We start from the raw sequence: 57,671 nt of genomic DNA on the forward strand, positions 1-57,671 counted from the left end.
AGGCTTTTACCCTGCCAACTGGCTAATCGGACGCGGGCCCATCCTATACCTGATTGCTCATTTCCCGATCAAATCATGCGATTTAACCGACTTATGCGGTCTTACCAGCCGTTTCCAGCTGCTATCCCCCTGTATAGGGCAGGTTGCCCACGCGTTACTCACCCGTCCGCCACTAAGAATTACAGTCTTCCATCCGAAAACTTCCGTCCGTAATCTCCGTTCGACTTGCATGTGTTAGGCACGCCGCCAGCGTTCATCCTGAGCCAGGATCAAACTCTCATAAAAAGTGTTTGGCCTTCGTCAGAATGAGCTGACTTTAATCTTTGCTCATTCCGTTATCAACTGGCTAAAGTTGATAATTTTTACTGTTTTATAAGGATGTTCTTTCTCGCTAAGCTTCGAAAGAACGACTTAAATTCTAAATTCATACTTCGTCTGTGACTTGTATTCATTAAGAATTTAATGTCAAGGTTATACAGATATTACTACCTGTATGCGTTCGTTTTGAATTTTCAAGATTGTCTCACTATTTAATTATCAAAGTTCATTTTGCCTCATCACCTATCAGCGATTCAGCTCAGATATTCTATCATACGATTTTGCCTTTGTCAAGAACTTATTTTAAGTTTTTTCGCAAAATCAACGGAGAAACAGGGATTTGAACCCTGGCGCCGCTACTAACGACCTACTCCCTTTCCAGGGGAGCCCCTTCAGCCTCTTGGGTATTTCTCCAAGGCTTACACATAAACCATATGAAGCGGAGAAGGTGGGATTCGAACCCACGGTCCCTTTCAGGATCACCGGTTTTCAAGACCGGCTCTTTAAACCACTCAGACACCTCTCCAGTGACTGTCTTCAACTGCGACAGCTCAATTAGTTTATCATATTAGTATTATATTGTCAACAAGAATTTTAAACTTTTTCATTTATAGCCTTTTATCTATGTCAAGACAAATTTATCACCAATTATTCACGCCATGTGCATATATCTCTTACTCCACATAGAACGGTAGGATAAACTGATTTCTATATATGACTATAGGTGATATTTCACAAGATGTTTCGTAAATAATTTGGGTTAATATTACTATCTTTGTCCCAATTTAAGACTAGGTACTGCATTTAAGGTTAAGTCTGATATTAACCCCTTTTTATAATCATAATAAGCCGCCGCTCCTATCATAGCAGCATTGTCAGTACATAAAACAGGAGAAGGATAATATAAACTAAACCCTCGTTTTTCACATTCTTCCTTCATTCCGGTTCTCAAGGCTGTATTAGATGCTACTCCACCGGCCATTGCAATCTTATTAAACCCAAGTCTCTTAGCACCTTCTATAGTATGACTTACAAGAACATCAACCACCGCTTCCTGAAAAGATGCGGCAACATCAGCCCTGTTTACCTCTTCACCCTTCATTTCACAGGAGTTTAAATAATTAAGAACCGCCGATTTTACTCCGCTGAAGCTGAAATCAAAAGGATTATCTACCACCTTTGCCCTAGGAAAAGCTATTGCTTCTTTATTTCCCTCTTCTGATATTTTCTGAATCTTAGGTCCGCCGGGATATCCAAGTCCTATGGCTCTCGCTACTTTGTCAAAGGCTTCTCCCGCAGCATCATCCCTTGTTTTACCCAACACTTCATATTCTCCGTAGTCTTTGACTATTACCAGATTAGTATGACCTCCGGATACAACCAAGCATAAAAACGGTGGCTCTAATTCTTTATTTTCAATGTAGTTCGCAGAAATATGACCTTCTATATGATGTACTCCGATAAGCGGTTTATTATGTGCAAAAGCTATGGCTTTGGCTGCGGAAACTCCGACCAACAATGCCCCAACCAAACCGGGACCATAGGTTACCGCTACTGCATCTACTTCTTCCATTGTAAGTTTAGCTTCACATAGAGCCTCGTCAATTACCTGAATTACTTTTTCAATATGCTTTCTGGAGGCAATCTCAGGCACTACTCCTCCATAAAGCTTATGTATATCTATCTGCGATGATATTATATTAGAAAGAACGTTTCTGCCATCTCTTACTATTGCTGCGGCAGTTTCATCACAAGATGATTCAATAGCCAATATATTCATATATTTCCTCATTCCTTTATTTCATTATTCTATCATAACATCTTACCGTTTCTCATTACCTGCTAAAATCAAATCAGCCTCACAGAGAATCCCATCTATGCGAGGCTGTCATATTTGAATTTAAATTTAGAAGGTTTTTGTGGTTACTTCCCAAAAAAGAATCTTCCATCTTCCTTTTTCATCTTCTCTTAAATAATATTTATGATTGGTTTTCTTATGCCCATTTCCTTCCTTAAGGAAAAAAGACACTAAAAGATTACAGAATTTATAACCGCCTCTCTCTTCTTTTTCAGCATCCGAAAGTTCCTGTACCCCAATGTTTATTATAGTAGTCTTGGATTTCTTGTATCCTTCTATATCTTTTTTCAGTCTTTCCACATATGCATCATAAGGATTTCTTTTCAGCAATTCTTCATCAAACAATTTTTGGTTTTGCATAGCCAAAGCCTTAATTTGCTCGTCAGTAAGTTTCTCATTATAATAACATTTCATAAGCCTATTGTTTATTTTAAGCACTTCTCTGGCAGTACCGGGATAATTTTCATCTAAATCAAGGTCTATGAGTTTCTCGACTTCAGTTTTACTTTTTCTGGCTTCCCAGTTTTTTTCCCCAATATTTCTGGCCAAAAAAAATCCACCAACAATAAAAACCGCAAGAGCAATCATCACTGCAACAACTACAACCGGATTTTGTGCTTTTTTATACATAAAGCTCCCCCCCTTATTCGTCTTCATCAAACATCAAGTCTATGCTTTTCCCATCTTTACCAAGCTTAACCTTATTAAATATTTCCTTAGCTTCTTTTATATACATCTCCGGATGAGCCATAGCAGGGCTGTAATGAGTCAGCCACATTTTTCTCGGATTAGCCTTTTTACCTAATTCACAAGCCTCGTACATAGTCATATGCTTCTTTTCTTTTGCTTTCTGATCCGATTCATGGTCTCCATACATTCCTTCACAGATGAACAAGTCCGCATCGGCTGCTTTTTCAGCAATTACAGTTACAGGTCTTGTATCCGTACAATAGGTAACTTTAAGACCCCTTCTTTCTCCGCCCATAACCATATCCGGAGTATATGTTTTTCCTTCAAACTCTACAACCTCTCCCTTTTGAAGTCTGTTCCAACATTTTAACGGAACATCATTTTCTTTGGCCTTATCGGGTAAAAACCTTCCCGCTCTTTCTACTACAATATTATATCCATAACAAACCACATTATGTTTGACCTTAAAAGCCTCTATTTTCATTCCTAAGAACTCAAAAACTCCTCCGTCTCCTTCAATCTCAACAAAGTTTACGTCAAAAGGAAGTTCAGGCGCAATAATGCATAACGACTTTACAACCTTTTCTATTCCTTTAGGACCTAAGATAGTAAGAGGATCGGTTCTCCCTGAATTGCCGATAGAAAGCAAAAGTCCCGGTATACCTGCAACATGATCTCCATGAAAGTGAGTTATGCAAATAAGTCCTATCGGATTAACACTCCATCCTTTTTTCTTAATGGCAACCTGAGTTCCTTCACCACAGTCTATAAGTACACTGTTACCGTTATAACGTGCAAGCAAGGAGGTAAGAAACCTGTTAGGCAACGGCATCATCCCGCCTGTACCTAATAAACATATATCCAGCATTCATCCTCCTTATAATTTTACTAATCGGTAGATCAGATTTTAAGCGACATAAGTAAGGCATCTTCTTTCGGCTCATCATAAAAGTTCGGACGTATACCATCCTCTTTGAAACCAAGTTTTTTATACAGACTGATTGCAGCCTTATTGCCACACCTAACCTCTAACAGAAACTTTCTTCTGTTATCTGATTTACCGTAATCAATCAGTTTTGTTAGTAAAAGACTTCCTATGCCTCTGCCACGGCTGTCTTTCTTAACTGCCACATTATATATCTCTGCTTCATCAAGCACTCCCCAATAGCCACAGTAACCCAACACTTCTTCTTTGCAGACTGCACAAAAGTAATGTCTGTCAGGACGTTCTATACATTCTAAAAATGCTTTCTCTGACCAGGGAAGGGAAAATGTTTTCTTTTCTATTTCCGCAACCTGAGAACAATATTCTTCTTTAAGTTCTACTATTTCAACTTCATCCATAGCTATTCTCTGTTTTCCGAATTCTTTTCGTTTCTTTCTCTTTCTGCCTGAGAAAGCCTTAAATATACGGGCTCATGGCTTTCTGCCGTTTCGGTAATACCTCTATTATAATACATTTTTCCCAAAACTGCCACACTTCCCGCTCTTTGTTTTGAAATATTTGCAGGAGCATAGAAATGAGTATTAATAAGCTTTTCCTCTATAACAGATTTATATACAGGTACTCCATCTCCCAGAAAAACCACTTTTTCTCCGGAAAATTCATTATTAAGCTCTTCTAAAAGATCCTGTACTGACAAAGCTCTTTGTTCTTTAAGTTCTGTAAACTCACCGCCATTGAAGGTGTAAAGTCCGGTGTAAACCTGTTCTCTTCTGGCATCCATAATCGGACAGATAATTCCGTCAAAAAATTGTATATTGTAAGCCAGGGCCGCAAGTGTCGGTACGGGAACAATTGGTTTGTTTAAGCTGTAAGCAAGTCCCTTGGCAGTAGCAGAACCAATCCTAAGCCCGGTAAACGAACCCGGTCCTGCTGCTATAGAAATCGCATCAATTTCCTGCAAATTAAGTTCTGACATTTTTACTATCTCATCAAGCATAGGCATAAGAGTAGTTGAATGAGTTTTTTTATGCTCTACGGTATATTCAGCTACAAGAGTTTCGTCTTCCACTATCGCAACAGAGGCTACCAGGCCCGAACTATCTATACCTATAAGTTTCATTCTTCTACCACTACCCTTCTGTATTCAAAGCCTTTCGACATATCTTTTTCTATAATAATATGGATTGCGGATTCGGGAATTAATTCCTCTATTCTTGATGCCCATTCTATAAGGCAGACTCCTTCTCCAAAAAAATAGTCCTCAAAGCCTATTTCATCCATTTCCGAAATATCTCCGATTCGGTACACATCAAAATGATAGAGAGGAAGTCTCCCCTCTGTATATTCCTGTACTATAGTAAATGTAGGACTGTCTATGTTCTCTTCTATATTAAGCCCCTCGGCAAAGCCTTTTGTGAATACAGTTTTACCTACTCCGAGGTCGCCTTCAAGGCAGATAATCTCTCCCTTATCTGCCTTTTCACCGAGTTTTTTGCCGATTTCAAATGTCATTTCTTCTGAAAAACTATCATAAACGGTCATTTCTTAACCCTTTGCCTGTTTAATACTTAAAGATATTCTTTTCTTAGGAATATCTACTCCGATAACTTTCACATCAACTATATCACCGACACTTACCACTTCAAGCGGGTGTTTTACAAATTTTTTATCTGACAGCTCCGAAATATGAACCAATCCATCCTGATGTACTCCGATATCGACAAAAGCCCCGAAGTCAATTACATTGCGGACAGTTCCCTTCATCACCATGCCTTCTTTAAGGTCTTTCATATCCATAACATCTGTACGGAGAATAGGAGCAGGAAGGTCTGCTCTCGGATCTCTTCCCGGCTTTTCAAGCTCGCTTATAATATCTTTTAGCGTAAGCTCCCCTACATCCAGCTTAGCTGTTAAGTCCGGATGTTTCTTTATTTCAACAGAGATTCCCTTAATTCCTCCTCTAAGCTCAGATAAATCATAGCCCAAAGCCTTAAGAATATCTTCTGCTGCCTTATAAGACTCAGGATGTACACTGCTTGAGTCGAGAGGATTGTCTCCATCCATAATACGCATAAAGCCCGCACACTGCAGAAATGCCTTAGGACCGAGTTTAGCAACCTTTAGCAATTCTTTTCTGTTCTTAAACTTTCCGTTTTCTTCTCTGAAACTCACAATATTCTTTGCTATTGTTCCGTTTATTCCCGAGACATAGGAAAGAAGCGGTGCTGAGGCTGTATTAAGGTCTACTCCAACCTTGTTTACACAGTCCTCTACAACTCCGCCAAGAGCCTCTTCAAGCTTCTTTTTATTCATATCATGCTGATACTGTCCTACTCCTATAGCCTTTGGCTCTATCTTTACCAGTTCAGCAAGAGGATCCTGAAGTCTTCTGGCTATGGAAGCCGCACTTCTCTGACCCACATCAAATTCCGGAAATTCCTCAGTAGCGAGCTTACTTGCTGAATACACTGAAGCTCCCGCCTCATTTACGATTACATAAGAAACTGGAAGGTGCATCTCCTTAATCATATCCGAAATTATTTTCTCGGACTCTCTGGACGCAGTGCCGTTTCCTACCGATATCAGTGAAATTCCATATTTTTTAATTAAATCCGCTACTATTTTCTTGGTTTCAGCCACCTTGTTCTGTGGTTCTGTAGGGTAAACAACCGTTGTATAAAGTACCTTTCCGGTTTCATCAATAACAGCTAACTTACAGCCTGTTCTAAATGCCGGATCCCAACCTAGAACCCTTTTTCCCAAAATTGGTGGCTGCATAAGAAGCTGTGTAAGGTTCTTTCCAAATACTTTAATTGCACCGTCTTCCGCATTTTCTGTAAGTTCTGCCCTTATTTCATTTTCTATGGAAGGAGCAATTAATCTTGTGTAGGCATCAATAGCTGTCTCCTTAAGCACTTCTGAGGTGTTCTTATTTTCTCCGGTTATAACTTTTCTACATAAGTAGTCTAATATTTCATCTACCGGAGCTTCTATTTTTACTGTTAAAACCTTTTCAGCTTCTCCACGATTAATTGCAAGTATTCTGTAACCCGTAATCTTTTTTACCGGCTCACTGAAACTGTAATAAGTTTCATATACCGATTCAGCTTCCTTGTCTTTTGCTTCTGAAACTACATTTCCCTTTTCAAAGGTAATATTTCTTATGTATTTTCTATAGTCGGCATTATCCGATATTTCTTCGGCAATAATGTCCATAGCTCCCTTGATTGCAGAATCAGTATCTAAAATTCCTTTTTCTTCATTGATATAGGCAAGAGCTTCTTCTTCTAAAGGCTTATCTGTCTGCTGAAGCGAAATTATAACAGCAAGTCCCGAAAGCCCTGCTTCCTTAGCTATAGTAGCTCTGGTTCTTCTCTTTTGCTTGTACGGTCTGTATAAATCTTCAACTGAAACCAAAGTCTCTGCTGCCTCTATTGCAAGCTTTAACTCCTCCGTAAGTTTTCCCTGTTCGTCTATAAGCCCTATAACCTGAGCCTTTCTGTCTTCAAGATTATTCAGATATCTGAGCCTTTCATCCAGATTACGCAGCACCTCATCATTAAGTGCTCCATGCTGCTCTTTTCTGTATCTTGCTATAAAAGGTATGGTATTCCCCTCATCTATAAGCTTTATTACTGCATTTACCTGCTCTGTCTTAATACCAAGTTCTTCTGCAATTTTCTTTGCTATGTCCATTGTCTTACCCTCTAAATAATTTTTTTGAAGCTTGTATAATTCTAAAGTTGAACTTCTACAAATATATCATAAATTGCCTTAATTGCAAACTCAAAATCATCATTATCTACTCCGATTATGATATTAAGCTCGCTTGAACCCTGATCAATCATCCTTACATTGATTCGTGCATGAGCAAGGGCAGCAAATATTCTTCCGGCTGTTCCCCTGGCAGACTTCATTCCCCTGCCTACTACAGCGATAAGTGCAATACCGGACTCTATTTCTATAGAATCAGGTTCTGCAAGTTTATGAATAGCAGAAATTACAAGCTGTTCCTTAGGCTCGAAGGCTTTCTGCTCTACAAAAAGTGTCATGGTATCTATACCGGACGGCATATGCTCAAATGAAATATCATTTTCTTCAAATGCCTGTAAAACCTTCCTTCCGAAGCCGACCTCAACATTCATCATATCTTTATCTATATTGATGGCGGAAAATCCCTTTCTTCCGGCAATGCCCGTAATGACATATTTAGATTTTTGTCCCGTACTTTCAACTATCCAACTTCCCGGATCTTCAGGAGCATTAGTATTCTTGATATTTACCGGAATACCCGCCTTTCTTACAGGGAAGATAGAGTCTTCGTGCAAAACAGAAGCTCCCATATATGAAAGCTCACGCAGCTCTTTGTATGTAATAATATCAATAGGTTCAGGATTATAAATTATTCTCGGATCTGCAACCAGGAAGCCTGAAACATCAGTCCAATTCTCATAAATATCAGCCTTAATAGCCCTTGCAACAATAGCCCCGGTAATATCCGAGCCGCCTCTTGAGAAAGTCTTTATAGTACCGTCCGGTAAGGAGCCATAAAACCCTGGGATTACCGCATATTCAACCTTTTTAAGCTTCTTTCCGAGGACTTCATTGGTTTTTTCGGAATCAAAGACACCCTCTTTGTTGAAAAACAATACAGTAGCAGCATCTACGAAGGTAAAATCAAGGTAGTTTGCCATAATAATTCCGTTAAGATATTCACCTCTGGAAGCCGCATAGTCCTTCCCTGCTTTTTCTTTAAGATTTTTCTCAATAAGAGCAAACTCCTCCTCCAAAGAAAGAGATATGCCAAGTCCCTCAATTATTTCATTATATCTTGATTTAATATCTTCAAATTCTTCTGAAAAGTCTTCATTATTTACAGCCTTTTCCTGACACTTATAAAGTAAATCAGTTACCTTAACATCTGTGTTAAATCTCTTGCCCGGCGCTGAAGGTATTGCAAAATGTCTGTCCTTATCCGACTTTATTATATCTCCGACTTTTTTAAATTGTTCTGCATTTGCGAGTGAACTTCCACCAAATTTAACTACTTTTAACAAACCTTTTTCCTCCAAATCTTTTATTCACAATAAAGTGTGAGTTTGCACACACTTCGTGCTCGAGCGGTGCCGTAAGGCAAACTTCCCTGCCGTAAGATGCACATCCCTCGGAGAGATTTTTATTTACCAAGGAATTCCAAGGGAATTTCATGGTAAATAAAAATATCTGCAAATACCATTCACTATAGCGTAACGCTTAATGATGATATTTGCAAGATATTTTTTTCATTATTTAAAATTTACTATTATTCTGTTTATTATTTTCAAATCTTTTACAGCCTCTTCAAACTCATTTTCTGTAAGAACAGGGGTTATAAAAGCAAATTCTCCTTTTACCTTTTCCGTCTTAACCTCTTCCAACTCAGGCATTTTTTGCTTAACAGCCTCCTTCATATCAGCAGGAACTCTTACAAAAAATTTCTGCTTATATTCTCTTATATCTCCGAGTTCAAGCTTATCTTCTTCCCAAATTATAGGAATATGCTTGTTTTTATGCTTTGCTGCATCTATTACATCCGCAACTACCGCACTTGCCGTAGGAAGCTTGCCTGCGCCCCTGCCATAGAACATCACATCATCTACCATATTTCCTTTTACAAAAATAGCATTGAATACATCATGCACGCTGTAAAGCGGCTGTTCTCTGTCTATCAAAGCAGGTGCTACCCTTGCATAAACTGTTCCGTTTTCTTTTTTACTTTCACCTATAAGTTTTATTGATGCATTAAGGGCTTTGGCATATTCCATATCCTCTTTTGTGATTTTGGTAATCCCTTCTGTACGTATATCTTCAAAATCCACCTGCTTGCCATAGGCAAGGGAGGTAAGTATTGCAATTTTTCTACAAGTGTCGAATCCTTCAACATCAGCGGTCGGATTCTTCTCTGCATAGCCCATGTCCTGTGCTTCCTTTAATACAGTCTCATAGTCCAGACCTTCATCATTCATTTTGGTAAGTATGAAGTTAGTAGTACCGTTAAGTATACCTTTTATCTCAAGAATTTCCTCAGCTGTAAGTGCATAGTTAAGAGGTCTTATTATAGGTATACCGCCACCGACACTTGCCTCAAAAAGGAAGTTCACATTATGTTTTTCAGCCAGTTTGATAAGACCCGCACCAAACTTTGCCACAAGTTCTTTGTTTGAAGTACATACACTTTTGCCCGCTTCAATAGAGGCTTTTACAAAGTCGTACGCAGGCTTTGTGCCACCCATAGTCTCTACTACTATAGTAATTTCATCATCATTTAATATATCGTTAAAATCATGTGTGATAAGTTTCTCTGCCGCATCTCCCGGAAAATCCCTAAGGTCACAGATTCGCTTTACCTTAATTTCTTCACCCGCTTTTACCGCAATGCTCTTGCTATTTGTATTCAGAACTTCAAAAACTCCGGAACCGACAGTTCCATATCCTATAATTCCTACATTTACCATTTGTCACCTCTGATTTATTCTCTTGCGAGTATTTTCATTCTTCTGATACCATCAATTGCTTCTATACTTGCTACCATCTCGGTAACATCTGTAAATCCGTCTGAAACCTGTAAGCTCAGCGACAGAGAAGCCAGTCCGTTGACCGGTATACTTTGGTGGATAGTAAGTATGTTTACTCCATGACGTGCCACTTCCTTAAGCACTTCTGAAAGCAATCCCTGTCTGTCTTCCATTTCCAATAAAAATGAAATTGTTTTCCCTTTGGCATCCTCATAGAAAAAGTTAATTTCATCCTTGTACTTATAAAAAGAACTCCTGCTGATACCAACCGCCTCGGCTGCCTCTCCCACTGTCATCACTTTTTTAGTCTCAAGCAGTTTCTTGGCTTCAACAACCTGCAAAAGCACCTCCGGTAATGCTTTTGCCGAAACAACATACAACTTATCAGTTTTCATTATACCACCTATTTTTCAAACCTTTGTTTTACCTGTAAATAACATACAGATTCATTACTTTGTATGCCCATAGTGGGCATTTGTTCGTAACAGAAAGAATAGTAACACAAGTACACATTAATTGCAAGTGTAAAAGCTGATAGTTTTATGGATAATTTTTAGATTTTAATTATTGAATATAACAAGAACTTCTCTGCCTCAGATACTTGTAGGGAATAATGCAAAAATGTCAGCACAGGAATAACTCCCATACTGACATTTTATAGTTAATCTTCTTTTTTAATACTCTTCCATTTTAAATAAGCATTAATAAACGGATCAAAATTTCCGTCTAAGACTGTCTGAGCATTACCGATTTCAACATTTGTCCTATGATCTTTGACCATGGTATATGGCTGAAGTACATAGGAGCGAATCTGGCTTCCCCAGGCTATATCCTTCTGCTCGCCTCTGATTCCCGCTTCCTTAGCTTCATTTTCCTGCTGCCTCAGCATATAAAGCTTGGCCTTTAACATTTGCATGGCTTTGGCTTTGTTCTGGAACTGTGAACGTTCGTTCTGACAGCTTACTACTATTCCCGAAGGGAAATGCGTAATTCTGATAGCAGATGATGTTTTGTTGATATGCTGTCCACCCGCACCGCTTGCACGGAAGGTGTCTATTCTCATATCTTCATCTTTTATTTCGATGTCTATGTCTTCCTCAATATCAGGCATTACATCACAGGAAACAAAGGAAGTCTGGCGTTTACCGGCTGCATTAAAAGGAGAAATACGTACTAATCGGTGTACTCCGTGCTCACTCTTTAAGTATCCGTAGGCATTCGTTCCCGTAATTTCAATGGTACAGGATTTAACTCCTGCTTCTTCACCTGCCAGATAATCAATAACCTCTGTCTTGAATCCTTTACTATCCGCCCACCTTGTATAGGCTCTCATAAGGATACCGGTCCAGTCACAGGCTTCCGTACCGCCTGCCCCGGCATGTAAGGTAATAATAGCATTATCTTTATCATAAGGTCCGCTAAGCAGGGTTGAAATTCTAAGTGTATCAAATTCTGTCTTAAACCTTTCCAGCTCATCACCTATTTCCGAAACCATAGAAGAGTCATTTTCTTCTTCTGCCATTTCTATAAGCGCACCTATATCATCATACATAGTCTGTAATTCATCAAAGCTTTCAATACCGTTTTTTAGGCTTGATATCTCTGCCATTGTAGCATTTGCCTTATCAGCATTGTCCCAAAATCCCGGCTCTGATATAAGCCTGTTTAACTCTTCAAGCCTCATCTTTTTGCTTGCGAGGTCAAAGTGAATCCCTCACTTCGACTAATGGCTCTGCATAAGAGTTTAATGTAACTTTGAACTGGTCTAACTCTACCACTATCTCACCACCTTTTATTCTTTATTTCACAAACAGTAATTATAGCATAGAGAGATGGATATTGGCAAGAGTTGTAATTCTCCTGACTTTTGTATAGTGTTAAATACAGGTACAATTACATCACTTTAGTTTTTTTACCTGTTCCCACACGGAGTAGAAATACACATCTCCCAATATTCTCCTTACAGCCTTATACTCTATATCACCTTCTTTATCACCCTTTACAACATGAATCTTGACCTTTACGTTGCCGTTCTTATCCTCTTTCACTGACAGATCTCTCAGATAATCGTATTTAACCGGAATAAGCTCCTTGCCCTGTTCATTTATCAGTCCCCATTTGTCATTAGATTTTACAATTGCCAGACCATTATCAAAATCAATCCAGTCATCGTACTTAATATCTGCTACAGTATTTCCTCTTTTATCTATTATTCCATATTTATTCCCTATGCATACTGTTGAATAACCACCGGAAAAATCATTAATAAAATCATACTTAAACTTAACTACTTTCTCTCCTTTCTCATTTATAACCCCCCATTTATCACCCTTCTTTACTGCTGCCAATTCACCATAAAAGTCACACACATTATCGTATTTTGTACCTATAACTTCTTCACCCTTGTTGTTTACAAAACCCCATTTATTTCCTATTCTAACCATAGCCATCTTATTTTTAAACCAGTATATTTCATCATATTTGAAGGGTGTTATCTCTATCCCGCCTTTGTCCACATAACCCCATTTGCCATTTAGCTTAGCTCCTATAACTCCATCTTGAATCATCATTATTTCTTCATATTTCAGAGGTATTATTTCTTTGCCTTTATCATCTATATAGCCCCATTTGCCATCTATGCAGGCAGAGAACATTTTCTCATCCGGATACCAGTTAATATAATCATATTTTACAGGAATTATCTCCTCTCCTTTATAATTTACAAAGCCTTTTTTACTTCCAATCGTTACCTCTGTAAATGCTGCCCCTAACTGGTCAAAATTAAAGCGGTCATATTTTACCGGAGTCACTTCCTTGCCGAACTTGTCTATAAATCCCAATTTATTTCCCACACTTATCGCAACTTTATCGCCATCAAACATCCATGCTCTGTTATACTTAGGAGAGATTACTTCTTTACCCTTGTTATTTACAAAGCCCCATTTTTCATCCTGTCTCACTGCTGCCAAACCTTCTGAAAACGGCATCACAGTCTGATATTTAAACTCAGTTATTTCATTTCCTTTCTTATCTATAAAGCCCCATCTGTTTCCTTTTCTTACAGCTGTAACTTCATCTAAAAAAGGCATAACACTGTCATATATCAGCGGTACAATCTTTTTTCCTTTTGCATTTATAAAGCCCCATTTGCCATTAAGCCTTACTTCTATAGTATTACCGGCAAAATACTGTCCAATGTCGCTATACTTAGGCTTTACTATAACTTTTCCCTTATTGTCTGTAATTCCCCATTTTCCATTAAGATTTACCAAAACAAGGTTATCTAAAAGACCTACTTCAAAATCATCTTTAGAATCCTTCGGCTTAGTTGCAGCATCTATATCTTTAAGCTGCTCTTCGTCTTCCTCAGGCATTTCTCCGTCCTGATCTATTTTTACGTCTGATTTATTACCTTTTTCATCTAATACGCTCCACTCATCTTTAATCCTGACCGCTACCTTTCCATCAGTAAAATTCTTGATTTCATCGTACTGAATAGGAGTTAAAAGCTCTCCCTTTGTATTTATCAAGCTCCATTTATCATTTTTCTTCACAACAAGAGCCTTATTAATATGAGCTTCATTAACTTCATCATAGGTTATATCATTTATCGCTTTGCCGTTTTCATCCACAATACTCCATCTGCCGTCTAGCTTTACTGCCGTCAAAGACCTGTCATAGTTAAACAGTATGTCATCATATTTAACCGGGATTATCTCTTCACCCTTTGCATTAACAGCTCCTATTTTTCCGTTTAATTTTACTGCTGTAAGCTTTTCTTCTACATTTCCAACTTCAAAATTTTCACCGGCATATGCACTTATTCCAATATAGTCATATTTTAACGGAGTAACCTCTTCTCCTTTCATATTTACAATGCCTTTTTTACCGTTTTTTACAACAGCAAGTCCATGCTCAACCTGTCCCACGCTTTCATACTTAGGCTTAACTACTTCTTCTCCTCTTTTGTTTACAAAGCCCCATTTATAATCTTTTTCGACGGGAGCATAACCCTCATTAAATTCATTTACATCCTGATATACAAAAGGAACTGTCACCCTTCCTTTAGTATCTGTAAATCCCCATTTATCTCCCTTCTCTACAGCTGCAAATCCATTTTTAAATTCAAATCCATTATCATATATTAAAGGTATGACTTCTTTTCCTTTTTCATTTATATAGCCTATTTTACCTGCCTTCCATACCTGCACCAAACCATCATTTGCCTCACAAGCGCCATCATAGTCATATTTAGGATAAACCACTACTTCTTTCTTTTTATTTATAAAACCTAATTTTCCATTAACTACTACCCATGTTAGAGCAAAATTATCTATAGAATCCAGGTTTTCTACATGTTTTAAATCTTTTAGCTTTATTGTTTTTATTTTTACAACTTTATCACTTACAGGCTTTTTAGCAGTTGCCGCATTTGCTTCACTACCTGTAACTAAACTAACAGAAAGCGCTCCTATAAACATAAGGGCTAAAATTTTTCCGGACAAATCATTCTTCATAGAAATATCCTCCTTAAAATTATAGTAAAAAAGCTTATTAAATATTGTACACCTTGCTCTTATTATAGCATTTTACACAAAAAAAGAAAGCTATTATGCAGGTCATATTATTAATATTCTCTGTATAATAGCTTAAACTTTTATTACATTTTATTATTTTATTTTAGCCTTAATCACTTTACTGTATTGCTTGGTTATCTTATTTTATATACCTTATGTAAAGATCATTCAGTTTTGCATACTCATCTGCCGATGAACCTTTATAAGCCTTCAGCACTGAGCCTTCCGCAAAAGCATTTTCACCGATAAGAACTTTCTTTGAGTAAATGGTCGCTTTAACGACAGGGAAAGCATCTTTTCTTCCTATTTTAACCTTGGAAACTCCGCTTTCCAAAAATGCGCCTTGTCCAACCTCTTTAACATTTGATGGTATGGAAACGCTACGCAAGTTGTTACAATGTGCAAAAGCAAAATTATCTATTTCTCTGACATTCTTACCAAAAGTACATTTTGCAATTCCTGATTCATAAAATGCCTGAACACCTATATTCTTCACTGAATTAGGAATTTTTACTTTCCTTAATGCCTTTGTCATTCTAAACGCATGTGCTTCAATTGATTTAACCGACTTAGGAATAGACACACTTTGCACGCTTTCAAGCTGGTAAAATGCTCTTCTTCCTATTGAGGTTACACCGTCTTTAATAACTATCTTATAAATGTCACTTTTTTTGTTGTTAAACCATTTGTTGTAGTATTCAGCAGTGTCATCTACATCTTCCCACATCTCACCTTTTCCCGATATGGTAAGCACCCCTGTTTTACTTAAAGTAGCTTTTACATGTTTGCCTACTTTCAATGGCACACCTTCTGTTATGTCCGCCTTCACATTTCCTTTAACAAAAAGAGTTGATGCAAGTGCAAAGGCACAGATTCCAAGTCCTAACTTAGTTACCTTTTTAAGTTTCATCCGTCTTACCTCCTGCGAATTTGATTGTTATTTACATTATATAAAATGTAACTTAATCTAGATTTTAACAGATATGAGTGAATGGTTCAAGTCTAAATAAAATTACCATTTCTAATCATAATTTCCCAGACGTATCAATCAGCTTTATAGAAAAGTGCAGTTATAAAATATCCTAACAATATATTTGCAATATGAAAAACAACCTAATCAGCTAGCACTTGTATTTTCTATAAAAGGTGCTATAATAAAAGAAAAAATTTAAGAAAATGCTAACTTGGAGATGTTTTGACAATGTGTAAAATGTAATAGATACTGTTTGTGGAATATAATAAAAAATTTCCTGCTTGGATTTTTAGAAGTATAAACCGTATTATTACTGTTGGTTTTTACTTCTTTTTGTTTCAATCAATATAGGAAATAGAAAGTAGAAGACATGAACATTTATTATTTAATAAGTTCGCTTTTCTTTATTCTGTTTTTTCCAAGAATGCTGACAGACGTAATTTGCTTTGGAAAACATCGAGATCAGCAGTTTGTAAAAAGCAAGACGGGGTACCGGTTGATTTATTCATTGTGGACACTTTTTTTCGGGGGTATGTGTCTCATTATGGGTTCAATGTCAGGAGTGGATCATACATTCGATACAATATATGACAGCTATAAGTTGTATTTTACTGAATGTAATTATACGGAAAATCAAGGGATGAAACCAAATGATCCCCGAAATAATATGTTTACGCTGGAATACTACGTGAAAATAAATGAAGACCACATGGAAGATGTAATAATACACATTATTGAAGATAATGGATCGATATATAGAGAGTACAAACTTAACAGCCTTTGTGTAAATTATCTTGGTGACAACAGATATATTGTTTATTGTGGGGAGGTGATGATTTCAACAGTAGAAATAAAAAAAGCTATGTTACTTAAGAAGCTTATTTTCCAATGGGATAGAGAAAAATTGGAAAAAATCTTACAGCAAGGAGGATGATGTTATGTTTAGACTGAGGTATCGTTCGTTTTGTGCAATCATTTGTTTGAACTCAACTTACACCTTATGGCTTTTTCTGTAATGTAAAATCAAATGAACCGGTCGGGGGCATTATATTTTTCAAGGTTACTATAAATACCCCTATGAACGTTACACTCAGTATTTGTACTTAATATATCTTACCTTTGGTAACTTAACAATGATTTATCAAGACTTATTGTCTGATCATCATATGAAAAGCTTATTTTATCATCTTGATTTACATCTTCAATAAGAAATGCTATGTAGTCTCTTTTCCAGCTGGAAGAAACTCCCGCAATCGTGTATCCATATACTTTGTCATTCACATGCACAGAAACATTTTTCCAAGCAGATAGTTCTCCATCTCCCTTATCCGCTGAAAAGCAGAGTTGTACATAATTGCATTCCAAATCATATAATGCAAATCTCAAAAACCTGTTTCCTTTAAGTCTTTTATTACTGTCAACAGAGTAGTATATTACATTTTCGTGAGTTGATGGTGTTTTAATCAATTCAGAGTTTGTAGGAAATATAACCGCCCAGCATATTGCAAGTACAATCAGTGCCGTTATCATAATACTGAGCTTTTTATGTTTAATAACCAAATCCATTTCCTTTCCCCCATTTCCATAAGCCATTATTCTTATCTAATGTCATTTATCTCATTTCCTTAATTATATTTATATAGAAAAGTACAGTTATAAAATATCCTAACAGTATATTTGCAATATAGGACATTTTAATTATATCTCCAATAATTATCTCCATCTACATTAATTGAGTGATTATTTTCATCTATCGGATAAAGTGTCAGACTTTCAAATTCTCCTTTAATATGCATAATACCTATAGACTCATTTATAGCTACTGCTCCTTTTAAAGTATCCTCTATCCCTGTGCGGATAACCGGAACCTCAACAATATTCTTTTTATCCAAAATAATTTCCATTTTCACATTCCTTAATTCACTATGTAATCTTTCAATTCTAATATCACCAACAAACTTCACTTTTGTGTTGAGCAGGCTATAATTTATTTCACCTTCTATTAAAATTTCACTTTGTTCACACGCAACTCCATTTATAAAATGTTCAATAGGTTTCCTTAAATTTATATTTTTTTTAAGGGGAAACACTAAACTCCCCCCGACAATTATCAAACATATTAACAACCCCAAAATTTTATTTCGCATAAACAATTATCCCTGCTTTCTAATAAATCATATGCACTAAAAATCTCGGTATAAGAATTTTCATCTTTATAGATAGAATCAATTTATCTTGTCTGGTTTATCTAATAATAGGTTCTTGGTACTTTTCCTTTGTTGAAACGAAGTTTACCATATAGAAATCAAAATTGATATACCAAAACCGGACGTTTTATTTTGTACATTTTCGTATATATACCATTCAGATGAATATCAAAAGTAGCGTAAAATTTTTACAAATAAAATTTTACGCTCACTCTCTAACTACTTCCGGTCTAATATTATGAAACTTAGCTCTTCTATGCTCATTTCCACCTTTCTCAGGCTATAAGTAATATCTTCAAAGTTTATTTTCAGAGTTTTTTTGAACACTATCTTTTACTTCATCCGAAAATCCCTTGGAACTTAAGGCTTTTTCTTCGTCCCTAAGCTTTTTGAGATATTCTTTGTTTCTTTTTACATCTTCAAGGTACAGAGCTAATGCTATTCCCCAAAAAATTATACCCAAAATAAGAGACCAGATATTAATCCAAAAGAATCCTCTTTCGATTATTGTATTTACAAATACTATTATAAAAAGACACCCCTGTATAACATAATAAATTATTGAATCAGGTAGTCTTAAACGTTTCAAAAATTTACTTACTTTCATAATAAAATATAACCTTTACCAAAACACAGACCCGTCAATCAGCTACTTTTGAGCTACATAATTATCTATGCCTGCTTTTACCATTTCTGTATTGGATACACCAAAACCACCATTGAAACTCTTCAGTTTCCATTTGGTTGTGCCAGCTGTAGTATTCTCTATTTTCCAATATGTCATATCTCGCCAAGCACCATAATATGATTTATATTTAATTGTAACCATATATGTATAATAAAAAGAAAAGGTAGCTAATTTAATGGACTGAGCATATGCAATCACACCCTGTGCAGTAAAAAATAATGCTGTAACTATAAAGCCCACTAGTGAAGGACCCAAAAATAATGATAGATATGCAGAAATTGCACCCAAAGTCTCATTCTCTCCCCATCTCCATGTCTTTGTCTCTCCCTCATATTTGCTAGAATATTTCCTATGCAGTTGTGCATATACGTCCGGTGCATAGTAAAATCCTCCATACTCACCTAAATAGTAATACCCTCCGCCAAAGTATGATTGGGATAATCCTGTATTATCTACCGGCTCATCAGTTATCGACCTTCTAATACTCTTCACACTATTAGCATTTATCTTTTCATCTATCTTTATATTTGAAACAGGCTCATGTGTCGTAAAAGAATTAAAATCTCCAATCTTACTGACTGTTTCCTTTGCCGCATTATATCGTAAAGGTGCAGACAAATCATATACTTTAGTATTTATAGTCTTAGTTGTAAGACTGCCAACTGATTTCTGACTAAGGACTCCATCAATATATACTTCTGATGCTGCCGAATTTCCCATTCGGCGTATTTTAACCGTTACCAGCTTACCCTCATTATAAAATGAAAAGCTTTCATCTTTTCCTGTTCTTATTAATTCAGATGCAGAAGCATTCGATGTAAAAGAAAATATAATTGCAAAAACTAAAATCATACTTATTATTTTTCTCATAGTTTACCTCCGTATTTATCTGGTTTATGTTTACATATTTTCCAGTCCCCATTCCTATACCTCTGTGGGTTTATCTTTTTCATGATAACCTCCTTTCCGGATAGAACCATCTTATCTTGTCCGGCTTATCTGATAATAGGTTCTTGTGCTTTTCCTTTGTTGAAACGAAGTTTACCACATAGGAATCAAAATTGATATACCAAAACCGGACGTTTTTTTCGTACACTTTTGGTATATACATATCCATATTTATATGTTATCACATTATTTATATATCTTAACCCAAAAAACAGGAGGTGTTTGATTATGAAAAAGAATCGCAGGAACAAATTTATATTTGCAGCCTTACTTATAACCGCCTTTCTGATTAACTCCACACAGTCATTTGTGCAATCGCCCGGTACTGCTGCGACAAAAATCTGTACAGCTCCCGGTACAAATGATGGTGTTAATCTGTACCATAACAATGTTAAAGCATAGTACTTTTATTATCTGATGTCTTCACCATACCATTCTTTGAAGGCCCTCTCTATGGGGGCTTTTTGTCTTTCACTTGCTTTCATTAATCTCCTTAACTGATAGCTTTGCCTGTATCTTTGTCTGCTCTTTGAATTATCTCCGGTCATCCTGTCCAGCGTATAGGTCTTCTCTTCAAGCATAAATCCAAGAAAGTCTCCTCTCAGGCATTCTATGGAGTATCTTATGGTCTTATCGGCAAGCTCCAACGCCTTATCGAATTGGTCGGTCTCCTCGTAGTATGCACACAGATTGCTGTATATTAAAGCAAGCGGCACATAACGGTATTTTAAGTCTATTCTGCTGTTCCCGTAGGATAATGCTGCCTTTTCAAGCAGTTCTATACTTTTATCCTGTCTGTTTACCATTTTATAGCAAACAGCTATATTGTTTATGATAGTTGCCTCTGCCTTGCTTAGTACAAATTTTCCAAGCCCCGCTAAGCCCGTATCTCCTCTGGTTATGTTAAATGCCTCTGTTAATCTCTCTATGGCTTCATCCGGAGTACATCTTTTCATTATACTGTCAAACTGTATGTCCATAAACTTCACATATTGTTCATTTCTTTTATGTTCTAATGAAATCTTCTGTCTTAACTCCCCATACAATGCCTCTGATTCCTCATATCTCTGGAAAGTATTTAGCTTTGCCACCTCTCTTTCCATTTCAAGCAGACGAAAATCATTGGTTATTATTCTGCTCTCTGCCATTTCTGTTTCTTTGTCAAAATATTCCAGAAGTTTACGTAAGGTTTCATTTTTAGGAGAATTTTTACCTGTTTCTATCCTTGAAATGGTCTTTATATCTATATCCAGCTCAACTGAAAGTTCCTGTCTTGATATACCCTTAAGCATTCTCTCCTGCTTTATAAATTCAGATATTATGTATATATTTTTCTGTTTACAGTCTGTAATCAGGCTTATATCCTTTGTCTTCCATTTCACATCATACTCTTCGTATATATCCTTTAATGCATCCCTCATCTTCTTAAAATCTGTATATACCGGCTCATTTCTGCCCTCAGACAGAAACAGTATCCTATCTAACAGCTGCGGGAGATTCTGCAGCATACCATTGCCTGCCAGTCTGTCTTCCGCTGCCAAAGTAATGGTTAAGGCTTCCTCATATTTACCATTCTTTATAAAGCTGTCCCCAATAATCCAGGCTGCTCTTCCATACAGACTGCATTTTACTTCCTCATCACTAAAATGCGTATCTATATAGTTCAGTATATCTCTGCCGACCCTGCCAATACGGTCTTCGCCCATTTTTTCTTTATTCTTAAGATGCAGCAGGATTATGATGAGTTCTTCCTCTCCGATTATATAGTCATTCATATTCTCATCTGAAATCCCAGGGAGGGTAAGGTTAATTGCAAGGTTAAAATGTTCGTCCGCTTTGTTAAAGTCCCTGTACTTCTCAGAGCTTATAATACCTTTCATTGTCTCAAGGTACTGGCATTGCAGGGTATTTTCCTTATCCGCAAAGCTCTCACATTCGGCAAGACTTTCCTCCGCCCCGTCATAGTTTTCGCTGCTTAGTTCTTCTTTTATTATTTCCTTTAGTACGAACAGTCTGTAGTCTGTCTCATCCTGTATGATATCCATCTTATTTATCGAGCTGCCTAACCTGCTTATAAGCCGCTCTAGGATAAAGAAATCTCCGTGGCGTTCTCCTGCCTCAATTCTCCTTAACGAGGCTTCTGAACATACTCCTGCTGTCAATTTGGTTCTGCTTATATCACGGCCGATACGTTCCTGCTTTATAAGTGCACCTATTTTTGCTATGTTCATATAAGTCTCCTGCAATTGCTGCCGATTTATATGTTGTCATCGTTCGCTTGGTACTTCCTCTTTGTAAGCAGTTTAACTCAAACTTGCGACATTTCTATGTCACCTTTTCATCAAAAATATTTATTTATTTGTTATATGCACTTTCAGAAACATCATTGACACTACTTCGGTAAACCGATATACTGTAGCAAAGGGGGGATAATCTGTCACGATTAAATGGTGATAATATTGAAGATATATTAGCAGCAGCAAGAAAAAAGAAACAAAACCAAAAGGAGCCAACCATATGTCACAGGCCACACTTAACGAGCATATCAAAAACCGTTCATTTAAGCGCTGCTACCTGCTTTACGGTGCCGAACCGTATATGATAAGGTATTATAAAAACGCCCTAAAAAATGCTGTTATCGGCTCCGGCGATAAGATGAATCTAAATACTTTTTCAGGCAAGATAACTGATATAAATAATATTATAGAGCCTGCCGAAACCCTGCCGTTTTTCTCGGACTACAGATGTATCCTGGTAGAAAATTCAGGGCTTTTTTCTTCTGCCAATGAGTTTTCTGAGTACATCGCGAAAATTCCTGAAAGTACAGTAATTATATTTGCAGAAAATGATGTTGATAAAAGAACCAAACTTTATAAAACGGTAAATAAGACAGGTTGTGCGGTAGAATTTGAAATCCAAAAAGAAAACGATTTAATTAATACTATAATTAAAAAATTTGCCAAAGATAAAATAACTATAGATTATGAGCTTGCCAAATACTTTGTAAACCGCATAGGCACTTCTATGGATGAACTTTACAGCGAAGCTGACAAACTAATTTCATATGTTTATGAAAAAAGAACCGTAACCAAAGAAGATATTGATACCGTCTGCGAAAGGCAGCTGTCTGATAAGATATTTGACATCATGGACTATATGGGTAAAAAGGACAGAGAAAATGCCATAGGCTTCTACCTTGATTTAACAGGACTTCAGGAATCACCTGTTAAAATACTGGCTTTAATCAATACTCATTTTACAAGGCTTTACAATATTAAACAACTGATGGCAGAGGGTAAACAGGGAGAAATAGCTTCCCTGCTTAAAATACCACCTTTTTTTGTAAAAAAGTATGTAGAACAGGCAAATAATTTTTCTGATGCAACATTAAGAGATGCCATTGAATACGGCATCTTCGTTGATAATGCCATTAAAACCGGAGGAATGAATGAGTATGTGGCAGTAGAAAGTATGATAGTCAGATATTCTGCTTAACTTCTCTTTCTATTGAGACTATCTCTGCCACAATGACTATAATTATACCAAAATAACCGGCTCTTATGCCAAATTTAAGACAAGTCAGTACAGCAAGTACTGCTCCGATATGAAAGAAAGTAAGGGAGAGCAGATAAAATCTGCCCTTTTCCCTGTCTTCGTCTTTCCCTGTCAAATGATAATAGGTATAGCCTAAAACCATCTGTTTTAAGTTATTGGTTGAAAATATGGTAGAACAGTTATATTTCCTTGTACCTGTAAAGGTAAACCATTGGACAGATGACATAAAGAAAATCGGCAATAATGCCAAAACCACATCTGCATCCTCAGGTATAAAGGAAATAGCAACAAAGCCCAGTATTAAAACTACAAATGTATATATTTTCAAAACAAATCTGCCAAATCTTTGCTTAATCAAAGCTCCCGATACATTTCCCAAAATAAACAGCAGGAGGGCAAAAACTCTTAAGCTTACCTCTTTATAATCCCTTCCAAAAATGTTTAATATAATCTCAATCAGGTTAGCGGTCTGGGCAGAGCCAAAGTTACCTACTCTGCTAAAAAGCGCATAGCCCCCCATAAAGCCGCCTGATATACACATTATATGATGTAAAACTTCTTCCTGTTTCTCTGTCATATTTTCCATTAAAGTTTAATCTTCTTTCACTCCATGCATTGCCCTGTCAGGGTAAGCATCTTTTTCAAAATTATAATATCCTTTATGCTCAGGATTGTTTTCTCCGTATTCCTTATCAAACCCGGCAATATCAAGATCACCCAACATAAATGCTCTGAATGAGCCTCCTCCGGCAATAGGGCAGGTATCAAAATGATACCATTTGTCTTTGTATTTAATTAAATTCCAAAAATGATCGCTGTTTTCTCCATCCCTAGCCACCATGATGTTTTCAAAGCCCGCTCCTGTAATAAGAGCCTCTGCAACCGCATAATAGGTGAAGCAGTCACCCGTATGAGTTCTAAATCCGTTGTAGGCAGCTTCTATAACATCACTTTTGTCTGAATAACCTGTATAGTTAATCTTAGTATGACAAAACTCAAAAATTTTATCCAGTTTTTCAATTTCAGTCATGTCTTTTGAGGTAATTTCATTCAAAGTTTCTTTTACATATTGGGCTACCTCTTCGGCATGTCCTTTAGAAGATTTTTTTACAATCACCTTCACAGATTTTTCAGCTTTGTTACCTGCTTTATCCTCAGACCTGTAAGTGACCTTATATGTTCCCTCTTTTCGGGGATTTACCTTAGAAGCATCTACCATAAGGGCTGTTCCGCCCTGTTGGTTATCTGTAACACTGACTCCCGACCTGTAAGAAATCGGGCTTCCTATGTATATAGTCAAATCCCTTGTTCCTTTGATAACCGGCGGTTTGGTATCAGCCACTTCCAGCCTAAGCACAATTTCTTTTTTATTCTTCTTCACTGAGGCCTTAATCGGAACCATGTATTTGCCGGTTTTTTGCAAAACTTTTTCAATGTTAAATTTTTCACCATAAGTAAGCCGAAGCCCTGCCTGTTCAGTTCTTAAAAATTTACTTGCAGGTAATTCCTTAGTTCCAAGTTCCACTTTAAGATGTCTTTTTACATCCAATACATAAAGTGTTGTAGTTTCTTCCGATGTATTTCCGCCTAAGTCTGTAGCTGTAAGCTTTATTTTATAAACTCCTGATTCACCTTTATAATTTGACAAACCGCTTTCTTTTAACTTTGTTTTTGTCGCATCTTCAATCCTGTCAATAAAATCTTCTTTTTTGCATTTTTCTCCGGCCGCTATAACCACTTCTTTTGTAATAATTACCGGACTTTCCGTATCCACTACCGTAAGCAATGTAGTATTGATATTGCCGTTTACCAGAAACTGCACCGGATATTCTCCGGGTTTATCAAGAGGAATATCCTTAATAGGAGTAACCATCTTACAGTTTATTAAAGGTATATGGTGACTGATTAAGAATTCATATAACTCAGGATTTTTGTAAAAGTCAGTTTGCTTTAAATCGGAAGTTCCTGCCTCTACTGTCATTTCCGACTTCAAAGGAGAATTTATAAAAAGCGAAAGTCCTCCTAAAATCAGCAAAATAGTGAGGCTCACCACTGAAATAATCAAATTTCTTTTTAATTTACTCATAGTTTTAGCCAATTACATCCGACATATCATATTTTCCGGCTTTTTTGCCCTTAAGAAACTTAGCCGCACTCATGGCTCCCTTTGCAAATACCGCCCTTGAATAAGCTGTATGCCTTATTTCTATGACTTCATCAGTGCCTGCAAAGATAACATCATGCTCACCCACTATGGTTCCTCCTCTGACAGAAGAAATACCTATTTCGTTTCTGTCTCTTTTCTTTCTTACCTCAGTTCTGTTAAGATTGTAAGAAATGTCATCAAGCTCGTCTTTCATCACATCGGCAAGCGCAAGTGCTGTACCGCTCGGAGCATCTAATTTTTGATTATGATGTTTTTCTGCTATTTCTATGTCAAATCCATTTCCATAGAGAGTTTTAGTAACATTTTTAAGAAGCTTAAGAAGTACATTTATACCCAAAGACATGTTTGCAGAGATTAACACCGCAGACTCCTTAGCAAGTTTCTCTACCCTGTCAAGCTGAGCATCTGAAAGTCCGGTTGAGCAAAGTACAAGCGGAGTATGTGTTTTTTCGCAATAAGTAAGTAAACCATCCATAGCTGATGCAGTAGAAAAGTCTATAATCACATCAGCTCCGTCTTTAAGTTCATCAAAATTCTTATAAACAGGATATTCATTTTTTGCCTCACCCGAAGGCTCAATTCCTGCAACTACAGTCATTTCTTCGTCTGCCTCAATAAGGGTTGACAACATCTGTCCCATTCTGCCGTTACAACCATGTAATATAACTTTAACCATATTATTCTCCTTGCTCTCTGTATTCAATAGAAACTACTTTATCTTTAGAAAAAATAAAACTAAGTTCCATTATACCTTTTTTATAAATATATTCACTTCCTTTTTCCTTCTGTTCTCCGTATATACTTTCAACTTCTTTCCTGCTCTTGCCTATGTATATTCCTTCCTCCGTCTGCGTACTATCATCGGTTAACAGAACTGACATAAGCTTGTATGGTCCTTTTTTGTTCTCTGCATGTACAAGAAGTCTAAAACCGCTGTATGTATAAACCTTATCCTCACCCTGCATGGCACAACTCGGAGCTTCAAAGGTATCAGACTCAGACTCAAGTTTATTTATATTGCCGGTGGGATCTTCTCCTATAACAAATTCCGTATCTTTTACAACAAATACATATCCTCTGTCTTTTACTTTTTCAACCAGAGAATTAATATTTGTTGCAAGTTTACCTTCATCGGGCTTACAACCGGTAACCAAGCTAAGCATTCCTATACACAATAAAACCATGAGCGTACTTTTAGTTCCTGTTAAACTTCGGCATATTTTGTTTTTCACTTCCTGCCTCCCTTACACTTACCTCGCCCGTAAACAGGGCTTCTTCTTTTCCATCTTCATATTCTACCAGTAATCTTGCCTCATCGTCAACTCCCTTAACCTTTGCCTTTTTTGAACTGTCTGAAGTGATGACAACAATATCTTTATTTAACAGAGTCTGATGCTTCTTATAACTTTCCATAAAGCTATGTTCCGGCAGTTTTTCATAATACTTAAAATAGTTCTTTATTATAGCAGCCGTCAGCTTACTCATAATTCCCTTCGGAGGTTCTTCCCCGTCATAGACAAAACCTGCTATATCTTTAAGTTCTTCAGGAAAATTTTCGTCTGAAGGCTTGGTAATATTTACTCCTATACCTACTACAGCATAAGAAAGTCTGCCGTTTTCCACATCTGTAACTGCTTCAGTAAGGATTCCGCAGATTTTTTTACCCTCAAGATAAACGTCATTCACCCATTTTATGCCTGTGTCCTTACCCGTAACCTCTCTGACTGCTTCAACTACAGCTACCGCAGCTATTGTAGTCAGAAGCATTGCCTCTCTGAAATCCATATCCGGTTTAAGCAGCATACTGAGATATATGCCATTCTTAGGGGAAAAGAAAGTTCTTCCAAGTCTGCCTCTGCCCGCTGTCTGCTTTTTGGCTATCAAAACCCTTCCTTCACCGGCTCCGTCTGCCGCCATATCTTTAAGCAGGGCATTGGTAGATGTAACCTCATCCCTTACCTCTGCTACAAGTTTGATTTTACCCTTATAGCCGTATTCCTCATCAGCCAGTTCATCCATAACACTCTTGGTTGAAAACACATCCCCGGCTTCAAGAAGTTCATACCCCCTGTTGCTTACCGAGCTTATCTCATATCCCTCTTCCTTAAGAGTCTTAATATGCTTCCATACCGCCGTCCTGCTAATTCCCAAAACCTCTGCAATCCTCTCCCCTGATATAGCCTTCCCCTTATTCTTCTCAAGCAAGTCTAAAATCTTATCCGCAGTTTTCATATCTCCCATCCATCCTTATTAAACTCATCAGTAAACAAGCCTTTACTTCATCCACTCTAACATAAGATAAATTCACTTAACTATTACACAACAAACAGCCCCTTACAAAGGTAAGGGCTTCACTCAGTACATTAATCTCTTCCATCAATAAGCAAACCTTTACTTCGTCAACTCTAACATAAGCTAAATTCACTTAACTATTACACAACTAACAGCCCCTTACAAAGGTGAGGGCTTCACTCAGTACATTAATCTCTTCCATCAATAAGCAAGCCTTTACTTCATTCACTCTAACATAAGATAAATTCACTTAACTATTACACAACAAACAGCCCCGTTTGTAAGTGTGCTCGGAAGCGAATGCGCCCTCTCAGCTCTGAGCTTCCGAGTACCTTACAAAGGTAGGGGCGTCATTCAGTATACTGTCTATTTATATTATATACAGAAGAAAGGCTTGCGCAACCCGCAAACCTTCCCCCTTAAACTATATTTTACATTTTAATTCTTCTTTACACCAAGTTCCACGTTCTCACCGTTAATATTCCACTCTTTAGCGTAACCATCTATACTTCCGGTTACAATACCGGTAGCCATTACATCGGTGATTATACTATCTTTATTAGCCTGCATAAGAGTCTCAAGCTTCTCATTGCCTTTAGCGAAAACAGTAATCTTATCCATTACCTCAAAGCCTGCTTCCTTACGCATAGTCTGAATCTTGCTTATAAGCTCTCTTACAAAACCTTCCTCTATGAGTTCAGGCGTAAGCTCTCTGTCAAGCACCACAGTTATACCGTTCTCTGACTGAGTTTCAAAGCCCTCTACCTGAACTGCCTCATAAAGCAGGTCATCCATAGCAAGCTCTTCATCTACTCCGCCTACATTGAGTACAGTCTTTCCTGTTTCCTTAAGTTCTGCCATAACCTTAACGCCGTCTACATTGGCAAGCACTTCCTTAAGGGCATTAAGTCTGCTGCCGAATCTCTTGCCAAGAGTACGAAGCTGTGGCTTAAAGGTGTAGCCGCTGAACTTGCTTACATCATCAAGCATTGTTATATTCTTAACATTTAATTCTTCCTTAATTATATCCATATACATTTCAGGAAGTGTATTCTTGCCTGTTGCAAAATTCACGTACATATTTCCTATTGGCTGACGGTTCTTGATATTTGCTTCATTTCTTCCGGCACGTCCGAGTACAACTATCTCAAGTACCTTTTCCATATTGTCTTCAAGCTCTTTGTCAATATGGCTTTCGTCAACCTTAGGGAAATCACAGAGATGTATGCTCTCAGGAGCAGTCTTATCTATGCTTCTTACAAGGTTCTGATATATTTCCTCTGTCATAAACGGTATCATAGGAGCGGCAGCCTTACTTATCTCTACAAGGGCTGTATAAAGGGTAAGGTAAGCATTTATCTTATCCTGCTCCATTCCCTTTGCCCAGAAACGGTTACGGCAGCGTCTTACATACCAGTTACTCATTTCATCCACAAAGTTAAGAAGTGCCTTTGCAGTCTCAAGTATACGGTAGTTATCAAGATTGTCCTCTACCGCCTTAATTGTAGAGTTAAGCTTTGAAAGCAGCCATTTGTCAATAACAGCAAGCTTATCATACTCCAATTTATATTTAGTTGCATCAAATTCATCTATATTTGCATAAAGCACGAAGAAAGCATAGGTATTCCAAAGCGTGCTCATAAACTTGCTCTGTCCCTCGGTTACAAGCTTATCCGAGAAACGGTTCGGAAGCCAAGGCGCACTGTTTGCATAGAAATACCAACGAATAGCATCAGCACCATGCTTTGCAAGAGCTTCAAAAGGATCTACCGCATTTCCTTTTGATTTACTCATCTTCTGTCCGTTTTCGTCAAGTACGTGGCCAAGCACGATTACATTCTTATAAGGTGCTTCATTAAAAAGCAGGGTTGACTCGGCAAGAAGTGAATAGAACCAGCCTCTGGTCTGGTCTACAGCCTCTGAAATGAAATCCGCCGGGAACTGCTGTTCAAAAAGCTCCTTATTTTCAAACGGATAGTGATGCTGTGCGTAAGGCATAGCTCCCGAATCGAACCAGCAGTCAATAACCTCAGGTACTCTGTGCATTTCCTTGCCGCAGTCAGGACACTTTATTGTAACATTATCAATGAACGGACGGTGAAGTTCTATATCCTCAGGGCAGTTATCACTCATTTCCTTAAGCTCTGCCTTGCTTCCTATAACATGTACCTTACCGCACTCACAAGTCCAGGCAGGGAGCGGAGTTCCCCAATATCTGTTTCTTGAAAGTCCCCAGTCCTGTACATTCTGAAGCCAGTCACCAAATCTGCCCTTACCTATATTTTCGGGTATCCAGTTAATCTTGGCATTATTTTTAAGCAAATCATCTCTTACTGCAGTCATTTTGATAAACCAGGTCTCTTTTGCATAATAGATAAGAGGACTGTCACAACGCCAGCAATGAGGATATTCATGCTCAAACTTAGGGGCATCAAAAAGCAGTTTTCTATCCTCTAAGTCCTGAAGTACAAGAGGATCGGCATCCTTTATAAACTTCCCGGCAAAAGGGGTTTCCTCTGTAAGCTCACCCTGTTCATTTACAAACTGTACGAAAGGAAGGTCATAAGCTCTTCCTATTCTTGCATCGTCTTCACCGAAAGCAGGTGCAATATGAACTATACCGGTACCGTCTGACATAGTTACATAGTTATCTGCAACAACAAAATGTCCCTTTTTATTCTGTTTCTTGGCTGCTTCTCCCGCACAGGCAAAAAGCGGCTCATATTCACGTTTTTCAAGGTCTGAACCCTTGTATCTTTCAAGTATTTCATAAGCCTTGGTATCTTCTGTGGCAAGAGAGCCAAGTACCTTGTCTAACAGAGCTTCTGCCATATAATATGTATATCCGTCCGCTGCCTTAACCTTTACATAGCTTTCATCAGGATTTACACAAAGACCTACGTTGGAAGGAAGTGTCCAAGGCGTAGTTGTCCAAGCAAGGAAATAAGCATCCTCACCCACTGCCTTAAATCTGACTACTGCTGAACGCTCTTTTACATTCTTATAGCCCTGTGCGACCTCGTGCGAAGAAAGAGAAGTACCGCAACGAGGACAATATGGCACTATTTTATGGCCTTTATATAAAAGTCCCTTTTTCCAGATTTCTTTTAATGCCCACCACTCCGACTCAATAAAGTCATCATGGTAAGTAACATAAGGGTTGTCCATATCTGCCCAGAAACCTACCGTTCCTGAGAAATCTTCCCACATCCCCTTAAATTTCCATACAGATTCCTTACATTTTTCAATGAAAGGCTCCATACCGTATTCTTCTATCTGCTCCTTGCCGTTAAGACCGAGGAGTTTCTCAACTTCTATTTCTACAGGAAGTCCATGTGTGTCCCAACCTGCTTTTCTAGGCACTTTGTAGCCCTTCATAGTCTTGTAGCGAGGAATCATGTCTTTGATAACTCTTGTTTCTACATGACCGATGTGAGGCTTTCCGTTAGCAGTAGGAGGGCCATCATAGAACATATAGGTAGGTGCATCCTTCCTGCTCTCTATGGACTTTTCAAATATCTTGTTATCATTCCAAAATTTAAGCGTAGCTTTTTCACGGTCTACGAACTTCATATCAGTTTTGACTTCTCTGTACACTATAATCTTCCTTCTTTCAATTTGATGATATTTAATGATGCAGGTGTCAAATACTTTTGACACCCACATCATCTAATTATGGTAAAATAAATTTACGGTATTGTCAAGTTTCATGTTTACTACATTCTTCACCATCCGGCAAAATATCGCACAACAAGCAATCAATCACTATTTTCTTAAAACTAATTACTTCCTCCGTCATATAAACCTCTCATATCCATTGTCATTCAGCTTTGTGATTATGTCACTCATACCGGGGTATCTGCTTATCAGCTCCTCCTTAATTCCCGCCTCAAAGATATCTTCCTTAAAGGCGGGAATCACGGTACATTTATAAAAGCCGTACTCCCCTCCGTCTGCCAGGCAGCCCCCCTGCCATACTCCTGCCGGAACCACAAACTGCCTCCTTTCTCCCTTTTCCATATCGGAGCCGAGCACTACTTTATTTGTCTTTCCGTCTTCATATAATAAATATAAGTTAATGGAATCTCCCTCTAAAAATGTCCATATCTCCTCATATTTAAGTCTGTGAAAGCAGGAATGGCTGAACGGTTCATTGCAGTACAAGCCGAACATCGTTGAAAAAAGGGGATTATCGTTCTCATTTCTAAACAGAGAGCGGTCACTTTCAGAAATATAGGTGTTCTCAACAGGAAGCAGGAACATATTATATTTTTCTATTAAATAATCCTTTCTGCCCATACTTATACTCCCATAAAAGTTCCGTCATTTTCTGCACTCTTTAATATTGCCCTGCAAACACTAACATTCTTACAGGCATCTGAAACAACGGCAAAATTATTTTCCATATCTGAGGCAAACCCGCCGGAATTAACAAACTTATAGAATTCACTGAACATATTTATATAGCTGTCTGAAAAGCCTGTCTGCATTCCCAAAGTTACAGAAGAATCATCTCCGCCTTTAACCGCTATATTCAGTCTGTCAGGCAGGTCATTGCTCCAGTCCGCTCTGCCGTCTTTACAGATTATATTTAATCTAAGCTCATTTACCTTACCTGCACTTATCTCAGACAGGCACATAGAAGCCAGAGCACCGCCTTCAAGCTCGAACATTACTATGGCAGTATCTTCATTCTTTAATACAAACTCCTTATCCGTCCTATCCTCTGTAAGCTGCCCTTCCCCATTAAGATAAAGCTTTTCTGTCCTGTTCTTAAATTTAGCGCTAACCCTTACTATATTTTCTCCTGTCACAAACTGTATAAGATCAATGAGATGAGAGCCTATTTCAGATACCGCCCTCAAATCATTGCCACCATCTGCATCAAACCTCCAGGAGTTCATAACGGGAGGTATGTGGAAACTTTGTTCATAGCTGCCGTAAAGCATTATAGGAGCTCCAAGCTCATTCTCTGCTATTTTTCTTCTCATTTCCTGAACGGCAGGATAAAATCTGTTGTTAAAACAGAGACATACCGGAACCTCCTTTTCCCTTATCATGCCATCTAATTTTTCAGCTTCATCTGCTTTCAGTGTCAAAGGCTTTTCACAGATTATAGGAACATTTTTATCTGCAAAAAAACAAATCATTTCATAATGCAAGGATGGTTCCGTGCAGATATGCACACAGTCTATACTGTTTATATCTATGGTTTTATAGTCAGTTTTCCATTCTTTTGCATTAAAAAAAGCGGCAAACTCCGCTGCCTGTGAGGGAATATTACTGATCACAGTATGTATATAATTCCCACTTGCAAGTATGGATTTCGCATGCACACCTGCAATAAAGCCTGCTCCAATAATAGCGATATTCATCATTTTCTCCCTACTGATCCATTTATTTTCTATTCTAATTTTCACCATTAACAGTAAATAAAAGGTTAATCCCGTCCTTGTTATAGACAAACAGTTATCAGCCTTTCATCATAGCTACCCTGGCATTTACCTCTTTATATATCCTCTCAGGCTCTTCTCCTATATCAAACCTGCCATTCTCATAAAGAATCTTTCCATTTATCATAGTCATAATAACATTCTGCTTACTTCCGCTATAAACAATGTTCCTTACTATATTGTTGATAGGCTGCATATTGGGTTTATTAAGGTCCAGCATTATTAAATCCGCAAGTTTTCCTGCCCTGAGGCAGTCACAATCTTTAAGTCCCATACAAATTGCCCCATTCACACAGGCCATCTTTAATACTTCTTCCGCAGGAACCGCAGACGCTTTTCTTTCCCTCAGCTTGGCAAGTCCGGTCACAAGAAACATTTCCCTGAACATATCAAGGCAGTTATTGCTTGCAGGGCCATCCGTACCCAGAGCAACTCTTACACCTGCCTTAAGAAACTCACTTATACCGGGAGTTCCACTTGCAAGCTTCATGTTTGAACCCGGATTTGTCACCATTGTCAGCCCTCGCCTCTTAAATATATCTATATCCTCATCCGACATATGTACACAATGATAACCGCCACCGCCATATTCAAACAGACCAAGGCTTTCCATCAGTGCAGTAGGTGTCTTACCGTATCTTTCAATGCAGCCCCTCACCTCGCCTGCCGTCTCCGAATTATGTGTAAATACCGGAGCCTTAAATTCATCTGCAAGCTTTGCAATTCCTTCAAGGTTCCCTACGGAATTGGTGTATTCTGCATGAAAGCCGAGCTTGTAGCTTATAAGCGGATGATAATCATTGAACTTAATATAATCCTCTCTCTGCTCGGAGACAGAGGACATAAAGTTGCTCATTCCTGAAGTCATTACCGTCCTGAAACCTGTCTCAACAGATGCTCTTGCCATATCTTCCTGATAGAAGTACATATCAAAGTCGGCTGTAATACCTGAGGTAAGATATTCCATAAAAGCAAGTTTGCTGAACCAGTAAACAGCAGCCCCGGTAAGCTTTGCTTCCATAGGAAAGACCTGGTTGTTAAGCCAGTCCATCAAAGGCAGGTCATCTGCATATGAGCGCAGAAAAGTCATTCCTGAATGTGTGTGGGCATTCTTAAATCCCGGCAAAATAAGGTTGCCCTTTGCATCTATTTCCCTGTCAAACCCTCCCTCAGAAATGTCAGCCAGTCCTTCTCCTACATAAATGATTCTCTCGTTTTCAGTGTGGAGCTCTCCTTCGGTAACCTTGAAGTCTCCATCCATAGCCAGAACCCTTGCATTATATATTCTAATTTTCATACCTATCTCTTTCCCTTGTCATAAATTTCCCCTAAGGCTCTAGGTGCTCTGTTGAACTTAGAGAAAAATATCAGCAATAACAATGTAAGTACATATGGAAGTATCATGGCAAGATCTGAATAACTGCTCGGCATTTCCATCTTCTTTACAAGGAAATATCCGCCTGAACGTGCAAAACCGAACAGGAGACAGGAGCCCAGTGTAGGAAGTATATTCCAGTTACCAAAAATCATAGCCGCTATAGCAAGGAAACCATAGCCTGCAAAGATACTGCTTGAAAACTTGCCTGAAATAGAATAGGCAAAGCAGATTCCGGCCAGTCCTGAAAGGGCTCCCGAAACCATAATTGCAATGAGACGTATTTTACCGACGTTTTCACCCGCTGCATCCACTGCATGAGGATTATCCCCACAGGCTCTTAAATTCATTCCATATCTGGTCTTATAAAGCAGATACCAGAATACTATTGCAATTACTATTATCATTATTTCAAAAGGATATACATCCTTAAATACGGCTCCAATCACCGGAATGTCTGAAATCCCGGGTATTGTGAGTTTTGAAGACACTGCCAGGACAAATTTGTCTGAAGCCGCACCAAATAAACCCTTATTTAACATTTTAGTGAGATAGGCGGTAAGTGCTGCTGCCAGAATATTGATAACTACACCGCTTATAACCTGATTTGCCTTAAGTTTTATACAAAGAAGTGCATGCAAAAGTGAATACAGGGCACCTCCGATTATTGAAAATATGGCTGCCATTAAAAACTGCATATCCGGACTTACACCATATATATTTGTCGAAATTACCGCCACAAGTGCTCCCACAAAGGCTCCCATTCCCTGAAATCCTTCCAGGGCAAGATTGGTTATACCGCTTTTTTCGCAATAAATACCGCCTACCGCCATTATAAAAAGCGGAAGGGAGAAGGATAAACCATCAATAATAATACTCTCCATTATCCCTTATCCTCCTTTCCTGATTCAACCTTTTTTTCTGTTTCTCCGGCTCTTTCCCTGTTGACATAGTAGCGAATATAGGCACTGCAGGCAGAGAAAAGAAGAATAATACCTGTTATAACTGCAGTAATCTCAGATTCAAGTCCTGAAGCGGAATTAAGATAGGTACTTCCCTTACTCAGTATTGTTATTAAAAATGAAAAGAAAATGATTCCAACCGGACTGCTGTTTGCAAGCAGGGCAACAGCCACCGAGTCAAAACCTGTGGACGGCAGTACTCTTGGCTGAATTGAGCCAAAATATCCCAAATAATAGGTGACTCCTGCAAGACCTGCAAGTGCACCCGATACCACCATTGCGTAAATTATATTTCTTCCTACATTGATTCCGGCATATCCGGCTGCATTTCTGCTAAGTCCCACACTCTTCATTTCAAAACCGAAGCAGGTGCGATCCAGTATGAACTTAATAATAAAGGCTGACGCAATTGCTAAAATTATGCCAAGGGGCAGGTCAATTTTAAGATTACCTGCAAGGGTATCCATAAGTGTAAGTCTGGATTCTGAGGAAACCAGCTTAGACTGACGGGAAACCGGATTTACATAATAGGTGTTTATAAAAAAACTTATTATATACTGGGCTATATAGTTAATCATAATGGTGGATACCACTTCATTTATATTGAACTTAAACTTAAGCCATCCTACAAGGGCACCTATAAGCATACCGATAATGATACCGACTATTACAACAAGCGGCTTGGCAAGTACTGCCGGAAGCGGACTGTAGCCAATTAATACAGAGCTTATAAAGCCTGCGGTTAACATCTGGCCTGCCACACCGATATTAAAAAGTCCTGCCTTGAGAGCTACTGCAACTGACAGGGATGCAAATATCATAGGCGTCCAGGCATTTAAGAAACTGGTAAAATCCGTGAGCATACTTTTATAGGATGCATAGGTTTCTTTTGGTAGCAAACCTGAGCCCTGCAGCAGATTCATATAAGCCACGAACGGATTTTTTCCCTGTAAGGCAATTATAATTGCAACTGCAAAAAGACTTAATATAATAGCAAAAAGTGGGATAGTTACTGTCTGCATCTTCTCATTCCCAAAGCAGGATGCAGGAAAGCTTTTTTTTCTATTATTTTTCATCTGTCTTTACCCCCATCATAAACTCTCCTACCTGATTGGTCGTAAGCTCCTTGGCATCCGCAATTTTCTGAATCTCACCATTATAGATAACACCTATCGTATCAGCCAGGCCCATTATTTCATCCAGTTCAAGTGAAATCAAAAGCACAGCCTTTCCTGAATTCCTTTCTTTGATTATCTGCTTATGAATATTCTCAATGGCTCCTATATCCAGCCCCCTGGTTGGCTGCACAAATATGGCAAGTGGCGATTCCAGTTCTGTTTCCCTTCCTATAATCGCTTTCTGCTGATTGCCTCCGCTCATAGAGCGCACCAAGGTTTTCCCACCCTGACCGCTTCTTATGTCATACCGTTTTATAAGTTCCTCACCATTAGCTTCAATAGCTTTCTGGTTCAGTATTCCCCTTTTTGAATACGGTTCTTTAAAATATGTTTTCAGCACAAGATTATCCTGTAAACTGAAGTCCATAACAAGCCCATACTCCTGACGGTCTTCAGGTATATAGGATATCCCCTCCAAGGTTCTCTTTCTTATGCTATAGTGGGTTATATCTTTTCCGTTTAGGATAATGCTGCCGGCTGAAATTTTTTCAAGGCCTGCTATTGCATCCGCTATCTCCACCTGACCGTTACCGGAAACCCCCGCTATTGCAAATATTTCGCCTCCTCTTATTGAAAATGAAACATTTTTAACCACTGAAAATCCGTCTCTGTTATTAACAGTTAAGTTCTTTACTTCCAACACTGTTTTTCCAAATTCAGCTTCCGGCTTATAAACCTCAAATGACACCTCCCTTCCCACCATAAGATTTGCCATTTTTTTTGTGGTAGTATCCGCTACATCAAGTACATCCACCAGCCTGCCTCTGTTAAGTATTGCGCATCTGTCTGCTATCTGCTTGATTTCTTCAAGTTTATGTGTAATTAAAATAATGGTCTTCCCATTATCACGGAGTCCTCTTATTATCTCCAGCAGAAACTGTATTTCCTGTGGAGTAAGTACTGCAGTCGGCTCGTCGAATATGAGTATCTCAGCTTCTCTATAAAGCATTTTCAATATCTCTACTCTTTGTCTGACAGAAACTCCTATATTCTCAATTACATCTGTAGGATTAACCTCTAAGCCATATTTAGCAGACAGCTCTGCTATCTTCTTATCTTCTTTTTTAATATCTACATAAGGAAGAAAGCCAAACTTTTTGTCTTTACAGGGAAGTCCCAGAATAATATTTTCCGTAATGGTATAGTTATATACAAGCTTAAAATGCTGGTGAACCATACCTATGTTAAGCCTGGTTGCATAGCTGGGAGACGATATATTTTCTTTCCTTCCTCTGACAAATATCTCACCTTCATCCGGCTCATACATACCAAAGAGCATGCTCATTAAAGTAGATTTACCTGCACCGTTTTCTCCTAAAAGGGCAAAGATTTCACCTTTCTTTATCTGTATTGTTACATTGTCATTTGCCACAATACCCGGAAAACGTTTTGTCACCTGCTTCATTTCAACTATATATTCCGACATATTTCTTCCTCTCATAAGTAATTATAATATCCTTTATATGTCATAGGAATTTCCTATAACATATAAAGCTGCCCGGCACAGAAGTTAATTTCATCTTCCATGCCGAGCAGCTATAAGGTAACAATATTTATCTGTTTCCCGGCCTTTACTTAAGTCCTGTGAAATCTTCCGGTGTTAAGTTATTAAAGTTTGCAGCAGGTACAATCTTGCCATCCTTTAACAGAGTATAAGCCTCATCAAGCTTTGTAACTGTTTCAGCAGAAAGCTGATGTCTGCCCTCATCCTTTACATAGCCTGTAGAGTCTGTATCAGCTCCAAGAAGGGCATTCTCACCCTTGAAGGTTCCTGCAAGAATGTTCTCAAGCTGTTTTTCAACATTAGTATGCATTACTTTAAGTCCTGATGTTAAAATGATATTGCTGTCGCCATTTGCACCGTCATCATACTGGTCTACATCACAACCGATAACCTTTGCATCTTTAGCTTCCTTAACTGCAGTAAATACACCGTTTCCGGAACCGCCTGCTGCCACAAAGAGGATGTCACAGCCTTCATCTAAAAGAGCCTTACCCACTACCTTGCCTGTAGCTTCATCCGAGAAACTGCCTACATAGTTTCCGCCAACATTTGCATTGGTAACATCCGTACCTGCATAAGAAGGAAGTTCGATGCATTTTACATCTGTGTTAAATTTCGCATTAGCATAGTTAACACCCGATTCAAAACCATACTGATAATTTACATTGGAAGGATAAGCTATACCGTTTACAACTGCAACCTTCTTTGTCTTTGATTCAAGAGCTGCCGCCATACCTGCAAAGAAACCGCTCTCCTGCTCCTTGAACTGCATAGCATAAACATTGTCACATACTATTTCCTTACCTTCAGCATCTGTTGGGTAGGAATCCACCAGGATGAATTTGGTGTTTGCATTATCCTGTGCCAGACTTCCGATTCCTGCAAACTGGAATCCGCAACATACTATGACATCATAATCTGCCACAATATCGGCTACAGCCTGAATGGCTGCTGCAGTATCACCGCTCTCCTCACGCACTGGAGTTACCTTGGCATTAGCATGATTTCCAATGAAAGCAAGAATACCGTTATAGATATCCTGGTTAAAGCTTCCGTCATCAACGCCTGAAGGGCTGGATACGATGGCTATCTTTAAGCCCTCTTCCTCTGTTGCATTAGATGCAGCAGAGGAAGTCTGTGCAGATGATGTCTTTGAAGCTGCTGATGAAGCCTTAGACTCTGATGACTTTGGTGCTGTTGTGCTCCCGCAGGCGGTTAAAAGAGCCACACTGAGCACTGCACTTGTTACTACTTTTAGAAACTTTTTCATTTTTTTACCTCACTTTATATATAAATTTTTAGAACCGCATAATCAGTTAACCATTTTGATAATGGCTTCGGTTATAAGCTTTGTAAACAGCGGAGCCACTCTTGCTGCTGTAACCTTTACGTCTTCATCGCTTAAAGGTACTTCCGATAAGCCTGCCCCCAGATTGGAGATACAGGAAATCCCACAAACTTTCATTCCCATATGCCTTGCAGCAACTGCTTCACAGGCAGTACTCATGCCTACCGCATCTCCGCCTAGTATTCTCATCATTCTTACCTCAGCCGGAGTCTCAAAGTTAGGACCGCTTGCCTGTACATAAACACCATGGCGCAACTCAATCTTTAATTCTGCAGCTGCCTCATCTATAATGCCTATCAGCTCTTTAGCATATAACTCTGACATATCAGGGAAACGAAGTCCCACCTCATCCGAATTAGGTCCGATGAGCGGAGAAGGTACAAAGTTCATAATGTGATCAGTAATCACCATAAAGTCGCCTGCCACAAATTCCTTATTCACAGAGCCGGAAGCATTGGTCAGAAAAAGAACTTCCGCCCCCATCATCCTCATAAGCCTGGTTGGAAGCACAACATCTTCCATAGGGTAGCCTTCATAATAATGCACCCTTCCCTGCATAATAACAACAGGAACCTCTCCTACATAGCCAAATACAAACCTTCCTTTATGACCTGAAACAGTAGAAACCGGAAAATCTTTAATTTCACTATAATCTATAGTTTTTATCTTCTTTATTGTCTCTGCATAGTCTCCAAGTCCTGAGCCCAGAATCAGGGCAATCTTAGGTATAAAAGGGATTCTTCCCTTTATGCTTTCATAGCAGCTTTTAAGTCTTTCATATACATTGTTCATAGCAACTTCCTCTCCTAAACCATTATACACTAAATTCTAATTTCTTCAATAATTATACCCGAATTATTCACGAAACATTTAACAAAACGTTTAACAAAACATCTTATCCGGTTACACCGCATAGATTAAGATGTCTGCGACCCGGAAGCGTGAATGATTCAGGTTATATATCATATTAGTGCAAGTATAAGCTTATCAACTTCTGGCTTCCCATTTGGTCGCGCTCTCCCTGTAAGCTACAAATTTCTGATAAACCGGTGATTTTTGCATAAGTTCGGCATGGGTGCCGCAGCTTTCAATACCTCCCTTATCAAGCACCACAATTTGGTCGGCATTTTTAATTGTGTTTAACTTATGCGCTATTATTATAGTTGTTTTATCCTTCAGCAGATATTCAAGTGCCTGTAAAAGCTGCTTCTCATTTTCAGGATCTATACTTGAAGTTGCTTCATCAAGGATTACTATCTTGCTAGGCTTTAACATAGCCCTGGCAATGGATATTCTCTGGCGCTCACCGCCCGAAAGGTTGGAACCGCCTTCCTGTAATACTGTATCATAGCCATCAGATAAGCTCATAATAAAATCGTGGCATCTTGCTTTTTTTGCCACTTCCATCATTTCTTCGTCAGTAGCATCCTGATTACCGAATTTAATATTATTTCTTACCGTATCATCAAAAAGATATACATCCTGAAATACAAAACTGAAATTTGCAAGAAAGGCATCATAGTTAAAATCTTTTACATTTTTACCTCCTACTATCACTTCTCCCCCCGTAACATCCCAGAATCTTGAAACAAGGTTGCAAAGAGTGGTCTTACCGCTTCCTGAAAATCCCACAATGGCGGTAGTTTTACCTGAAGGTATAGAAAGATTAAGTTTGTGAAATAGTTCACCTTCTCCGTAAGAAAAACTTACATCTTTAAGTTCAACCGAAGGCTCATTTATCTCGGTTTTTTCTCCTTCATCAATCATTTTCAAAGAGCGAAGCTTCATTACAGAATCCAAATCCTGTACTGCAATTCCTTTAAGGTTTTGCATACCGCCTACCATTTCAATACCTGAAAATACCACAAAACTCGCCACTATCAGCATAATAGCCTTAGTGGGATTTAAATTTCCTCTCCAAAATCTTAGAAGGGATGTTCCGATTATAGCCACTATACCAAGCTTAAATACTGCTAAATATAAAAGCTGGATGGGCGCCATTATTTTTTCTATATCAAGAAATCCCTTTCTGGTTGCCGAAATACTGTCCTCCAGTTCTTTAGCTATCTCTTTATTTTTACCGAAAGCCTTAAGTACGCTTATTCCTTTTACGTATTCAAGAGTTTTAGCACTTAGATTTATTCTGATTTTTAGAAGAACTGTGGTTAGCCTGTCCATCTTATTCTGTACTAGGCTATTAATAAAAACTCCTATTGCAATGGTCGCAAGTATAATAAAGCCTGTAATCATATCGAAAGGGAAGATAAAAATTCCCATCATCACTGTCTGTATAGTTCCTGCAATCAGTGCGGTTATAATAAATACTCCTACGGTTTCAAGCTCACTTATGGCTGTGGACATTCTGCCTGCCACATCTCCGAGACTGTTGTCATTAAAGTATCCCATATTCACTTTTTTAAGCCTGTCACCTACAATCAGCCTATTTTCCGCACCAAAACTATATGAAGCTGTATTCTTATTTTTATCCGCAAAATATCCGCAGGTGATTTTCCCCACAACTCCGACAAGTTCTATAACTGCTACTGTGTATACATCTTTCATAACCACCGGATTTTTATCAAATATTCCCTCACATATTTTCATCAGAATAAATAAAACTCCACCCAGCATAAAGCTTTCAAAAAATGATTTCAACGTATTAAATATCAGCATTTTGGTTATTCTGCCGGACTGTTTACCTGCAACTATGTAAAGTCTTTTTATCAACTCAATCATCTTATCTCACCTCTCCTTTCTCATCAGCTCCCATATGCGCTTCCCAGAGCTCTTTATAAACAGGGCTGTTAGAAAGAAGCTCTTTATGTGTTCCCTGACTCTCTATTCTTCCCTTATCTATAACCAGAATATTGTCAGCATTAATTATGGTAGAAAGTCTGTGAGCTATCATAATTACTGTTTTACTCTTAATCAGTTCATTTATAGACCTTTGTATTTCTGCCTCATTATCAGGGTCGGAATAGGCAGTGGCCTCATCTAAAAGTACAATAGGGCTGTCTTTTAACAAAGCCCTTGCAATCGTAATTCTCTGTCTTTCACCGCCTGACAGGGTATCACCTGAATCACCGACCACAGTATTGTAGCCGTCAGGAAGGCTCATAATAAAGTCATGGCAGCTTGCCTTTTTGCAGGCTTCCTGTACCTCTTCTAAGCTTGCATCAGCCTTTGCATACCTCATATTTTCTAAGATACTTTTCCTGAATAAGAAATTTTCCTGTGAAACATAGGTTACTAAGTCCATATTTTGGCTAAGAGGCATTTGGGACAGGTCTGCATTTCCTATGTAAATATGGCCTGAATTTACATTCCAAAAGCCGGCAATCAGTTTGGCTATGGTAGATTTTCCCCCACCGGAATAGCCTACTATGGCTGTAAGTTTCTTCTCTTTTGCTGTAAATGAGAGGTTTTCAAATACCTTTTTCTCTCCGTCATAACTAAAACTTACATTATCAAACTTAACATCATAAGAAGAAACACTTAACTCCTTATCTCCTCTTTTAAGCTCAGGAAGCTCCATAACCTTATTTATTTCATTTAATATGACCCCTACATTTGCCATAGTATCGGCATGGCTCATAGCTTTTATCAAAGGTCTGTAAGAAGCGTATGAGAGCAAAATTCCCATAACTACCACCTGTATAGTAATACTTCCGGTCATATAAAGATAAAATGTGGTTGGCAGTACAAATAAAAGTGTGGACGGAAAACTTTCCATAGCTGCTGTAGTTGCAAAGCAAACATGTAAATACCAGTCAAGCATAGCATCTCTGTTGTTATTTACAGCTTCCTTAAACTTTCCGTAAGAAGATGCAGACTTGTTAAAAGCTTTGATTACCTGTATTCCCCTTATGTACTCAACTATGCTTGTGTTCATGGCCTTCGAAGCTTCCTGATAACGCTTCGACCTCTCAGCATAGCCTGACATCATAAGTGTTGAGAAAAAGAAACCCACAGGCAAGGTCAGAAGATTTGCAACGCCTATCCTCCAGTCAAGGGTAAAAATAATAACAACTATAACTATAGGTATAATCACATTGGCAAGTACCTCCGGGATGACATGAGCAATGGGCTGTTCAAGCTTGTCGAGGGTTTCAACCATAAACTGCGACCACTGTCCGCTGCTTTTCGTTTCAATCTCACCCATGGAAAGCCTGCCAAGCTTTCCCACAAGCCTCTTCCTCTCACTTTCAATAATGCGAAAAGCCAGATTGTGAGAAGTAAGTGTAGAAATTTCATGAAAAATGATGCTTAAAATAAGTCCTGCAAAGATGAGAACCAAATCATTTACATAATGGTAATTGGCAAACACTCTCTCTCCGCTTATTACCTCTACATTCATCATTTTTACCACAATATCAGCCAGTGCATAGTACGGAATTATACTAAATCCGACCCCCACTATTGCCATCAGGATAGAAAATACAACCTGACGCATATGACCTTTTAATACCTTCACTTTAATCTCCTCCTTATAGGTAAATATTTTTTCAAAATGTTTACTAACCTTTAAAACAGAAGAAAATCCTGCTTACAGGATTCTCTAATTCACCTTTAAGTTTACAATCTTCTCCCAGGCATAATTCTGTGCCCTCGACATAAGTTCCACTATTTTTACCGCTTCCTCATACGGATAGCCATGAGTTATGACTTCAAAAAGCGGAGTAAGCGACATTGTAGCAAATATATGTATCTCCGTATCTGAAAGCCTTGTCGGAGCAAGCCCGTTTTCCTCTGCCTTTATAAGAAATTCCTTTGTAGAAACCTCTTCAATTTCAACTATTTTCTCTCTAATATGTTCAAATCTTGTTCCAGCAGAACAGTTAAACATAAGCTGAAATTCATCGAAATGTTCATATATAAGCTTGAGTACCCCTGTTGTACCCTTTACGGAATCATCAAAAAGCTCATCGGAATTTGCTTCAATGTCATCCATAACAGAGTCTGTGTACTTGTCAAATAAGCTCAAAAGTTTCTTATAGACAGGCTCTGCCAATGCATTAAACATCTCCTCTTTACCCGCAAAATGTTTGTACAAAGCACCTGCTGTAACTCCTGACTTCTTTGCTATGGAACGCATGGAAGCTTTTTCAAAACCAAATTCCAAAAATTCCTTCTTTGCATTCTTAAGTATAATCACATGCGAATCATTCTTATCTCTTGGCAAAATAATCCCTCTTTCTCAAAGTAGTAAACACTGTTTACCAAAATAATAACATTATTGATAACGATTGTCAAGATTATAATATGAAAATTTCTTTTCCAAAAACAAAAATCCGACTACATAATTAAATGTGTCGAATTTTGTTTATTTTGTTATTTTGGCTGCTATTTCCGCATAGCTCTGCCCTGACTGAATTTCAAAGTTACCGACTTTTATTTTGTCTGCATAACCATAAGTTACAAGATACTTGTTAAACTCAGTACTGTTGTCAATAAGTCCCAATGCCTTAAGAGATGCTGCTACCTTCTCAGAGCTCATACCTGCTGTAATTGAAAAATTAACCTTATTCGAAATAACTTTTGGTTCGGTATTATTCGGTTTTTCTACAGGCTTTGGCTTAGGTTTTTGAGCTACATCTGTCTTTTCGGTGTTCCCGGTTTCGGCCGCTCGGGATTTGGATGCTTCAATTCCGGCACCTGTGGCTTCGGCTTTACCGGCTGTGGTATCTCCGTCTTCGGTACTTCCTGTTTCGGCAGGCTTTTTTTCGGAGTTTCCATTGTCGGAAGCTCCGGTTTTATTTCCTTTGGGTTCTGTGGATGATTCGGTCTTATCTCCTTCATCTGCGGATAATCCGGCTTCTCCACCTTCTTCACTGGGTGTATTCTTTGTTTTCGCAGAATCATCAGGAATTTTACTGTTATCATCTGCAGTTTCTATTTTCTCATCTACCTTTAATTCAGACAGTCCCGGAAGTTTATCCTTTAACGAATTAAGCTCCTTTTCCTGAAATTCACTTACTGTAAACATACCAAGCTCTCTGGCTCTTGCCCTTATTTCATCATCGCTCAGAGTTTTGTCTGACTTTCCGTATATGAAATACATAATTGCAGCCATTAAAACGGCTCCGATTCCTATGCCTCTTAACAGAAATTTTAATTTCACTTAACTTCCTCCACTATTTGCCGTATAATCCCAAAATCAACTGTACTTCACCCTGTCCCATTCCGAGAGTTTTGGATATTTCAAGTACTGATTTTCCTTCTGCCTTCATTGAGAGTATCTTATCTTTGACGGAATTTTCCTCTGCCTGTTCAGGTCTGACTATATCCTCCGTCACCGGTTGCTTACCGTTTGCAAGCTCTGCTCCTTTGGCAGGCTCTTTCCCGGTACTTATCGGTTCAGATACGGATTTTACTTCGGCACCTTCTTTCATTTGCATCTGCACAAGAGAATGAGCCTGAGTCGGTGCTGTATTATGAACAGTATCGCCGGCTTTTACCCGTTCTATTCCCGTAGAAAGATTTTGTGTGCCTTCATTATGTGCAGGAGCAGTTTTTGCAGACTTTGTAATCACAGTCTGTCTTACTTCTTTAACCTTCAATATTTTATCATCCAAATCATGGTTAAGTGCCCTGATTCTTTTTTCTTCACTTTCAAGTTCTTTTCTGAGACCGTCTATTTTCGCTGAAAAATCCTTGAGATTATCGCTTTTTTCATTCAACATATCGTACAAGAAGATTACTTCCTTATGGTTTTGCTCAATCTTTTCAATTAACTGCCCGCTCATCTCATTAATTGCAAGCATCTTATTATTGGTAAGCTCCGCCAGACGGTCAGTACTGCTCACCAGCTTATCTTCAGCAATATCAGAAAGTTTACCCCCAAAATCTTTTTCAAACTTATTCAACACCTTTTGGAGACTTTCGGTGCTAAGAGCCAATGACCTTATTTCCGCTGCTATTTTCTCTTTTTCCTCATTGTCGATATCTGAGTTTTCTTTTATGAAAAAACTTGCTCCGATAAGGATGGCTCCGGCTATCATGCACAATATAATTATAGTATCCATAAACCCCTCACTTACAATTTTATATCTATTGTTCTGCCGGCAGTACCCATCATTTTATCTGACTTCTCAGAAGAAGGTGCTTCTTCTTTCTTCTTTTTTTTCTTCATCGGAATATAATATTCATTATTTCCTTTTTCTCTGGGGTCAAAGCCATCCTCCCTAAGTTCCACATTATCAGCTTCATTAGCTCTGTTCAGCTTTCTGTCAGCCTGTTCATTTACCTCCTGAGTCAAAAACCTTTGCTCAGCCGGAATTCTGTTTTCTTCATGAGCCCTGAGAATTGATGCCTCCTGACTTCTGTTAGGCATCAAATAATTATCAATACTTTGAATAGGCATAATTTCCTCTCTAAATTTAGTACAGGTGTTTCGCTATTACATCAGCTCCATCCCTAACAAACTTCACACCCCTAACCTCATTCCTTACATAAAGCGTAGCATCAACAACTACTACTTTTACACCGGGATAAACTCTGTTTCCTACCTCTATAACTCCCCCATCCTGTTTCTGCATTTCTTCATGTATATACATAAATTCTTCCTGCAGAGAAACAATCTTCTCGCTGTCCTGCTTATATTCCATCGCAAGAATTTTAAATTGTGAAAGTTTTTCAGGCGAAAGTTTATCTCCGTTTTGAAGCTTTCTTTTATAAAGTTCTATGGATTTGCTCGAAACTTCCATTCTTTTCATTACTTCTTCTATTTTATTCTGAACCGTCTTATATCTTCTTAACAGGCTCGGATCTACTCCAACCTCCATACTAGTCCTGGTTCCCATCTCAGAGCCTGCATTTTTCACCCTTATACGGGTTTCAGATCTTATGGTTCCGCCATTTACATAGCCCTTCCTGCTATTTACAATAACATCACTCTTAGCGGATACATCGCTATATATTATTGCGTCAGCCATAATATATCCACCCGACTGTACCGTGGTATTCTCCACGAATTTGGCAACAATATTACTTCCCGACTTTAATATTCCTTTGCCCATGCCACGAATTCCGCGTTTAAGAATAATCTTGCCTCCGGCAGTTATTTGAACTCCTTCAGCAGTACCTCCTATAATCACATCCCCCGTAGCCGTTATCTTAAAGCCGTTTATAACATTACCCCTTACTTCAACATTTCCGTCATAATTTATATCACCTGTAGAAATATCTACATCTTTAGCCACCGTAAATATATTTGAAACCTTTACTTTATTTTCATGATCGAGAATTGCATGTCCCGTTATGTTACTTATAAGGTGAAGTCCGTCTTCGGATACAGATATATCCCTTCCATATTTGAAACTGAGTTTTTCTACCTTGGCAGGCTTGATTAAACGCCCTCTTACATCCATACCCGGTGTGCCTTCATCTTCTTTTATAAGTTCTGCAAGCTCATCTCCTTCTGAAACACTTGCAATTATGTCTAAATCATAAAAATCTACGGTACCATCATCATTTTCTTTGGGTTTGGCCTGTAAATCCGTATTAAATTTATAAATAATCTTCGCATCATGGCCATTTACGGCATTTTTACCTACCGCCATAATATAGTCTGTACAATATTGTTTATTATTAATATACTTATCTACTTCTGCTTCTATTATCCCAAATTTGACTCCGTTAAACTCCAAATCTTTTAACAGATCTTCTTTATGCATTATTCTCCCGCCCGTCGATGGCGGTATGAATCTGCATACAGCCTTCATCCCGTCTTCCGAAATTTTAACTATCATTTTTTCGGCTTCGGGATAGGTTCTTTCAGTATTGGTTTTAAATATAAACGGTTCTTTAGCCGCTATAACAGCCTTTGAAAATTCTTTATAGTCAATTTCTATGCTATGAGAATTGAGATAGCTTGTAAATTCATCAAGATTTAGCTTATCTCCTCCTTCACGAGGCGGAAAGTATTTTATGTATACCGCATCCTTTATCAGCATTTGAAAAAAAGCATTTCTATAAACCATACATCTCTCCTTAAGATTATCCGAAAAGCGGATTTTTATCCTAAGCGTTCTCTTCCTGTATAACTCTAAGCAAGTCTTAAGTAATATACTTTTACATAATACTCTGTAAATAAGCCCGACTTACATTGATCTTGTAAATATATCGATATAATCGCCCAGTTTTTCCTTCAACTTAGTAAGTGCCTTAGTGTGAAGCTGAGACACTCTGGATTCTGATACTGAAAGTACCCGGCTTATTTCTTTTAATGTCAATTCTTCATAATAGTACAATGCTATAACTTTTTGTTCTTTTTCCGTAAGTCCTTCTATAGCAACTGCCAAAGATTCCTTGAGTTCTTCTTTTTCCACGGCTTCCTCAGGTTGTTCAAAACCGGAAATACCGAGCTTGCTGCCGGATTTATCGGCTACCAGGTCACTGCCCTGTTCCAAATAATCATCCAGGGAAATAATTCCTGACATACTTACCTGACTCTGCCAGCTTCCGTATTCATCTACAGATATTCCGAGTTCTGCGGCAATTTCCTCATCAGTAGCCATTCTGCCGTATTTTTCTTCTATTGCTCTTTCGGCGGCTTCCAATTTTTTTTGTCTTTGGCGCATGGTTCTCGGAATCCAATCCATTTTCCTTATCTGATCAAGAATTGCTCCTTTGATTCTAAGGCTGGCATAAGTTTCAAATTTAACCCCTTTTACATGATCAAATTTGTCTATGGCATCTATGAGACCAAATATCCCATATCCAACCAAATCATCATACTCAACATTGTAGCCAAGATAAATCGACATTCTTCCCGCTATTATCTTCACAAGATTAGCGTATTCTATAATCAATTTTTCCCGAAGTTCCTGAGTCGGTTTTTTGGCATACTGTTCCCATAATTTTATACCGTTTTTTTCATCTGCCATAAAAAACTCTCTCCTCTGCATTTACTATCAGCCAGGCTGACCACTGTCCTCATCATCAGTTTTTTCTTCCGGATTTTCTTCTTCAACAGCTTTTACGACAATCTTAGTCTTATTATCTTCTTTTCCCATATCACTTATTTTGATAAGAGCTCTTCTGCTAAGACTGCCAATTATTAAAAATATTATAAGTACGGCTAATAACAACTTTAAGCTGTACAAAGTTTCATACCTGTTATACAGGCAGATAAATATAGTAATTGCGCCCGCTGACAACATAACCAGCGCCGGTAAATATCTGTATTTCATATCTCTTTACTTCCCTTACCAACAGCTTTGACCAGAAGCACACCTGTTGAAGAATAAAATTCTATGGTTCTACCGTAGTTTAAGCCTGTATCTGATGCAACTATAGGTATTCCAAGCAATTTTAATTTTGCCTTCACCGCATCAACATTTCTGTCTCCTACCCTAAGCATATCATTTGAATTGGAAAACGCAAACATCTGCGCTCCTCCGGCAATTTTTGCTATCATAGAAGTTTTCCTTGCCCCTAAAGCTATCATCTGTTTTAAAAGTTCATCAAGACCTGTATCCGCAAACTTAGCTATGTTGGCATTATTAGCGATTTTAGTACTGTCAGGAAGCATACAATGCAACATACCGCTTACCTTCGTTGTTTTGTCATATAACACAGCTCCCACACAGGAACCAAGCCCCAGAGTAGTAAGATTATCCGGAGCCTTACACACTTTAAGATCACCCATTCCGACTTTAATCATTTTTTCCATAATAAACCTAATCCACAGGCAGACTCAACTGCCTGTGGCTCTCTCAAACTTTTATTGTATCAGAATCACAAACCAAGAGATGTCAATATTTTATTATACGAATCAATTGTAGGCGTAAGAATAAAATAACCTGTTACATCGTTATTGTCCTCCATAAACTGGGATTCAATTAACAATGCCTTATCTCCGAGCTTTCCAAACTCAATAGCGGGAACACTGAGAATTGCGCCGGCCATGTCAATGGACAGATATGGGATTGACTGATTTATTGTTAAATTAGTCATTGATGATAAAGACGATATGTATGCACCCGAAATAATATTTCCCAACTCTTTAAGTGCAGACAAAGACATCTCATCAAGTTCCGCATCCTCCGGCGTAGTACCCACCGGTCTTCCAAAGAGGATATCTACCAAGCCAAAAGCTGACTTGGTTTTCATCATAAACATCATCATTCCATCAATATCCGCATCAAGGGTAACAAGAATACCTACAACTATGGTCTCAGCTCCGCCCATAATCTCATGTAACTCGTCAAAACCGAGAAGGTCTACCTTAGGAACATTCATGTCTACTTTGGTATTCAACATACTTGACAGAGCTGTAGTAGCATTTCCGGCTCCGATATTACCAAGTTCTCTCAGAACATCAAACTGCATTCCATCCACATTATTCAAATCAAAATTTGCCACTGGCCTACCTCCGAAACTATGCTGGTTCCTTTTCCTTTTCTATAATTACATTCTGCATATTAAGTAAGGAAATCAAAGTATCATGAGTTCTTCCGACTCCCAAGAGATATTTTGCTTTTTCCCCGTTATTGCTGTTAGACGGCTTTTCTATAGAATCATCCGGCAAGGTAACAACTTCCTTAACCTCATCTACAAGAAGACCTATCGAACCGTCTAAATCTTCCAGTTTAATAATAATGATTCTTGTCGCATTTGTAACCTCATCATCAGGTAAGCCAAATTTAAGCCTTAAGCTCATAACCGGTATAACCTCACCTCGAAGATTAATTATTCCTTTAAAATAAGGCTGTGATTTAGGAACTCTTGTAATTCTTGTCATCCTTACAATATTGTCTACATAACTTATATCAATTCCATACTGCTCTGTATCAAGCTTAGTAACAATGTACTGCTTTGACTCTACTTCTAAACTTCTTTTCTCCATGATTCTATACTCCTTTCAAAATCCGGACTAAAGTAATACATTGGCGTCTAGGATAAGTGCAACCTCTCCGTCTCCGAGTATGGTTGAACCGCTTATCAACTTAGGAGTATTGATATACTTTCCAATAGACTTGATAACTATTTCCTGCTGTCCGATAAGTCCATCAACTACAAGTCCTGCGAGTTTATCAGCCTTCCTTACTATTACTATAACTATATTATCTGAATGTAAATCTCTGTCCGGAACATCCAGAAGCGAATCAAGCCTTATAAGAGGGATAACAGTTCCGCGAAGGCTTATTACCTCTTTGGACTGAACATACTTAATATCACTCTTGGCAACTTCTTCTATTGTCTGAATGCTTGCAAGAGGTATAGCGTACTTCTCATTTCCGAGTTCAACCATAAGTGCCTGAACAATCGCAAGGGTCAGCGGAAGTCTTATGGTAAAGCTGCTTCCCGCTCCACGCTCTGTCTTACACTCAATAGTACCTCCAAGAGATTCAATATTAGTCTTAACAACATCAAGACCAACTCCGCGGCCTGATACATCACTTACCTGATCGGCAGTGGAGAAACTTGGTGAAAAAAGTGTAGCTATAGCTTCTTTATCTGTTATCGTATCAATCTGATCGGCAGGGACAAGTCCTCTTTCAACCATTTTCTTCTTAACTTTTTCTACGTTGATACCGGCACCATCATCGCGAACTTCAATAACAACGTTATTTCCTTCCTGATAAGCATCGAGGAAGATTGAACCTACCTCAGGTTTACCGAGTCGAACTCTCTCCTCATTCGATTCAAGACCATGATCAGCCGAATTGCGGAGTAAGTGCATAAGAGGATCACCAATCTCATCCACAACAGTTCTGTCAAGCTCAGTATCCTCACCTGTCATATAGAGTTCCATCTTCTTATCAAGCTTCTTTGAAAGATCACGAATCATACGAGGGAACTTCTGAACCGTGCTCTCAATAGGTACCATCCTCACCTTCATAACCGTCTCATGAAGGTTTGTAGTAACTGTACCAAGATATTCTATCTGCTCATTAAAAGCAGAAATATCACCGTTTTCTCTCTTATCGGTTGTGCTCATTGACACAAGTCCGTTCTTGGCAATAATAAGCTCGCTTACCTGATTCATAAGGCTGTCAAGCTTTTCTATGTCTACACGAACCGAGCGGCTTACTACAGGTTTTCCTTTACCCTTAGCTTTTGCATCCTGCTTAGCAGCAGGTGCAGGAGCTGCTGCGGCTGCCGTGGCAGTCTGAGCAGGAGCTGCCTTAGGAGCTTCTTCTTTCTTTGGCTCCTCAACCTTCTTAGGCTCTTCAACTTCCTTTTCTTCTATTGCTTCAATTACAACTTCTTCAATTTCGGAAACACTCTGGATTGCAGCTCTTACCTCATTTTCAGTTTCTTTGGTTAAAAAGATAAGGCTAAAATCAAAATCAAATTTTTCATCCTCTATTTCCTGAACCGAAGGACTTGATATAATTATCTCTCCGATTTCCTCAAGTGCCTTAAATACAAGGAAGGCTCTTGCAGCCTTAAGCAGACAGGATTCCTGAATATAAACGGTAGCTCCGAATACATTCATTTCTTCTTCGTGTGCCTTCTTTATAGCATGTTCTTCAACTTCGGATATTTTAATATCATGAAATTTTGCCTTACTGCCTATTTCCTGTGCGACTTCTTCGGTAGCTACCGCTGCTGCTGTCGCTGCAGGTGCTTCGGTTGAAGGAGCCGGAGAAGCAGGCGCGGCCTCCGCAGTCTCTCCGCCACCGTTTAAGAAATGGTTAAGCTCATTTATAATGGCTTCATTATCATTGTCACCCTCATCAGAAGTTTCCTGAATTAAATCCAAATACTCCTGAATCGCGTCAAGGCCTCTGAAAAGTGTGTCTACAAGACTGTCATTTACTTTCATCTTGCCTTCACGTACTGCCGAGAACACATCTTCCATATCATGTGTAAGATGCTGCATCCTCTTAAATCCCATTGTTCCCGCCATTCCCTTTAAGGAATGAGCTGAACGGAATATTTCCGCAATAGCATCACTATTGTCCGGTTCTTTCTCAAGAACCATGATCTGATCACTTAAAACCTGAATATGTTCCTTGGTCTCATCTACGAAAATATCCAAATATTGACTTGTATCCATTTAATATACCCCCGTCGCTTTTACTATAGCACCGGCAATCTGATTAAGCGGCAGAACTTCATCCGCTAAACCAGCTTCAGCTACCATCCTAGGCATACCATATACCGTACAGGTAGGCTCATCTTGGGCTATAACATAAACATTGTTTGTTTGTTTCAACTGTCGTATTCCTTCTTTTGCATCAGCACCCATTCCGGTAAGCACCACACAGACTATCTTGTCATAAGCACTTCCCATCAGGGACTCATACATAATATCAGCACAAGGTCTCAGCCCTCCCCTCGGAGGATCTTTTACAAGTGAAATAACACTTTCACCTGACTGCACATTGACTCTGAGCTGATATCCACCTTTGGCTATATAAAGATGATTTTCCTTTATAATGTCACCGTCATCCGCCTCTTTTACATTTACCTTGCTGCTTTCATGAAGCCTGTCAGCAAGAGATTTTGTAAATCCTTCCGGCATATGCTGTACTATTAACATCCCTGCACCTATTCTGCGCGGAAGCATAGGGATAACGTTCTGTAAAGCCTTAGGTCCGCCCGTAGAACATGCCAGAGCAATAAGCACCTTACCATTACCTGCACCTGTTCTTTTTGGATAAACAAGACTTCTTGTTGCTGTATTAGAGCTTAAGCCTGTAATCATCTTATTCGGCGTGATATCAGTTAAACCCGTTCCTGACATTGACAGAGCTTTTGTCGGTGTTTTCGTTGCCGCCTCCAGACTTCTTATTAAATTAGTCCTGAAGTCATCTTCTCTGCTCTTATCATAGCTATCCGGCTTAAGCACAAAATCAAAAGCGCCAAGATCTAAAGCCTTAATAGTCTCAGCCGCTCCTTCCTTTACAAGGGTACTTACCATAATCGCGGGAATCTTAATTTTTGCCTTTCCCATCTCAGCCAATAATTCAAGTCCGGTCATCTTAGGCATATTAACATCCAAGATAGCCACATCATAGCTACCCTTATTTTTAAGAAGCTGATTAAGTCCTTCCAATCCATCACGAGCAATATCTTTAACCTGAAATCTGCCGTCGGAGTTTATTATATCAGATATGACTCTTCTTATGAGTGCAGAGTCATCAACTAGTAAAATATTCTTCATTCTAACCATATCCCTTCACAAATCAATCAAAGACAATACTTTAGGACTAATTACAATAATTCTTTTTGCCTGTTTCTTCTTTCTTCATCAAAAACAAATCTTACTATTTCATCTCTTGCAGTTTCTATCAACCCCATAAATTTAGTTCTTATTTCATATTTGATTGATTCCGTAGATTTCCTGAATATACTTATAACATTCATTAATAAAAAGTATCTTTTAAGTTCTTCTCCCGCCTGCAACTCAATGGAAAGTATTACAAGTTCACCCTTTTGTCTTTCTTTATCGGATAAATACTTGACTCCGCCACCGCTTAAGTCAATAACGGTACATTCTTCCCAACTGTTTGTATTTTCTGCAATTATATCTATGTAACGGCTTTTATTGGCAAGAATAAGTTTACTTTCACCAATAAAATCATTAAGCCCTTTTTTTTCTTCATCTGTTAAAACATGCACTTTGGCATCTATAGAGCACTGGAGTCTGTAGTACTGTCTTCTCTGTGTTTTTTCAAGTTCTGTAACCAACTTGATTACCATTACAGCTATACTTCCCTCAAAGAAGCGTTCCTGAACTACGGTTCTTGCCGCTAATATTCCATAAACAGTATAAAAATACATATAGCTTTCTTCGCCGACTTCAAGTGCTATTGTTATAGTTTTATTCATAGGCATGGTAAGCTTAAATGTAATATCATCAATTATATCAATTACTTTACTTCCTAGTGTGTCAGGTTCTCCGGTATCCTTTCGAATATATGCCTGACGAATTACATCAACTTTATCTCCGATAGAAATAGAATAATTTCCCATTTTTATACCTTACCCCCTTTCTTTACCTTTCAATGTTCTTTTCAATGTTTCCGAAAATATTCCTACCAGTCCCCTTCTTACAGGCTTAATCACAGCCTCACCCTGAGGGGCTGCTAATATTCTTGCCATATCATCTATGGCTCTTGCCGCCTGCGAGTTTGGATATGCAACAGATAAAGGCTGTTGTTTCATTACTGCCTTACTCATATTGTTATCTGAAGGAACCGCGCCCATATATTCTAAAGAAATGTTAAGAAATTTATCTGCAACTACGCTTAGTTTTTCAAACAATTCTCTTCCGTCTTTCTCATTTCTCACTTTATTTGCTATAAGTTTGATATGACAATGCTCTCTTGTAAATTCAGGCTGATAGTTAAGTGTTTTGAGCAGAGCATAAGCATCGGTAATTGATGTAGGTTCAGGAGTGGCAATCAAAAGCACTTCCCCACTCAACACCACAAATTCCATCACATTTCCCGAAATTCCCGCTCCTGTATCTATTATCACTACATCTGTCTGTCTGTCAAGCTCGGAAAGTCTGGCAGATAAATTTATTAACTGTTCTTTAGTAAGGTTCGTCATTTCCCTTATGCCTGAACCTCCTGAAATAAATCCGACATTTTCAGGTCCTTCGGTAATAATTTCGGATAAAGATTTGCCTCTGAACATAAGGTCAGAAAGATTATACTGCGGTCTTATTCCCAACATAACCTCGATATTGGCAAGCCCAAAATCAGCATCTAAGACTACTACCTTTTTCCCCAATCTGCTTAAGGAAATCGCCAGATTAATAGCCAAATTCGACTTACCTACCCCGCCTTTACCGCTTGTAACGGTTATAACCCTGGACAGCACCTCCTTAGTGCCGCCGGCCTTTATTATATTTCTTAAATTCTGTGCCTGATCCATATTATTCCTATTCTCTTAGTTTTACTGTTTTTATAACAACAGTTGTTTTGCAATGGCCTGAGTATCAGCCGCACCTATATCATCCGGAACATTCTGACCAAAGGTCATATATGATAAGTCTGCACCTGTATACATAAGAATATTGTAAATATTTCCAATTGTTCCTGTTTCATCTACTTTAGTAAAAATAAGCTTATATCTTGCGACATTCTTGTAAACATCCGTTATCCTTGTTAAATCATTGTATTTCGTTGTTGCCGAAAGTACCAGATATACCTCCCTGTCTTCTTCAGGTATAGCATTTAGAAGTCTTTTTAACTCAGCAATCTGCTCTTTGTTTTTATCCGACCTTCCCGCAGTATCTACAAGTACCACCTCATATCTGTCCAATTCTTTTCTTGCCTCTTCGATTTCCGAAGCAGAATAAACCACACTTAAAGGTATACCTAGAATATTCGCATAAGTTCTTAGCTGCTCCACAGCGGCTATCCTGTATGTATCTGCTGTAAGCAGTCCCACACTTCGTTTCTCTTTAAGTTTAAAACTTGAAGCTATCTTTGCTATTGTAGTAGTCTTACCTACACCTGTCGGTCCTAAGAAGAAAACATATTTTGTCTTACCCGGTGTTATATCCACAAGGCTTGGCTGCCCAAGTTTAAGCACAAGTTTCTGATATACGGCTCCGAGTATGCGGTCCAGTTGGGCATCCTTCTTAATGGTGCTTTCTATCTCACTTGTAATCTCGTTTACATACTTTTCATCCACCTCATTGTTTATCAGCTGCCTATGGATTAGCTGCATACAGGCATTCAGCCTATTTTCCTTCTTTTCTGCATTCGTATTTTTATCTGCCTGTGCATCTTCTTCTTTATGATTTTTTTCTGTCTCAAAGCTTTCAGAAAAGTCACCCGCAACTTCAGACTGTTTCTCTGTATTGGTAATTACTTTAGATGTATCTCTCATCTCTTTAATCTTTGAATCACTGAGCTGCTTTTCAAGAAGTCCCTGAAGGTCATTTAATTTCTTCTCTATTGCGGAAACCTCATTCACCTGAGGCTTAATCGCAGGCTTCTCCTGTATCTTTTCAGGCGTCTGTTCTGTCTTAGGCTTATATTCAATATTTTCATCAATTGCGGCAGTAACTTCCACATAAGGTTTACGTAAAAATTTGAAAAATCCTGTTGGCGTTGTGGTTTTAATATTCATTACTACCGCATTTCCGCCAAGTTCTTCCTT

Annotated in this window: 52 protein-coding genes, 2 tRNA genes and 1 rRNA gene (1 of these 55 running past the window's edge); 3 read left to right on the forward strand and 52 right to left on the reverse strand. The window is 38.4% G+C overall.

The window, feature by feature from the left end; translation table 11 throughout:
* The 16 genes from GCWU000282_RS12715 to GCWU000282_RS12790 all read right to left on the reverse strand — a co-directional run.
* Positions 1–285 (reverse strand): 16S ribosomal RNA (locus GCWU000282_RS12715); the annotation flags it as partial.
* Positions 286–643: 358 nt separating this feature from the next.
* A tRNA-Ser gene (locus GCWU000282_RS12720) sits at positions 644–732 on the reverse strand.
* 26 nt (positions 733–758) lie between these two features.
* Positions 759–844: transfer RNA gene (locus GCWU000282_RS12725), tRNA-Ser, on the reverse strand.
* A 243-nt stretch (positions 845–1,087) separates the two neighbouring features.
* The gene (gene tsaD, locus GCWU000282_RS12730; protein WP_023355557.1) at positions 1,088–2,110 is read right to left on the reverse strand and encodes a tRNA (adenosine(37)-N6)-threonylcarbamoyltransferase complex transferase subunit TsaD; all 1,023 of its coding nucleotides are present in this window, start codon (positions 2,108–2,110) and stop codon (positions 1,088–1,090) included.
* 114 nt (positions 2,111–2,224) lie between these two features.
* Positions 2,225–2,806 carry a DUF6715 family protein gene (locus tag GCWU000282_RS12735; protein ID WP_051384197.1) on the reverse strand — a complete coding sequence of 194 codons (582 nt, stop codon included), beginning with the start codon at positions 2,804–2,806 and terminating at the stop codon, positions 2,225–2,227.
* Between the two features lie 13 nt (positions 2,807–2,819).
* The gene (locus GCWU000282_RS12740; protein WP_023355559.1) at positions 2,820–3,734 is read right to left on the reverse strand and encodes a ribonuclease Z; all 915 of its coding nucleotides are present in this window, start codon (positions 3,732–3,734) and stop codon (positions 2,820–2,822) included.
* Positions 3,735–3,766: 32 nt separating this feature from the next.
* A complete protein-coding gene (gene rimI / locus GCWU000282_RS12745) occupies positions 3,767–4,210 on the reverse strand; it encodes a ribosomal protein S18-alanine N-acetyltransferase (RefSeq protein WP_023355560.1) in 444 nt (147 codons plus the stop codon).
* 2 nt (positions 4,211–4,212) lie between these two features.
* On the reverse strand, positions 4,213–4,932 hold the full coding sequence (tsaB, locus tag GCWU000282_RS12750) for a tRNA (adenosine(37)-N6)-threonylcarbamoyltransferase complex dimerization subunit type 1 TsaB (protein WP_023355561.1): 720 nt from the start codon (positions 4,930–4,932) through the stop codon (positions 4,213–4,215).
* On the reverse strand, positions 4,929–5,354 hold the full coding sequence (gene tsaE / locus GCWU000282_RS12755; protein ID WP_023355562.1) for a tRNA (adenosine(37)-N6)-threonylcarbamoyltransferase complex ATPase subunit type 1 TsaE: 426 nt from the start codon (positions 5,352–5,354) through the stop codon (positions 4,929–4,931). The genes tsaB and tsaE overlap by 4 nt, the downstream gene beginning before the upstream one ends.
* 3 nt (positions 5,355–5,357) lie before the next feature.
* Positions 5,358–7,508, reverse strand: a complete 2,151-nt coding sequence (locus tag GCWU000282_RS12760; RefSeq protein WP_023355563.1) for a Tex family protein — start codon at positions 7,506–7,508, stop codon at positions 5,358–5,360.
* A gap of 41 nt (positions 7,509–7,549) precedes the next feature.
* Positions 7,550–8,869, reverse strand: coding sequence for an aspartate kinase (locus GCWU000282_RS12765; RefSeq protein WP_035041010.1), 1,320 nt, complete (start codon positions 8,867–8,869; stop codon positions 7,550–7,552).
* A 228-nt stretch (positions 8,870–9,097) separates the two neighbouring features.
* Positions 9,098–10,306: a homoserine dehydrogenase gene (locus GCWU000282_RS12770; RefSeq protein WP_023355566.1), complete on the reverse strand. Its 1,209-nt coding sequence runs from the start codon at positions 10,304–10,306 to the stop codon at positions 9,098–9,100.
* A gap of 14 nt (positions 10,307–10,320) precedes the next feature.
* Entirely contained in the window at positions 10,321–10,764 is a 444-nt protein-coding gene (locus tag GCWU000282_RS12775) for an ACT domain-containing protein (RefSeq protein WP_408605518.1), read from the reverse strand.
* Between the two features lie 263 nt (positions 10,765–11,027).
* A protein-coding gene (gene prfB / locus GCWU000282_RS12780; protein ID WP_156913154.1) for a peptide chain release factor 2 occupies positions 11,028–12,144 on the reverse strand; the annotation gives its coding sequence in 2 pieces (ribosomal slippage) (positions 11,028–12,068 and positions 12,070–12,144; 1,116 coding nt in all).
* Between the two features lie 120 nt (positions 12,145–12,264).
* Positions 12,265–14,883: a WG repeat-containing protein gene (locus GCWU000282_RS12785; protein ID WP_023355570.1), complete on the reverse strand. Its 2,619-nt coding sequence runs from the start codon at positions 14,881–14,883 to the stop codon at positions 12,265–12,267.
* A 199-nt stretch (positions 14,884–15,082) separates the two neighbouring features.
* Positions 15,083–15,853, reverse strand: a complete 771-nt coding sequence (locus tag GCWU000282_RS12790; RefSeq protein ID WP_023355571.1) for a leucine-rich repeat domain-containing protein — start codon at positions 15,851–15,853, stop codon at positions 15,083–15,085.
* A gap of 607 nt (positions 15,854–16,460) precedes the next feature.
* Between GCWU000282_RS12790 and GCWU000282_RS12795 the strand changes: the two genes are divergently transcribed.
* Entirely contained in the window at positions 16,461–16,850 is a 390-nt protein-coding gene (locus GCWU000282_RS12795; RefSeq protein WP_051384198.1) for a hypothetical protein, read from the forward strand.
* A 179-nt stretch (positions 16,851–17,029) separates the two neighbouring features.
* On the opposite strand, the gene GCWU000282_RS12800 is transcribed toward GCWU000282_RS12795, so the two are convergent.
* From GCWU000282_RS12800 to GCWU000282_RS12815, 4 genes are all read right to left on the reverse strand, one after another.
* Entirely contained in the window at positions 17,030–17,482 is a 453-nt protein-coding gene (locus GCWU000282_RS12800) for a hypothetical protein (RefSeq protein ID WP_156913155.1), read from the reverse strand.
* A 128-nt stretch (positions 17,483–17,610) separates the two neighbouring features.
* On the reverse strand, positions 17,611–18,063 hold the full coding sequence (locus GCWU000282_RS12805) for a hypothetical protein (RefSeq protein WP_023355574.1): 453 nt from the start codon (positions 18,061–18,063) through the stop codon (positions 17,611–17,613).
* Between the two features lie 355 nt (positions 18,064–18,418).
* Complete coding sequence (locus GCWU000282_RS12810; protein WP_023355575.1) at positions 18,419–18,730, reverse strand: hypothetical protein; 312 nt, start codon at positions 18,728–18,730, stop codon at positions 18,419–18,421.
* Between the two features lie 42 nt (positions 18,731–18,772).
* On the reverse strand, positions 18,773–19,681 hold the full coding sequence (locus GCWU000282_RS12815; RefSeq protein WP_023355576.1) for a hypothetical protein: 909 nt from the start codon (positions 19,679–19,681) through the stop codon (positions 18,773–18,775).
* 306 nt (positions 19,682–19,987) lie between these two features.
* Between GCWU000282_RS12815 and GCWU000282_RS16695 the strand changes: the two genes are divergently transcribed.
* Positions 19,988–20,161 carry a hypothetical protein gene (locus tag GCWU000282_RS16695; protein WP_156913156.1) on the forward strand — a complete coding sequence of 58 codons (174 nt, stop codon included), beginning with the start codon at positions 19,988–19,990 and terminating at the stop codon, positions 20,159–20,161.
* Positions 20,162–20,169: 8 nt separating this feature from the next.
* Here the strand turns inward: GCWU000282_RS16695 and GCWU000282_RS12820 are convergent, their stop codons facing one another.
* The gene (locus GCWU000282_RS12820) at positions 20,170–21,990 is read right to left on the reverse strand and encodes a helix-turn-helix domain-containing protein (protein ID WP_023355578.1); all 1,821 of its coding nucleotides are present in this window, start codon (positions 21,988–21,990) and stop codon (positions 20,170–20,172) included.
* A 286-nt stretch (positions 21,991–22,276) separates the two neighbouring features.
* Between GCWU000282_RS12820 and holA the strand changes: the two genes are divergently transcribed.
* Entirely contained in the window at positions 22,277–23,254 is a 978-nt protein-coding gene (gene holA / locus GCWU000282_RS12825; RefSeq protein WP_035041015.1) for a DNA polymerase III subunit delta, read from the forward strand.
* Here holA and GCWU000282_RS12830 read toward each other — a convergent pair.
* The 31 genes from GCWU000282_RS12830 to flhF form a co-directional block, all read right to left on the reverse strand.
* Entirely contained in the window at positions 23,238–23,900 is a 663-nt protein-coding gene (locus tag GCWU000282_RS12830; RefSeq protein ID WP_023355581.1) for a YoaK family protein, read from the reverse strand. The genes holA and GCWU000282_RS12830 overlap by 17 nt on opposite strands.
* A gap of 6 nt (positions 23,901–23,906) precedes the next feature.
* Positions 23,907–25,400 (reverse strand): transglutaminase domain-containing protein, encoded by a 1,494-nt coding sequence (locus GCWU000282_RS12835; RefSeq protein WP_156913157.1) that lies wholly within the window; start codon positions 25,398–25,400, stop codon positions 23,907–23,909.
* A 4-nt stretch (positions 25,401–25,404) separates the two neighbouring features.
* A complete protein-coding gene (gene dapB / locus GCWU000282_RS12840) occupies positions 25,405–26,157 on the reverse strand; it encodes a 4-hydroxy-tetrahydrodipicolinate reductase (RefSeq protein ID WP_023355583.1) in 753 nt (250 codons plus the stop codon).
* Position 26,158: 1 nt separating this feature from the next.
* Complete coding sequence (locus GCWU000282_RS16090) at positions 26,159–26,713, reverse strand: hypothetical protein (protein ID WP_051384199.1); 555 nt, start codon at positions 26,711–26,713, stop codon at positions 26,159–26,161.
* Positions 26,676–27,713: a biotin--[acetyl-CoA-carboxylase] ligase gene (locus GCWU000282_RS12850; protein WP_169730272.1), complete on the reverse strand. Its 1,038-nt coding sequence runs from the start codon at positions 27,711–27,713 to the stop codon at positions 26,676–26,678. The genes GCWU000282_RS16090 and GCWU000282_RS12850 overlap by 38 nt, the downstream gene beginning before the upstream one ends.
* Positions 27,714–28,211: 498 nt before the next feature.
* Entirely contained in the window at positions 28,212–31,370 is a 3,159-nt protein-coding gene (gene ileS / locus GCWU000282_RS12855) for an isoleucine--tRNA ligase (RefSeq protein WP_035041018.1), read from the reverse strand.
* Positions 31,371–31,568: 198 nt separating this feature from the next.
* Entirely contained in the window at positions 31,569–32,072 is a 504-nt protein-coding gene (locus tag GCWU000282_RS12860; protein WP_023355587.1) for a cupin domain-containing protein, read from the reverse strand.
* A gap of 2 nt (positions 32,073–32,074) precedes the next feature.
* Positions 32,075–33,151 (reverse strand): Gfo/Idh/MocA family protein, encoded by a 1,077-nt coding sequence (locus GCWU000282_RS12865; protein ID WP_207637295.1) that lies wholly within the window; start codon positions 33,149–33,151, stop codon positions 32,075–32,077.
* A gap of 94 nt (positions 33,152–33,245) precedes the next feature.
* Entirely contained in the window at positions 33,246–34,523 is a 1,278-nt protein-coding gene (locus tag GCWU000282_RS12870; RefSeq protein ID WP_023355589.1) for an amidohydrolase family protein, read from the reverse strand.
* Positions 34,524–34,525: 2 nt separating this feature from the next.
* Positions 34,526–35,485: an ABC transporter permease gene (locus GCWU000282_RS12875; RefSeq protein ID WP_023355590.1), complete on the reverse strand. Its 960-nt coding sequence runs from the start codon at positions 35,483–35,485 to the stop codon at positions 34,526–34,528.
* Positions 35,485–36,639 carry an ABC transporter permease gene (locus tag GCWU000282_RS12880; RefSeq protein ID WP_023355591.1) on the reverse strand — a complete coding sequence of 385 codons (1,155 nt, stop codon included), beginning with the start codon at positions 36,637–36,639 and terminating at the stop codon, positions 35,485–35,487. Before GCWU000282_RS12880 ends, GCWU000282_RS12875 begins: the two co-directional genes overlap by 1 nt.
* Positions 36,629–38,167 (reverse strand): ABC transporter ATP-binding protein, encoded by a 1,539-nt coding sequence (locus GCWU000282_RS12885; protein WP_035041023.1) that lies wholly within the window; start codon positions 38,165–38,167, stop codon positions 36,629–36,631. Before GCWU000282_RS12885 ends, GCWU000282_RS12880 begins: the two co-directional genes overlap by 11 nt.
* A 145-nt stretch (positions 38,168–38,312) precedes the next feature.
* Positions 38,313–39,515 (reverse strand): BMP family lipoprotein, encoded by a 1,203-nt coding sequence (locus tag GCWU000282_RS12890; protein WP_023355593.1) that lies wholly within the window; start codon positions 39,513–39,515, stop codon positions 38,313–38,315.
* Between the two features lie 42 nt (positions 39,516–39,557).
* Positions 39,558–40,385 carry a purine-nucleoside phosphorylase gene (locus tag GCWU000282_RS12895; RefSeq protein WP_035041026.1) on the reverse strand — a complete coding sequence of 276 codons (828 nt, stop codon included), beginning with the start codon at positions 40,383–40,385 and terminating at the stop codon, positions 39,558–39,560.
* A gap of 195 nt (positions 40,386–40,580) precedes the next feature.
* Positions 40,581–42,329 (reverse strand): ABC transporter ATP-binding protein, encoded by a 1,749-nt coding sequence (locus GCWU000282_RS12900; protein ID WP_023355595.1) that lies wholly within the window; start codon positions 42,327–42,329, stop codon positions 40,581–40,583.
* A 1-nt stretch (position 42,330) separates the two neighbouring features.
* Positions 42,331–44,067, reverse strand: a complete 1,737-nt coding sequence (locus GCWU000282_RS12905; RefSeq protein WP_023355596.1) for an ABC transporter ATP-binding protein — start codon at positions 44,065–44,067, stop codon at positions 42,331–42,333.
* Positions 44,068–44,151: 84 nt separating this feature from the next.
* Entirely contained in the window at positions 44,152–44,775 is a 624-nt protein-coding gene (locus GCWU000282_RS12910; protein ID WP_035041030.1) for a TetR/AcrR family transcriptional regulator, read from the reverse strand.
* A 141-nt stretch (positions 44,776–44,916) separates the two neighbouring features.
* Entirely contained in the window at positions 44,917–45,714 is a 798-nt protein-coding gene (locus tag GCWU000282_RS12915) for a hypothetical protein (RefSeq protein ID WP_023355598.1), read from the reverse strand.
* 13 nt (positions 45,715–45,727) lie between these two features.
* Complete coding sequence (locus tag GCWU000282_RS12920; protein ID WP_035041033.1) at positions 45,728–46,618, reverse strand: DUF6115 domain-containing protein; 891 nt, start codon at positions 46,616–46,618, stop codon at positions 45,728–45,730.
* Positions 46,619–46,629: 11 nt separating this feature from the next.
* The gene (locus tag GCWU000282_RS12925; protein ID WP_023355600.1) at positions 46,630–46,956 is read right to left on the reverse strand and encodes a hypothetical protein; all 327 of its coding nucleotides are present in this window, start codon (positions 46,954–46,956) and stop codon (positions 46,630–46,632) included.
* 16 nt (positions 46,957–46,972) lie between these two features.
* Positions 46,973–48,574 (reverse strand): DUF342 domain-containing protein, encoded by a 1,602-nt coding sequence (locus GCWU000282_RS12930; RefSeq protein WP_023355601.1) that lies wholly within the window; start codon positions 48,572–48,574, stop codon positions 46,973–46,975.
* A gap of 120 nt (positions 48,575–48,694) precedes the next feature.
* On the reverse strand, positions 48,695–49,480 hold the full coding sequence (locus GCWU000282_RS12935; protein WP_035041036.1) for a FliA/WhiG family RNA polymerase sigma factor: 786 nt from the start codon (positions 49,478–49,480) through the stop codon (positions 48,695–48,697).
* A gap of 27 nt (positions 49,481–49,507) precedes the next feature.
* Positions 49,508–49,786 (reverse strand): hypothetical protein, encoded by a 279-nt coding sequence (locus GCWU000282_RS12940; RefSeq protein WP_023355603.1) that lies wholly within the window; start codon positions 49,784–49,786, stop codon positions 49,508–49,510.
* Entirely contained in the window at positions 49,783–50,268 is a 486-nt protein-coding gene (locus GCWU000282_RS12945; RefSeq protein ID WP_023355604.1) for a chemotaxis protein CheD, read from the reverse strand. Before GCWU000282_RS12945 ends, GCWU000282_RS12940 begins: the two co-directional genes overlap by 4 nt.
* Before the next feature lie 65 nt (positions 50,269–50,333).
* Complete coding sequence (locus tag GCWU000282_RS12950; RefSeq protein WP_023355605.1) at positions 50,334–50,960, reverse strand: chemotaxis protein CheC; 627 nt, start codon at positions 50,958–50,960, stop codon at positions 50,334–50,336.
* Between the two features lie 16 nt (positions 50,961–50,976).
* Positions 50,977–51,444, reverse strand: a complete 468-nt coding sequence (locus GCWU000282_RS12955; RefSeq protein WP_023355606.1) for a chemotaxis protein CheW — start codon at positions 51,442–51,444, stop codon at positions 50,977–50,979.
* 27 nt (positions 51,445–51,471) lie between these two features.
* Positions 51,472–53,604: a chemotaxis protein CheA gene (locus GCWU000282_RS12960; RefSeq protein WP_023355607.1), complete on the reverse strand. Its 2,133-nt coding sequence runs from the start codon at positions 53,602–53,604 to the stop codon at positions 51,472–51,474.
* Positions 53,605–54,714, reverse strand: a complete 1,110-nt coding sequence (cheB, locus tag GCWU000282_RS12965) for a chemotaxis-specific protein-glutamate methyltransferase CheB (RefSeq protein WP_035041039.1) — start codon at positions 54,712–54,714, stop codon at positions 53,605–53,607.
* 50 nt (positions 54,715–54,764) lie between these two features.
* The gene (locus GCWU000282_RS12970) at positions 54,765–55,526 is read right to left on the reverse strand and encodes a flagellar brake protein (protein WP_023355609.1); all 762 of its coding nucleotides are present in this window, start codon (positions 55,524–55,526) and stop codon (positions 54,765–54,767) included.
* 9 nt (positions 55,527–55,535) lie between these two features.
* Complete coding sequence (locus GCWU000282_RS12975) at positions 55,536–56,435, reverse strand: MinD/ParA family protein (protein ID WP_023355610.1); 900 nt, start codon at positions 56,433–56,435, stop codon at positions 55,536–55,538.
* 30 nt (positions 56,436–56,465) lie between these two features.
* On the reverse strand, positions 56,466–57,671 hold the 3' portion of the coding sequence (gene flhF / locus GCWU000282_RS12980) for a flagellar biosynthesis protein FlhF (RefSeq protein ID WP_023355611.1). It continues 54 nt past the right edge of the window; the window shows 1,206 of its 1,260 coding nt (coding positions 55–1,260); its start codon lies off the right edge, out of view; its stop codon occupies positions 56,466–56,468.

This window comes from Catonella morbi ATCC 51271 (assembly GCF_000160035.2).
GTDB classification, from domain to species: Bacteria; Bacillota; Clostridia; order Lachnospirales; family Lachnospiraceae; genus Catonella; species Catonella morbi.

Excerpts from the sequence above, each read along its gene's own strand:
- GCWU000282_RS12830 (WP_023355581.1), bottom strand. The coding sequence starts at position 23,900 with ATGGAAAATATGACAGAGAAACAGGAAGAAGTTTTACATCATATAATG.
- GCWU000282_RS12740 (WP_023355559.1), bottom strand. The coding sequence starts at position 3,734 with ATGCTGGATATATGTTTATTAGGTACAGGCGGGATGATGCCGTTGCCT.
- GCWU000282_RS12735 (WP_051384197.1), bottom strand. The coding sequence starts at position 2,806 with ATGTATAAAAAAGCACAAAATCCGGTTGTAGTTGTTGCAGTGATGATT.
- GCWU000282_RS12810 (WP_023355575.1), bottom strand. The coding sequence starts at position 18,730 with ATGAAAGTAAGTAAATTTTTGAAACGTTTAAGACTACCTGATTCAATA.
- cheB (WP_035041039.1), bottom strand. The coding sequence starts at position 54,714 with ATGAAGAATATTTTACTAGTTGATGACTCTGCACTCATAAGAAGAGTC.
- GCWU000282_RS12800 (WP_156913155.1), bottom strand. The coding sequence starts at position 17,482 with ATGGATTTGGTTATTAAACATAAAAAGCTCAGTATTATGATAACGGCA.
- tsaE (WP_023355562.1), bottom strand. The coding sequence starts at position 5,354 with ATGACCGTTTATGATAGTTTTTCAGAAGAAATGACATTTGAAATCGGC.
- GCWU000282_RS12850 (WP_169730272.1), bottom strand. The coding sequence starts at position 27,713 with ATGAAAACTGCGGATAAGATTTTAGACTTGCTTGAGAAGAATAAGGGG.
- dapB (WP_023355583.1), bottom strand. The coding sequence starts at position 26,157 with ATGGTTAAAGTTATATTACATGGTTGTAACGGCAGAATGGGACAGATG.
- tsaD (WP_023355557.1), bottom strand. The coding sequence starts at position 2,110 with ATGAGGAAATATATGAATATATTGGCTATTGAATCATCTTGTGATGAA.
- GCWU000282_RS12945 (WP_023355604.1), bottom strand. The coding sequence starts at position 50,268 with ATGGAAAAAATGATTAAAGTCGGAATGGGTGATCTTAAAGTGTGTAAG.
- GCWU000282_RS12940 (WP_023355603.1), bottom strand. The coding sequence starts at position 49,786 with ATGAAATACAGATATTTACCGGCGCTGGTTATGTTGTCAGCGGGCGCA.
- GCWU000282_RS12920 (WP_035041033.1), bottom strand. The coding sequence starts at position 46,618 with ATGGATACTATAATTATATTGTGCATGATAGCCGGAGCCATCCTTATC.
- GCWU000282_RS12960 (WP_023355607.1), bottom strand. The coding sequence starts at position 53,604 with ATGGATACAAGTCAATATTTGGATATTTTCGTAGATGAGACCAAGGAA.
- GCWU000282_RS12885 (WP_035041023.1), bottom strand. The coding sequence starts at position 38,167 with ATGTCGGAATATATAGTTGAAATGAAGCAGGTGACAAAACGTTTTCCG.
- GCWU000282_RS12875 (WP_023355590.1), bottom strand. The coding sequence starts at position 35,485 with ATGGAGAGTATTATTATTGATGGTTTATCCTTCTCCCTTCCGCTTTTT.
- GCWU000282_RS12860 (WP_023355587.1), bottom strand. The coding sequence starts at position 32,072 with ATGGGCAGAAAGGATTATTTAATAGAAAAATATAATATGTTCCTGCTT.
- GCWU000282_RS12930 (WP_023355601.1), bottom strand. The coding sequence starts at position 48,574 with ATGGTTTATAGAAATGCTTTTTTTCAAATGCTGATAAAGGATGCGGTA.
- GCWU000282_RS12975 (WP_023355610.1), bottom strand. The coding sequence starts at position 56,435 with ATGGATCAGGCACAGAATTTAAGAAATATAATAAAGGCCGGCGGCACT.
- GCWU000282_RS12865 (WP_207637295.1), bottom strand. The coding sequence starts at position 33,151 with ATGATGAATATCGCTATTATTGGAGCAGGCTTTATTGCAGGTGTGCAT.
- GCWU000282_RS12880 (WP_023355591.1), bottom strand. The coding sequence starts at position 36,639 with ATGAAAAATAATAGAAAAAAAAGCTTTCCTGCATCCTGCTTTGGGAAT.
- GCWU000282_RS12815 (WP_023355576.1), bottom strand. The coding sequence starts at position 19,681 with ATGAGAAAAATAATAAGTATGATTTTAGTTTTTGCAATTATATTTTCT.
- GCWU000282_RS12955 (WP_023355606.1), bottom strand. The coding sequence starts at position 51,444 with ATGGAGAAAAGAAGTTTAGAAGTAGAGTCAAAGCAGTACATTGTTACT.
- GCWU000282_RS12890 (WP_023355593.1), bottom strand. The coding sequence starts at position 39,515 with ATGAAAAAGTTTCTAAAAGTAGTAACAAGTGCAGTGCTCAGTGTGGCT.
- GCWU000282_RS12790 (WP_023355571.1), bottom strand. The coding sequence starts at position 15,853 with ATGAAACTTAAAAAGGTAACTAAGTTAGGACTTGGAATCTGTGCCTTT.
- GCWU000282_RS12895 (WP_035041026.1), bottom strand. The coding sequence starts at position 40,385 with ATGAACAATGTATATGAAAGACTTAAAAGCTGCTATGAAAGCATAAAG.
- GCWU000282_RS12795 (WP_051384198.1), top strand. The coding sequence starts at position 16,461 with ATGGGTTCAATGTCAGGAGTGGATCATACATTCGATACAATATATGAC.
- tsaB (WP_023355561.1), bottom strand. The coding sequence starts at position 4,932 with ATGAAACTTATAGGTATAGATAGTTCGGGCCTGGTAGCCTCTGTTGCG.
- holA (WP_035041015.1), top strand. The coding sequence starts at position 22,277 with ATGTCACAGGCCACACTTAACGAGCATATCAAAAACCGTTCATTTAAG.
- GCWU000282_RS12785 (WP_023355570.1), bottom strand. The coding sequence starts at position 14,883 with ATGAAGAATGATTTGTCCGGAAAAATTTTAGCCCTTATGTTTATAGGA.
- GCWU000282_RS16695 (WP_156913156.1), top strand. The coding sequence starts at position 19,988 with ATGAAAAAGAATCGCAGGAACAAATTTATATTTGCAGCCTTACTTATA.
- GCWU000282_RS12970 (WP_023355609.1), bottom strand. The coding sequence starts at position 55,526 with ATGGGAAATTATTCTATTTCTATCGGAGATAAAGTTGATGTAATTCGT.
- GCWU000282_RS12925 (WP_023355600.1), bottom strand. The coding sequence starts at position 46,956 with ATGCCTATTCAAAGTATTGATAATTATTTGATGCCTAACAGAAGTCAG.
- GCWU000282_RS12870 (WP_023355589.1), bottom strand. The coding sequence starts at position 34,523 with ATGAAAATTAGAATATATAATGCAAGGGTTCTGGCTATGGATGGAGAC.
- GCWU000282_RS12820 (WP_023355578.1), bottom strand. The coding sequence starts at position 21,990 with ATGAACATAGCAAAAATAGGTGCACTTATAAAGCAGGAACGTATCGGC.
- GCWU000282_RS12760 (WP_023355563.1), bottom strand. The coding sequence starts at position 7,508 with ATGGACATAGCAAAGAAAATTGCAGAAGAACTTGGTATTAAGACAGAG.
- GCWU000282_RS12805 (WP_023355574.1), bottom strand. The coding sequence starts at position 18,063 with ATGCGAAATAAAATTTTGGGGTTGTTAATATGTTTGATAATTGTCGGG.
- GCWU000282_RS12835 (WP_156913157.1), bottom strand. The coding sequence starts at position 25,400 with ATGAGTAAATTAAAAAGAAATTTGATTATTTCAGTGGTGAGCCTCACT.
- GCWU000282_RS12900 (WP_023355595.1), bottom strand. The coding sequence starts at position 42,329 with ATGATTGAGTTGATAAAAAGACTTTACATAGTTGCAGGTAAACAGTCC.
- rimI (WP_023355560.1), bottom strand. The coding sequence starts at position 4,210 with ATGGATGAAGTTGAAATAGTAGAACTTAAAGAAGAATATTGTTCTCAG.
- GCWU000282_RS12770 (WP_023355566.1), bottom strand. The coding sequence starts at position 10,306 with ATGGTAAATGTAGGAATTATAGGATATGGAACTGTCGGTTCCGGAGTT.
- GCWU000282_RS12935 (WP_035041036.1), bottom strand. The coding sequence starts at position 49,480 with ATGGCAGATGAAAAAAACGGTATAAAATTATGGGAACAGTATGCCAAA.